Here is a 57671-nt window from a genome sequence, read left to right on the forward strand (position 1 = left end):
TGAGCCCCATCCCCTTGTCCTCGATGGAGATCTCCACGCCGGCGGCGACCTCCTCGGTGTTCATCACGACCGAGGTGCTGGGCGGGGAGTAGCGGCAGGCGTTGTCCAGCAGTTCACTGAGCACCAGGATGACCGATTCGGCGGCCGGGCCGATGACCGCGACCTCGGCGACGTGGTGCTGTTCGACGCGCAGGTACTCCTGGATGGGGGCGCTGCCGGCCCGCATCACGTCGTACAGCGAGATGGGCCGCTGCCAGCGCCGCATCGGGGCGCCGCCGCCGAGCACCGCCAGCGAGACGGCGAAGCGGCCGGTGACGTTGATGCCGTGCTCCAGGTGCATCAGGTCGCCGAGGATCTCCGGGCCGCCGTGCCGGTACTGCATCTTGTTGATGTCGTCCTGCAGGCGGTGGATCTCGGACTGGATGCGGCAGGAGATGTTGACGATGGCGCGGTTGGCGGAGTCCTTGGCGTGCTCGCGCTCCTGGACCGCGATCCCCGACTTGAACAGCGCCGTGTAGTAGGAGGCGCCGATCTCCGGGTCGCTGGAGAGCTCGCTGTGGTCGCGGGGCGCCACCTCGGAGGGCGAGGCGCCGTCCTGCACCTTGTCGAGCACCACCGGGAAGATCTTCCAGGCGAGGTGGTGGGCCTCCTTGCGGCGTGCCGCGCGCTCGGTGGCCAGCTGCTCCTTCAGCGCGGCCAGGGCCATGCCCCGGCGTGCGGCCTCCGCGGAGAGAGCGGCGACCAGGGCCGTGGTCACCACCGCGCACCAGGCGACCGCCACCCGCTGCTCGCTGCTCACCAGCAGCAGCGCGACGACGGCGCCGATGACGGTCACGGCGGGCGGAACGATCCACGCTCCGGGGCGCGGGGGGCGCTCACTCCGCTGTAATGAACCGGCTCGCACCATGGGCTTCCTCACTAGCGTTGCGATCGACAGTGGACAGAGGGCGGGGGCTGGGGACGGCAGTTGCGGATGAGGAGGGGGTATGCCTCTGACATACATGCGTCCGCTCACGGGCAGCGGCCACCCAGCCGCGACTAGCTGTAGTGGCCACAACTCGCTATGTGACAGGGAGAGTACGGGGCCGCAAGCCCCCGGCGCAGCGAGTTCGTCAAACGTCCCCCGAACGAGTCCGTGAGCGGGGGCGCGGGGGGTACTGACAAGCCGATGAGCTGCGCGGATGCGCCGGTGCGCGCCCTGAAACACTCCCCGCGTAACCATGGCCAAAGCTTGTCGGGCGGGTGGCCGGTTCGGCTCAGCCCCGCCGGACCCGCCCCCGCGCGGCACCCGCCCGTACGCATATGACCAGCGGCGCGACGCCCCCGCGCCCGGCCCGCCGTACCCCGCCGGTCACCCCCGCCGCGACCGCGCCGCACCCCCCGCACGGCCCCCGTACCCCACGCCGTGCCGCACCGGCAATGCCCCGGAAACCGGATGCCCTGATACTGGGGGGCGACGGATGAGCTTCCGTGCGCCAGAATGAGCGTTGTGACCTGCGAGGATGGTGGCCATGGATAAGCAGCAGGAGTTCGTGCTCCGGACACTGGAGGAGCGGGACATCCGGTTCGTCCGGCTGTGGTTCACCGATGTGCTGGGCTTCCTCAAGTCCGTCGCCGTCGCCCCCGCCGAGCTCGAACAGGCATTTGACGAAGGCATTGGCTTCGACGGCTCCGCGATCGAGGGCTTCGCCCGCGTCCACGAGTCCGACATGATCGCCAAACCCGCGCCCTCCACCTTCCAGATCCTGCCCTGGCGCGCCGAATCCCCCGGCACCGCCCGGATGTACTGCGACATCCTCATGCCGGACGGGTCCCCCTCCTACGCGGACCCCCGCTACGTCCTCAAACGCGCCCTCGCCAAGAGCTCCGACCTCGGCTTCACCTTCTACACCCACCCCGAGATCGAGTTCTTCCTGCTCAAGGACAAGCCGGTGGACGGCTCCCGCCCCACCCCCGCCGACTCCTCCGGCTACTTCGACCACACCCCGCAGAACATCGGCATGGACTTCCGCCGCCAGGCCATCTCCATGCTCGAATCCATGGGCATCTCGGTGGAGTTCTCCCACCACGAGGGCGCGCCCGGCCAGCAGGAGATCGACCTGCGCTACGCCGACGCCCTGTCCACCGCCGACAACATCATGACCTTTCGCCTCGTCATGAAGCAGGTCGCCCTCGAACAGGGCGTCCAGGCCACCTTCATGCCCAAGCCGTTCTCCGAATACCCCGGCTCCGGCATGCACACCCACCTCTCCCTCTTCGAGGGCGACCGCAACGCCTTCCACGAGACCGGCGCCGAGTACCAGCTCTCCAAGATCGGCCGCTCCTTCATCGCCGGACTCCTGCGGCACGCCGGCGAGATCTCCGCCGTCACCAACCAGTGGGTCAACTCCTACAAGCGGATCTGGGGCGGCACCCAGCGCACCGCAGGCGCCGGCGGCGAGGCCCCCTCCTACATCTGCTGGGGCCACAACAACCGCTCCGCGCTCATCCGGGTGCCCATGTACAAGCCCGGCAAGACCGGCTCCACCCGCGTCGAGGTGCGCTCCCTGGACTCCGGCGTCAACCCCTACCTCGCCTACGCCCTGCTGCTGGCCGCCGGCCTCAAGGGCGTCGAGGAGGGGTACGAGCTGCCGCCCGGCGCCGAGGACGACGTGTGGGCGCTCACCGACCGCGAACGCAGCGCCCTGGGCATCGAACCGCTGCCGCAGAACCTCGGCGAGGCCATCAACCTCATGCAGCACAGCGAACTCGTCGCCGAAACCCTCGGCGAGCACGTCTTCGACTTCTTCCTGCGCAACAAACGCCAGGAATGGGAGGAGTACCGCTCCGAGGTCACCGCCTTCGAGCTGCGCAAAAACCTCCCCGCGCTGTGAGCGGACCCGGAACCCCCTTCGGCGGCCGGCGGCAGGGGCGCTTCAGCCAGCTCGCGCGCCGCGGGTTCACCGACCCGCGCGCCGCCTCCCTGCTGCTGGACCACGAGGCGCTGCACCCGGTGGGTGACGACGGCGTACTGCTCGACGCGCTCGCCGCCACCGCCGACCCCGACCTCGCGCTGGCCGCCCTCACCCGGCTCGCCGAGGCCCAGCCCGAAGGGGACCGGGCCGTCCTGCTCGACACCCTGCTGGCCGCCAAACCCCTGCGCGACCGGCTGCTGGCCGTGCTCGGCGCCTCCGAGGCGCTGGGCGACCACCTCGCCCGGCACCCCGTCGAATGGCGCACCCTCACCGCCTTCGACACCGCCGACCTGCACCCCGGCATCGAGGAGTTCACCGCCGCCCTCGCCGAGGCCACCGACCCCGACTCGCTGCGCGTGGGCTACCGCCGGGCCCTGCTGACCATCGCCGCCCGCGACATGACCGGCACCACCGGCTTCACCGAGACCGCCGCCGAACTCGCCGACCTCGCCACCGCCACGCTGCGCGCCGCCCTGCGCATCGCCGCCGCCGAGGCCCCCGAGGACGCCGCCGGCTGCCGGCTCGCCGTCATCGGCATGGGCAAGTGCGGCGGCCGGGAGCTCAACTACGTCTCCGACGTCGACGTCATCTTCGTCGCCGAGCCGCCCGAGGGTGCCGCCGATGACACCGAACCCGCCGCGCTGCGCGCCGCCACCCGGCTCGCCGCCCGCATGATGCGGATCTGCTCCGACACCACCGCAGAGGGCACCATCTGGCCCGTCGACGCCAATCTGCGGCCCGAGGGCCGCAACGGCCCCCTGGTGCGCACCCTCTCCAGCCACCTCGCCTACTACCACCGCTGGGCCAAGACCTGGGAGTTCCAGGCCCTCCTCAAGGCCCGCCCGATGGCCGGCGACGAGGAGCTGGGGGCCCGGTACGCCGAGGCCGTCGCCCCCCTGGTGTGGGGCGCCGCCGAACGCGACAACTTCGTCCCCGACGTGCAGCGCATGCGCCGCCGCGTCGAGGAGTCCATCCCCGCCGACCGCGTCGAACGCGAACTCAAACTCGGCCCCGGCGGGCTGCGTGACGTCGAGTTCGCCGTCCAGCTGCTCCAGCTGGTGCACGGCCGCACCGACCCCGCGCTGCGCCACGCCAGCACCCTGGACGCGCTGCACGCGCTGGCCGAGGGCGGCTACATCGGCCGCAAGGACGCCGCCAGCCTCCACGACTCGTACGAGTTCCTGCGCACCGTCGAGCACCGCATCCAGCTGTTCCGGCTGCGCCGCACCCACCTCATGCCCGAGGACGAGGCCGACCTGCGCCGCCTGGGCCGCTCGCTGGGCCTGACCCCCGACCCGGTCGCCGAGGTCACCGCCGCCTGGCGCCGTCACACCACCGCCGTGCGCCGGCTGCACGAGAAGCTGTTCTACCGCCCGCTGCTGGACGCCGTCGCAGGGCTGGAGGGCGGCGGGGTACGGCTGGCACCCGAGGCCGCCAGGGTCCGGCTGGTCGCCCTCGGCTACGCCGACCCGGCCGCCGCGCTGCGCCATCTGACGGCCCTCGCCTCCGGCGTCACCCGCAAGGCCGCCATCCAGCGCACCCTGCTGCCCGTCCTGCTGGACCGCTTCGCCGACTCCGCCGACCCGGACGCCGGACTGCTCGGCTTCCGCAAGGTCTCCGACGCGCTGGGCACCAGCCCCTGGTACCTGCGGCTGCTGCGCGACGAGGGCGCCGCCGCCGAGAACCTCGCCCGGGTCCTGTCGGCCGGCCGGCTCGCCCCCGACCTGCTGCTGCGCGCCCCCGAGGCCGTCGCCCTGCTCGGCGACCCCGGCGGGCTCGCCCCGCGCGGCGCCACCGCCCTGCGCCAGGAGGTGCTGGCCGCCGTCGGCCGCGCGGACTCGGCCGAGGCCGCCACCGTCGCCGCCCGCGGCGTACGCCGCCGCGAACTGTTCCGCACCGCCGCCGCCGACATCGTCGGCGCCTACCGCCCCACCGAGGCACCCCCGGGCGAGGGCCAGGGCCCCGCCCTGGACCAGGTCGGCGACGCCCTCACCGACATCAACGCGGCCACCCTCGCCGGCGCCCTGCGCGCAGCCGTCCAGACCCGCTGGGGCGCCGAGCTGCCCACTCGGTTCGCCATCATCGCCATGGGCCGCTTCGGCGGCCACGAACTGGGCTACGGCTCCGACGCGGACGTCCTGTTCGTCCACGAGCCGCGTGAGGGCGCCGACCGGGCCGAGGCCGACAGCGCCGCCCTCGCCGTCGCCGGCGAGCTCACCCGGCTGCTCCAGCTGCCCTCCGGCGACCCGCCGCTGCTCATCGACACCGCGCTGCGCCCCGAGGGCCGCGGTGGCCCGCTGGTGCGCACCCTCGACAACTACGCGGCCTACTACCGCCGCTGGTCACTGGTGTGGGAGAGCCAGGCGCTGCTGCGCGCCCAGCCGGTGGCCGGAGACCCGGAACTGGGGGAGCGGTTCACCGCCCTCATCGACCCGCTGCGCTACCCCGAGGCCGGGCTGAGCGAGAGCGACGTCCGCGAGATCCGCCGGCTCAAGGCCCGGATGGAGGCCGAACGGCTGCCGCGCGGCGCCGACCCCACCACCCACACCAAGCTCGGCCGCGGCGGACTGTCCGACATCGAGTGGACCGTGCAGCTGCTCCAGCTGCGGCACGCCGCCGAACTCCCCGAGCTGCGCACCACCCGCACCCGCCGCGCCCTGGCCGCCGCCGAGGCGGCCGGGCTGCTGGACGCCGAGGACGCCGCCGTGCTGGACGCCGCCTGGATCCTGGCCTCACGGGTGCGCAACGCGGTGATGCTGGTACGCGGCAGGCCGCAGGACACCTTCCCCACCGACCCCCGCGAGCTGGCGGCCGTCGCCCGCTACCTGGGGTACGAGCCGGGCGCCGCCCGCCAGCAGGACACCGGCAGCGGCGGCCAGATGATCGACGACTACCGCCGTACGACGCGCCGCGCCCGTACCGTGGTGGAGCGGCTGTTCTACGACGGTGACTGAGCGCGTTTCGCGCGCGGCACGGCGTCCGGCACCAGCTGGGGAAGCCGGTACGGGGACTCCGCGAACCAGGTCCGGGCCACCGCGAAGCCGAACGCCAGGCAGACCAGCCCGCCCACCGCGTCCAGCCAGAAGTGGTTGGCGGTGGCCACGATCACCAGCAGCGTGAGGGTCGGGTACAGCACACCCAGGACCTTCACCCACAGCGGCTTGGACAGCAGCACGATGGTGACGCCGCACCACACCGACCAGCCGATGTGCATCGACGGCATCGCCGCGTACTGGTTGGAGACCGATTGCATGCTCTCCGACTGGAACGAGCCCCAGGTCTGGTGCACCCGCCCGGTGTCGATGAAGTCCATGCCGGCCATCAGCCGCGGCGGGGCCAGCGGGTAGAAGTAGTAGCCGATCAGCGCGATCCCGGTGGTGGCGAACAGCACCAGCCGGATCGCCCCGTACCGGCCGGGGTGCCGGCGGAAGACCCACACCAGCACGCCGATGGTCACGATGAAGTGCAGCGTGGCGTAGTAGTAGTTCATCGGCACGATCAGCCAGGTCACGGACTCGATGCCGTGATTGACCGCGCGCTCGAAACCCAGCCCGATGCTGTTCTGGAAGTCCCAGATCTGGCGCGCGTGCTCCTGCGCCCGCTCCTCGTGGGTCGGCGCCGCGTTGCGGATCATGGAGTACACGCCGTAGCTGACGGCGATGAGCAGCAGCTCGAACCAGAGGCGGGGGCGGCGCGGCACGCGCAGCGAACCCAGCCATCTCGTCCGGGACGGGGACTCGGATTGCTTGTCGGTCACGCTCCCCGCATCCACTCGCTGTTCACTGTCCGGCTCGACGCTTGTTGCCCCCATGGTCGAACAGTCTGCCAGAGACCGGAGGCCCGCCCGATCACCCTCCGGTCGGGTTCTGACCCCAGGGGGTCCCCCGTACGACAGAGGCAGCGGTGGCCGTGCTGCCGCGGACGACGAGTTCGGGCAGGAAGACGAACTCACTGTGCGGGGTGGGAGTGCCCCCGATCTCCTCCAGCAGTGCCCTGACGGCCGCCTGGCCCATGGCCGGGACGGGCTGGCGGATGGTGGTGAGCGGCGGGTCGGTGAAGGCGATCAGGGGGGAGTCGTCGTAGCCGATCACCGACACCTCGCCCGGGACGGCGAGACCGCGCTGCCGCGCCGCCCGGATCGCGCCGAGCGCCATCATGTCGGAGGCGCAGATCACCGCCGTGCAGCCGCGTTCCAGCAGGGCGGTGGCCGCGGCCTGACCGCCCTCCAGGGTGAACAGCGAGTGCTCGATCAGCCCGCGCGCCTCGTCCTCCGGGGTTCCCAGGTCCTCGACGGCGCCGCGCAGGAAGCCCTCGATCTTGCGCTGGACGGGGACGAAGCGGGCCGGCCCCAGCGCGAGGCCGATCCTGCGGTGGCCGAGCGAGATGAGGTGGCTCATCGCCAGCCGCATGGCCGCCCGGTCGTCGGGGGAGACGAAGGGGGCCCGCACCCGTGGCGCGAACCCGTTGACCAGGACGAAGGGCACCCCGTTGCCGCGCAGCCGCTCGTAGCGTTCCACGTCGGCGGAGGTGTCGGCGTGCAGGCCGGAGATGAAGATGATCCCGGCCACCCCGCGTTCGACCAGCATCCCGGTCAGCTCGTCCTCGGTGGAGCCGCCCGGGGTCTGGGTGGCGAGCACCGGGGTGTAGCCCTGCCGGGTGAGCGCCTGCCCGATGACCTGCGCGAACGCCGGGAAGATCGGGTTCTCCAGCTCCGGGGTGATCAGCCCCACCAGGCCCGCGCTGCGCTTGGCCAGCCGCGCGGGACGCTCGTAGCCGAGCAGATCGAGGGCGGCGAGTACGGATTCGCGGGTGGCCGCGGCGACGCCCGGCCGGCCGTTGAGCACCCGGCTGACGGTCGCCTCGCTGACCCCCGCCTGGGCTGCGATGTCAGCTAGCCGTGCGGTCACCCAGTGGACCTTACCGGCCGCCTCGGTGCGTGCCCACCGGGCCGGGGGAACTGTACCGGGATGTGTGTATTCCGGCCGGGACCGGGGCGGGCGTGTTCACCCGGACGGCCGCTGCGGCGCGCCCCGGCGCGCGGGGCGCGCACGGGGGCCGGCGACCGGGACCGGAGCCGCCGGATCGGTTGTGGCGACAGGCTTGCAGAAATTTGCCGCAAGGTCTTTCCAAAGGATGACGTCGCTGTTACGTTCCTGATCGGCCCGGCGTGGCGAAGGAGCCGCGCCTAGGGTGGGACGCAGCCCCCTAAAACGGGCGAAACGCTTGAAGGAGTTCACATGCGGCGCAGCATAGGGACGACGACGGCCGCGGTCGCGGCGTTGGCGCTTGCGGTAACGGCTTGCGGCGGTGGTGACGGAGGGGACGGTGGCGGCGGAGCCGCCGCCGACGGTGAGCTGAGCGGCACCATCACCTACTGGGACACCTCCAACGAGACCGAGGCGGCCGTCTTCAAGGCCATCGCCGAGGAGTTCGCGACTCAGCACCCCGGCGTCACCGTCGACTATGTGAACATCGGCTTCGACGACGCGCAGAACCGTTTCAAGAACGCCGCCGCCGCCAACGAGGCCCCCGATGTGATGCGCACCGAGGTCGCCTGGGTCGCCGACTTCGCCAGCCTCGGCTACCTGTGGCCGCTGGATGACACCACCGCCCTGGAGAACCAGGAGGACTTCGTCCCGCAGGCCTGGGCCAGCACCCAGTACGAGGGCACCACCTACGCCGTCCCGCAGGTCATCGACACCCTGGCGCTGTTCTACAACGAGCGGCTGCTGGCGGACGCCGGCGTCGAGGTGCCCACCACGCTGGAGGAGGTCAAGGCCTCCACCGGCGCCTTCGAGGGCGCCGGCGCCGTCCCCATGTACATGCGCGGCGACGACCCGTACTGGTTCCTGCCCTTCCTGTACGGCGAGGGCGGCGACATGGTCGACGCCGAGGGCAAGAAGGTCACCATCGACAACGAGGCCGGCATCGCCGCCTTCACGCAGATGAAGGACATGGTCGACTCGGGCGCCGCCATCACCGACACCAGCGACGGCTGGGAGAACATGATGGGCTCCTTCACCCGTGGCGAGGTCGCCATGATGATCAACGGCCCGTGGGCCATCAATGACGCCGTCGCCGGCCTGGGCGACGACCTGGGCGTGGCCCCGGTCCCCGGCGGCTCCGCGGGCCAGGCCGCACCGCAGGGCGGCTGGAACTACGCGATCTACGCCGGCACCCCGGAGGAGGAGTCCCCGGCCGCCTTCGAGTTCGTCAAGTACATGTCCTCCGCCGCCACCCAGCAGCGGATCACCGAAGAACTGAGCCTGCTCCCCACCCGCACCTCCGTCTACGACGTCGAGTCGGTGCAGAACAACGAGATGGTGCAGTTCTTCAAGCCCGCCGTCGACGTGGCCCACGAGCGCCCCTGGATCCCGCAGGCGCAGTCCCTCTTCGACCCCATCAAGGAGAACGTGCAGGGCCTGCTGATCGGCTCCGCGTCCCCCGAGGAGGCCGCCAAGAGCACGGGTGACGCCTACCGCGACATCCTCGACGACTGGCTCGACTGAGCGGCCCGGTGCGAAACCTGTGGAAGCGTGTGACATGAAGGGCGGCCGACACCATGGCTGAAGCGGCGATCTCCCGGCTCAAAAGAGGCACCAGGCTGCGCCGATCCCTGTCCAATTACTGGTACGCGTGGGCGATGATCGCCCCGGTGGTCGTCGTCATCACCGGCATCATCGGCTGGCCCCTGGTGCGGGGCGTCTTCCTCTCCCTCACCAACGCCAACGAGGCGAACGTCGAGCGGCAGATCGGCGTCAACAAGATCGAGGCCACCTACGAGTTCGTCGGCCTGGAGAACTACCTCGACATCCTCGGCGGCAGCGAGTTCTGGGACCGCCTGGGCTGGACCCTGGTGTGGACGGTGTCCTGCGTCAGCATCACCTTCCTCATCGGTCTCGGCCTCGCCAACATGCTCAACCGCAGCTTCCGCGGCCGCACTCTGTACCGGATGGCGCTGATCCTGCCCTGGGCGATCCCCGCCTTCGTATCCGTCTTCGCCTGGCGGATGATCTTCAACGAGCGCAACGGCATCCTCAACAACCTCCTGGAGGGCCAGGGGATCGCCGGGGTGCACTGGCTGAGCGACCCGACCTGGGCCAAGCTCGCCGTCATCGGCGTCAACGTCTGGCTGGGCGTGCCCTTCATGCTGATCGCCATGCTGGGCGCCCTCCAGTCCATCCCGCCCGAGCACTACGAGGCGGCCGAGATGGACGGCGCCGGACCCTGGCAGCGCTTCTGGAACATCACGCTGCCCGGAGTGCGTTCGGTGTCGATGACCGTGGTGCTGCTCAGCACCATCTGGACCTTCAACATGTTCCCGGTGATCTTCCTGCTCACCCGGGGCGGCCCGGCCGGCTCCACCGACATCCTGGTGACCGAGGCGTTCCGGCTGGCGTTCATCAGAAGCCCCCGCGACTTCGCCAACTCCGCGGCCTGGGGCGTGCTGATCCTGCTGCTCCTGGTCCTGTTCGCGATCTCCTACCGGCGAGCGCTGCGCAAGCAGGGAGAGGTGTGGTAGCGATGGCCACCGAGACAACCCGTTTCACCACCGGCACCACCACGGCCGCCCCGGGCACGGGCACCGGCACCGGCGACACCCCCCAGTGGGGCGGCGCCGGCGGCGGACGCGGCAAGCGCCCGCGACGGCGCGGCGAACGCGGCCCGCTCGCCTCCTTCGGGCTGCACGCCACCTTGCTGCTCGCCGCGTTGGTGGCGGTCTTCCCGCCGGCCTGGCTGCTGGTGACGTCCTTCAAGCCCAAGGCCGACACGTTCACCATCTCGCTGCTGTCCAACTTCACGCTGGACAACTACGACCACGTGCTGAACAACACCAAGTTCCTCACCTGGTTCGGCAACTCCCTGCTGATCGTGGTCACCACCACCATCATCGGGGTGTTCATCTCCGCCACCACCGGCTACGCGCTCAGCCGCTTCCGCTTCCCCGGCATGCGCCCGCTGATGTGGACCCTGCTCATCACGCAGATGTTCCCGATGGCCGTGCTCATCGTGCCGCTGTACAACCTGATGGCCCAGTACGGGCTGCTGAACCGGCCCATCGCGCTGATCGTCACCTACCTCACCATCGCGGTGCCGTTCTGCGCCTGGATGATGAAGGGCTTCTTCGACACCATCCCCGTCTCCATCGACGAATCGGGACGGGTGGACGGTCTGTCGCCCTTCGGCACCTTCTGGCGGCTCATCATGCCGCTGGCCCGGCCGGGCCTGGCCGTCACCGGCTTCTACACCTTCGTCACCGCGTGGGCCGAAGTCGCCTACGCCACCGCGTTCATGACCGGTGAACGGCACCTGACCCTGGCGGGCGGTCTGCAGACCTTCGTCAACCAGCACACCCAGGACTGGCATCTGATGACCGCCGCCGCCGTGCTCATCGCCGTACCCGCGACCCTGGTCTTCGGCTACGCGCAGCGGCACCTGCAGTCCGGGCTCACGGCGGGCGCCACCAAGTCCTGACCCGGCCCGCACCGAGCACCACCACCGCACCGGCCCGCGCCGGCACCCCCATCACGTACACGACGAGCCACAGGGAAGACATGACCCAGCACCTCGCCGCCCCCACCACCCCTGCCGCCGAGACGCCCGGGTGGTGGCGGGACGCCGTCATCTACCAGGTCTACCCGCGCTCCTTCGCCGACGGCGACGGCGACGGCATGGGCGACCTCCCCGGCATCCGGGCCCGCCTGCCCTACCTCGCGGACCTCGGCGTGGACGCCGTGTGGCTGAGCCCCTTCTACGCCTCCCCGCAGGCCGACGCCGGCTACGACGTCGCCGACTACCGGGCCATCGACCCCATGTTCGGCACCCTCCAGGACGCCGACGACCTCATCCGCGAAGCCCACGACCTGGGCCTGCGCATCATCGTCGACATCGTCCCCAACCACTCCTCGGACCGCCACGAGTGGTTCCGCCGCGCCCTGCGCGAGGGCCCCGGCTCCCCGATGCGCGAGCGCTACCACTTCCGCCCCGGCAAGGGCGAGAAGGGCGAAGAGCCCCCCAACGACTGGGAGTCCATCTTCGGCGGCCCCGCCTGGACCCGCACCACCAACCCCGACGGCTCGCCCGGCGAGTGGTACCTGCACCTCTTCGCCCCCGAACAGCCCGACTTCAACTGGGAGAACGACACCGTCCGGAACGAATTCCGCTCGGTGCTGCGCTTCTGGCTCGACAAGGGCGTCGACGGCTTCCGCATCGACGTGGCGCACGGCATGGTCAAGGCCGAAGGGCTCCCCGACATGGGCCACAGCGGACAGCTGAAGCTCCTGGGCACCCAGACACTGCCGTTCTTCGACCAGGACGGCGTCCACGAGATCTACCGCGACTGGCGCACCATCCTGGACGCCTACCCGGGGCAGCGCATCGGTGTCGCCGAGGCGTGGACCCCCAGCGCCGAGCGCACCGCCCGCTACCTGCGCCCCGGCGAACTCCACCAGGCGTTCAACTTCCACTACCTGAGCACCCCGTGGGAGGCCGGCGCGCTGCGCGAGGTCATCGACTCCTCGCTGGACTCCATGCGCCCGGTCGGCGCCCCCACCACCTGGGTCCTGTCCAACCACGACGTGGTGCGCCACCTCACCCGGCTCGGCGGCGACGTGGGCCGGGCCCGTGCCGCCACCCTGCTGATGCTGGCGCTGCCCGGCTCCGCCTACCTCTACCAGGGGGAGGAGCTCGGCCTGCCCGAGGTCACCGACCTGCCCGACGAGGTACGGCAGGACCCGGCGTTCTACCGCCGCTCGCCGGACGAGGACGGCACCGAGGGCGATGGCCAGGACGGGCTGCGTGACGGCTGCCGGGTGCCCATCCCGTGGAGCAGCGAGGGGCCCTCGTACGGGTTCGGCACGGGGGGCAGCTGGCTGCCGCAGCCCGGTGGCTGGGCCAAGCTCGCCGTCTCGGCGCAGACGGACGACCCGGACTCCACCCTGGTGCTGTACCGCTCGGCGCTGGCCATCCGCCGCCGCCGGCCCGAACTCGGCGCGGGGGACGGGGTGGAGTGGCTGGACGCCCCCGAGGGGGTGCTGGCGTTCCGCCGCCGCGCCGCGCAGGGCGCGGACGGCGCCGATGGGGGAGCGGTGCTGGTCCTGGCCAACACCACCGGGGCCGACATCACGCTGCCCGCCGGGCTCGTACCCGCCGGCACCCTGCTGCTCGCCAGCGGCCCGGTCCCCGCCGGGGGCGACATCCTGCCCGCCGACACCACGGTGTGGTGGGCCACGCATGGCTGACGCCGCGCCCGCCCGACTCGCCGATATCGCCGGGCAGGCCGGGGTCAGTGAGGCCACGGTCAGCCGGGTGCTCAACGGAAAGTCGGGGGTCGCGGCCACGACCCGGCAGCGGGTGCTCGCCGCCCTGGACGTCCTGGGGTACGAGCGCCCGCTGCGGCTGCGGCAGCGCAGCGCGGGCCTGATCGGACTGGTGATACCCGAGTTGACCAACCCGATCTTCCCCGCCTTCGCCCAGGTCATCGAGCAGGCGCTCGCCTCGCACGGCTACACCCCGGTGCTGTGCACCCAGAGTCCGGGCGGGGCCACCGAGGACGAACTGGTGGATCAGCTCGTGGAACGGGGTGTCACCGGCATCGTCTTCCTGTCGGGGCTGCACGCGGACACCACCACCGACCCCGACCGGTACACCAGGCTGGCGGGGCGCGGGGTGCCGTTCGTGCTGATCAACGGCTACAACGACCGGGTGGAGGCGCCGTTCGTCTCCCCCGACGACGCGGCGGCGACCCGGACGGCCGTGCGGCATCTGCGGGATCTGGGGCATGAGCGGATCGGCCTGGCGGTGGGGCCGGCCCGTTTCGTCCCGGTGCTGCGGAAGGTGGCGGGCTTCACCGCGGAACTGGGGGAGGGTGCGCCGGTGCGGCACTCGCTGTTCAGCGTGGAGGGCGGCCAGGCCGCGGCCACCGCCCTGCTGGACGAGGGCTGCACGGGCATCGTGTGCGGCAGCGACATGATGGCGCTGGGCGCGATACGGGCCGCGCGGCAGCGAGGGCTCACCGTGCCGGGGGACGTGTCGGTGACCGGTTACGACGACTCCGACCTGATCGCGTTCACCGACCCGCCGCTGACGACCCTGCGCCAACCGGTCCGCGCGATGGCGGGCGCGGCGGTCACCACCTTGCTGGAAGAGATCAACGGAACCCAGGTCCAGCACACGGAGTTCGTCTTCCAGCCGGAACTGGTCGTCAGGGGGAGTACGGCGATCGCGCCGCAGCGCGCCAGCGGGTGACGGGGCGACGGGGTGGCGCGGCCGGGGGTACGGGGGTTGCCCCCGGGGAGATGGGGTCAGCCGGAACTGGTCGTCAGGGGGAGCACGGCGATCGCGCCGCAGCGCGGCAACGGGTGACGGGGTGACGGGGTGGCGCGGCCGGGGGTACGGGGGTTGCCCCCGGGGAGATGGGGTCAGCCGGAACTCGTGGTCAGGGGGAGTACGGCGATCGCGCCGCAGCGCGGCAACGGGTGACGGGGTAACAGCCGTTCGACGCTAGCAGTCCGCAACTTCTTGCGTAAGAGGTTGCGGACATTCGACGTCAACATTTCCGGGGCGTGTCACGCCCCTTGACCGCCCCTGCGGGCCGCTCTACGGTCAGCCCTGCAACCTTCTTGCTGAAACTTCCATGAACCTTTCGGCAAGAAGAGTGCTCTTCCGGCACCCCCACCCGTGAGGAGATGTCATGCCCCTGATCCGTACGGCACTCGCCGGTCTGACGGCAGCAGCCGCCGGGCTCGCGGTCTCACTCGGCGCCCCCGCCGCCAGCGCCGCACCGCCCGGTGACAAGGACGTCACCGCCGTGCTGTTCTCCTGGAACTTCGACTCCATCGCCCGCGAGTGCACCCAGCGTCTGGGCCCGGCCGGATACGGCTACGTCCAGGTCTCCCCGCCCCAGGAGCACATCCAGGGCAGCCAGTGGTGGACCGCCTACCAGCCCGTCAGTTACACGATCGGCAGCCGGCTCGGCAACCGCGCCCAGTTCCAGAACATGGTCAACACCTGCAGGAGTGCCGGCGTCGGCGTGGTCGTGGACACCGTCATCAATCACATGACGGCCGGCTCCGGCTCCGGCACCGCCGGCAGCACCTACACCAAGTACGACTACCCGAACGCCCCGTACAGCGACTGGGACTTCAATGACTGCCGCCGCGAGATCGGCGACAACTACGGGGACCGTCACAACGTCCAGAACTGCGAACTGGTGGGCCTGTCCGACCTGAACACCGGCAAGGACTACGTCCGCCAGCGCATCGCCGACTACCTGAACGATCTGCTCTCCCTCGGCGTCGCCGGCTTCCGCATCGACGCGGCCAAGCACATGCCCGCCGCCGACCTCGCCAACATCAAGTCCCGCCTCAGCAACCCCAACGCCTACTGGAAGCAGGAGGCCATCTACGGCGCCGGCGAGGCCGTCTCACCCACCGAGTACCGGGGCACCGGCGATGTCCAGGAGTTCCGCTACGGCACCGACCTCAAGCGGGTCTTCCAGAACGAGCGGCTGGCCTACCTGAACAACTTCGGCGAGGGCTGGGGCCACATGCCCAGCGGCGGTTCCGCCGTCTTCGTCGACAATCACGACACCGAGCGCAACGGCTCCACCCTGTCCTACAAGAACGGCGCCGACTACACGCTCGCCAACGTCTTCATGCTGGCCTGGCCGTACGGCTCACCCGATGTGCACTCCGGCTACGAGTTCACCGATCACGACGCCGGTCCGCCCGGCAACGGCCAGGTGAGCGCCTGCTACGCGAACGGCTGGAAGTGCCAGCACGCCTGGCCGGAGATCTCCTCCATGGTCGGCTTCCGCAACGCCACCCGTGGCCAGGCCGTCACCAACTGGTGGGACAACGGCAACAACGCCATCGCCTTCGGCCGCGGCACTCGGGGCTTCGTCGCCATCAACCACGAGGGCGGCTCGCTCACCCAGACCTACCAGACCTCGCTCCCGGCCGGGAACTACTGCGACGTGCAGAGCAACCGCACCGTGACGGTGGACGGTTCGGGACGGTTCACCGCCACCCTCGGCAGCAACACCGCGCTCGCCCTGCACAGCGGCGCCCGCTCCTGCTGACCGTCCGGGCCACCGGCCCCGGATGACCGCGTGACGCGCGACCGCGTGACCGCTGCCCGTACGGCCCTTCGCCGTACGGGCAGCGCCGTCCCGTCTCAGCCCAGCGAACTCAGCGTCTCGCCGTGCTCCAGCGTCGCCGTCAGCTCCGCGTCCGCCTCCTGCCCGGGCGCCGGCAGCGCCATCACCCGGCCGGTGACCTGCCCCTCGACCTCACCCTCCGCCGCGATCGAGTGGACCTCGGGACTGCCCGCGGCCAGCAGGTACCAGGAGTCGGCCGGCGACTTCCACAGCACTCCGGCCAGCACCCGCGGCTCGAACTCCCCGCAGGCCGTGCCCTCCTCCTGCCGCGCGACGACGGCACCGGGCTCACCGTCGTTCGCGGACGGGATCTGGAACTGCGCCATGGTGCGGCTGCCCGAACCCCGCCAGGTCTCGGCCCGGGTGCACACCCACTGGGCCGTACCCGCCCCGTCCGGCAGCTCCTGCTCGGCGAAGTTCCACGTGTTCACCGAGCGCACCCCGGTCGCCGTGGCCCCGGACAGATGACAGGCGGTACGCGCCCACCTGGCGGCCGCCGTGCCGTCCGACAGCGCCCCGGCCCGCTCACCCGGCGCACCGTACGTCAGCAGCGCCGGGGTCAGCTCCCCGAGGTCCGCCATCGCGTACGGCGCCGCCGCGCCCGCCGCCGTGAACTCCAGCACCGCGTACTCGGCGCACTGCTCCTGCGTGCCGCTCCCGGCCGGGGTGCGCACCGGGGCGCTCACCCCGTGCTCGTCAACCTCCGCGGGGGCCCCGCTGCGGCCCGGGGTCAGCAGATCCGTCATCTCCAGCGACTCCACCCAGGGCGCCAGCAGATAGCGGGTGTTGCCGTCCGCCCGGTCCAGAACCACGGCGGAGGAGGCGAGGGCGTCGGCCCCGTCCACCCGGGCGAAGTCCATCACCGCGCCGCCCTCGGTGGCACCGGCCGCCTCCGCGTACCGCACCAGCCGCATCCCGTCGTACAGCAGCACCACCGTGGCCTGGCCGACCTCCCCGGCGAACAGCAACTGCGGCGGGCCCGGGGGCGGTCCGGTCTGGGTGCCGGGCGTCGCGGAGACGCCCACCGACTCGCCGGGGCGCGCCCACACGGCCAGCGCGCGGCGCAGCAGTTCCTGGTCGTTGACGGCTTCGCCACGGGCGGGCCACACGGCGAAGTCCACCCGGGAGGAGCCCTCCCACACGTCGGCGGGCATCCGGCGCAGCGTCTTGGGGTCCAGGGCGGCCTGGGCCTGCGCGTTCTCCGCGTAGGGCGGGGCGGCCGCGCCGTCCGGGCCCCAGCCGCCGGGGACCAGTGCCACGGTGCCGGCGGCCAGCGCGAGGGCGGCGGCACCGGCGAGGAAGGTGCGCTGCCGGCGGCGGCGCCTGGCCAGATCGGTGGGACGGGCGGTCAGCGCGCACGGATCGACGAGTTCACCGCCCTCGGGCAGGGTGTCGGCGCCGCGCAGTGCCGCGCGGATGCCGTCCTCGTCCACCCCTGAGGCGGCCAGCAGGGTACGGATGGCGGGCGCGTTGAGCCCGTCGAGCCGGCGCAGCGCGTACGCCGCGCGGCCGGCTCCCGTCAGCCGCTTGAGGGCCTGTTCGAGGGCGAGTTCGGGGGTGTCGCCGGTGGCGAGCGGGAACAGCCGCAGCCCGGCCACCCGGGGCAGCCCGTAGGGGCCCGTGCGCAGCCGGGGCAGGTCGCGCCCGGCCAGCCGCACCGGGCGGGCGGCGGTCAGCGCCGCGCGCAGGACCCGCTGGCGCAGATGGAGATAGCCGGGGTCGGCGGTCGGCCCGGCTCCGGTGCGCGGTACGGGGACGGCGCCGGGGTCACCGCCCGCCGTGGGCAGCACCGCCGGCGCGGCCGTCCTGCCGCGCGGCACGGCGCGCTGGACCAGGGCGTGTGCGGTGAGCACCCGGCGGTGCCGGCTGAGGTCGTCGGGCAGGGCGAGGTAGGCCAGCCTGACCGGGGGTAGTGCTCCACCAGCGCGGCGGCGGCCTGCTCGGGGCCGACGCCGGGCGCGGTCTCCTGGCGCCGGTGGCTGGTGGTCTTGACATCGGGGGAAGACAGATCGCTGGAGGACACATCCCGCTGAACGAGCGGAAGGGGCCGAGGACACGCGAGTGTTCCCGGGCGTCCGGACCGCGTCCGGTTTCTCTCCGGAGCGGTCCGTTTTTCTCCTGAAAGCCGCGCTTTGTGTCCGCGGGCTGTCCACCGGCTGTCTGCCGGCCGTGCGTTCCGGACCGGGTCAGCGCCGTTCGAGATAGGCGAGCACGGCCAGCACCCGCCGGTTGTCGTCGTCGGAGACCGGGAGGCCGAGCTTGGCGAAGATGTTGGAGGTGTGCTTGGCGATGGCGCGCTCGGTCACCACCATCCGCTCGGCGATGGCGGCGTTGGAACGGCCCTGCGCCATCAGCTCGATGACCTCCAGCTCGCGCGGGGTGAGCCGCTCCAGCGGGGAGTCCTGGGTGCGCTGCGCGAGCAACTGCTGGATGACCTGCGGATCCATGGCCGTACCGCCCTCGGCGACCCGGCGCACCGCGTCGATGAACTGGTCGGCGTCGAAGACCCGGTCCTTGAGCAGGTAGCCGACCCCGCCGTGGCCGTCCGCCAGCAGTTCGCGGGCGTACAGCTGCTCCACGTGCTGGGAGAGCACCAGCACCGGCATGCCCGGGCGGTCGCGGCGCGCCTGGAGCGCGCACTGCAACCCTTCGTCGGTGAAGGACGGGGGCAGCCGGACGTCCACGACCGCGACGTCCGGCCGCAGTTCGGCGAGCGCCCGGGTGAGGGCGGGGCCGTTGTCGACGGCCGCCGCGATCTCGAAGCCGTGTGCCTGCAGGAGCCGGGTGAGGCCGTCCCTGAGAAGGAACAGATCTTCGGCGAGAACGACGCGCACCCGGTACCTACCTGCTTCCGTTCGTGTCCGTCGGTTCCGTCCGCCCGCCCGGAGTGGATCAGCCTACCGCCGGTTCCGGTGGCTCAGCCGCGCGGCAGCACGGTCCCCAGGACGGTGGGCAGGGTGTGCCAGTCGGAGCTGACGACGCTGGCGTGCGTGCCGGCCAGCTGCCGTACCCGCTCCAGCGCCTCGCTCTCCGCCGGCTCGGTGGGGCTGATGGCGGGCGGTACGGCGTGCGCGTCCGTCATCACCAGCAGGTAGTTGTTGCGGGCGTACCAGCCGGTGTCGATGGTGCCGCCCGCGTACGTGGGGGCGTTGCCGTCGAAGACGACGAACCACGGGCGCAGCGTGGCGTCCGCGTACCGTGCGGTGCGCGGGTCGCCGGCCTCGGCGTGGTGCACGGCGGGGAAGGCGACGGCGCGGTCCAGCTGTCCGGCGGCGGCCAGGTCGCGCAGGTGGCGGCTGTACTCGACATCGGTCCACAGGGTGTCGAAGGGGTTTCCCTCCTCGACGGTGCCGGGGATGAGGTGGAAGAGGAACTTGCCGGCCAGCTCGTCGCGGGTGGGCCAGCCGTCGGCGCGGACCGCGTCGTCCAGGGTGGCGTGTCCGGCGGCCAGTTCGCCCGGCCGGTAGACGGCGTCGCCGAGGATGCCGTTCACCAGCGCGTCGAACTGGGCGGGGCCGCGCCCGAGGTTGGCGGCGAAGCCGTCCTTCATCTCTATCTTGATGAGGATGGGCCGGTGCCCGGGGTTGCCGTCGTGCCAGGCCCGCAGATCGGCGAGGCAGCCGGCCAGGCCCTGGTTGCGGGCCTTGGTGCGCAGCTCGGCGGGGGAGGAGGCGTTCTCGCAGTTGTTGTCGTTGCCCAGCGGGTTGCTGTGCGAGACCCGCCAGCCGCCGCCGAAGAAGTTGGTCCAGACGTCGAGTTCCAGCATGCCGGCGCCGGAGTCCAGGCCGTCGGCGAGGTAGGGGAAGGTGCTCTTCTCGTAGGCGTTGTGGACGCCGACCATGGTGCCCGCGTCGAAGGCCAGGGCGCCGTCGGCCGAGGTGCCGGCGTCCGTCGCGCCGGCCGCCCCGGCGGCGCCGTGGGGGAGGGTGAGGGCCAGTGCCGTCGCGCTGATGAGCAGGAGGTTACGGAGGTTCCTGATGCGTCGCATACGTCGCCGCGCTCTCTTGTGGGGGGAGCAAGTCCACGCCAGCGTAAGCGAGTTGGTCTACACCTGGATGAGGTGGGGGTGAACGCGGGACCTCGCCGGGCGCCCCGGGGACGGTTGCCCCGCGCGGACTCCCGGGGTGGGACGGACGGGCACCGGGCGGACGGTCACGGGACGTACGGGCACGGATCAGCGCGCCACCGGCGGCTCGCAGGGCACCTCGATCGTCACCAGCGTCGGCCCGCCGGCCGGACTGGACAGCGCGAGCACCCCGTCGAACGGACCCAGCCGCCGCTCGATGCCGCGCAGCCCGGTCCCCCCGTCCAGGGAGGCACCGCCGCGTCCGTTGTCCGTCACCGCGATCTTGAGGGTCGACTCGCTCTCCCCGTAGTAGATGTCCAGCCAGATGCGGTCGGCGCCCGAATGCTTGGCGGCGTTGGTGAGTACCTCGCTGACCGCGAAGTACGCGGCGGTCTCCACCGGTTCCGGCAGCCGCCCGGACAGCTCGACATCGACCTCCACCGGAATCCGCATCCGCAGTGCCAGCGCCTTGACGGCGTCCCCCAGGCCGCGTTCGGCGAGCACCGGCGGATGGATGCCGCGCACCAGGTCGCGCAGCTCGGTCAGCGCCTCGGCGGAGGAGGCGCGGGCCTGCGCCAGCAACTCCTTGGCCTGGGCCGGGTCCTTCTCCATCAGCGCCTCGGCCGCGCCCAGGCTCATGCCCATCGCGACCAGCCGGGCCTGCGCGCCGTCGTGCAGATCGCGCTCGATGCGGCGCAGTTCGGCGGCGGAGCTGTCCACCGCGTCGTGCCGGGTCTCGGTGAGCCGCGCCACCCGCTGGGCGAGCTGCTGCTTGTGGCTGGCACCGATGAAGACGCGGCACAGCAGGAAGTGGGTGCGCAGCAGCAGCGGGTTGCAGCGCAGCCCCAGCAGGAAGAAGCCGACGCCGGCGAGGGCGCCGAGGACGGCCGTGAACCAGGAGCTGATGGGCACGAACGCCAGCCAGATGGTGCCGGACGCCGCGTGAATGGGCTGCCAGACGCCGGCCAGCAGCACCAGCCCGTACACCCCGTACAGCAGCAGGGAGGGCGCGAGCACCAGGACGGCGAAGCCGAGGGTGGCGTCCACCAGCAGCCACAGCAGGTCGCGCCAGGTGGCCGGGTCGCGCAGCAGCCGTGTGGTCTCCTCCACCCGTGCGGCGAGCCCGTCACGCCGGGCGTCCGGCAGCGGGCGGTAGGCGGCGTGGATGGTGACCCCGGACCAGTCGTGGGCGAGCTGCCGGCGCTGGTTGGCGTGCGCGCGGGTGAGACGGACGACCAGGGGAGTGGTGAGGAAGCCGAGACCGAGCCCGAGGAAGGCCAGGGACAGCACGGAGAGGATGAACAGCAGCAGCGAGCCGATGATCGAGGCAAGCGACAGCAGCAGTGCCCTGGCCGATGCCAGCAGGGCGTCGCGCGCCCGTTCGGTGCTCATGGTGTCCGTGTCCTCCGCCGCGTGCTGCTGTGGGTGCGTGTGTACGGAGGACAGTCTTCCGGAGAGTGCGGGTCCTGATCACGGGGGCCGCGACCCGAAGCCGTGGTGTACCCAGGTACACCACGGCTTCGGGTCATCGGATCCGCGGCGGGTCACCCGGTCCGTGTCCGAGCTGCCAGCCACGGACCGGGGACGTTTCCGGGGGCGGGATCAGACCTGGCCGGCCTCGGCGAGCGCCGCGCCGCAGGTGTCGGTGATCAGCCGGGTGACGACGTACGGGTCGACGTTGGCGTTGGGGCGCCGGTCCTCGATGTAGCCCTTCTTGTCCCGCTCGACCTGCCACGGGATGCGGACCGAGGCACCGCGGTCGGACACGCCGTAGCTGTACTGGTCCCACGGGGCGGTCTCGTGCGCGCCGGTGAGCCGGTCCTCGACGCCCACGCCGTAGTTCTTGACGTGCTCCAGCGGCTTGCCGTCCTTGCCCAGGGACTCGCACGCGGTGATGATCGCGTCGTAGCCCTCGCGCATGGCCTTGGTGGAGAAGTTGGTGTGCGCGCCGGCGCCGTTCCAGTCGCCCTTGACGGGCTTGGGGTCCAGGGTGGCGGCCACGCCGTAGTCCTCGGCGGTGCGGTAGAGCAGCCAGCGGGCCACCCACAGCTGGTCGGCGACCTCCAGCGGGGAGAGCGGGCCGACCTGGAACTCCCACTGGCCCGGCATGACCTCGGCGTTGATGCCGGAGATGCCCAGACCCGCCTTGAGGCAGTGCTCCAGGTGCGCCTCGACGATGTCACGGCCGTGGATCTCGTCCACGCCGACGCCGCAGTAGTAGCCGCCCTGCGGGGCCGGGAAGCCGTTCTCGGGGAAGCCGAGCGGGCGGGAGCCCTCGAAGAACGTGTACTCCTGCTCGATGCCGAAGATCGGCTCCTGCGCGGCGTACTGCTCGGCCACCGGGCGCAGCAGGGCACGGGTGTTGGACTCGTGCGGGGTGTCGTCGGTGTTGAAGACCTCGCACAGCACCAGGATGTCGTCCCCGCCGCGGATCGGGTCCGGGTAGGAGGCGACCGGCTTCAGGACGCGGTCCGAGGCGTGGCCCTCGGCCTGGTTGGTGCTGGAGCCGTCGAAGCCCCAGACCGGGGGCTCGGCGCCGTCGGCGAGGATCTTCGTCTTCGAACGCAGCTTCGCCGTCGGCGAGGTGCCGTCGATCCAGATGTACTCGGCCTTGTAGCTCACGGTCGTGCTCCTTGAGGAGTTCATCGCAGATGTCGCAATGGCGTGTGGGGGTGTGCGGGGTGGTCCATACGCTGTCGCCACCCTCGCTACCTGCGGTTTCTGACCAGTTGCCCGGTTGTTAACGAGCTGTGAACGGGGTTTGGGCCGGCGGACGGCGTGCCGGTGAGGCGGAACGGCCCTTACCCTGTGTGTCATGTCACTTCCTCTGCGCATGCGCTTCGGACTGTTCGGCACCGGCCCCTGGGCCCGGTTGACCCAGGGTCCCGCCCTGGCCGGGCACCCCGGCGTGGACTTGGTGGGTGTGTGGGGCCGCCGCCCCGAGGCGGCGCGGGAGTTGGCCGGGCGGCTGGACACCCGGGCCTACGAGGACGCCGACGCGCTGATCGCCGACTGCGACGCGGTGGCGATCGCGCTGCCGCCGGATGTCCAGGCCCCGCTGGCGGTACGGGCCGCGGCGGCCGGCCGTCATCTGCTGCTGGACAAGCCGCTGGCCACGACCGTGCCGGCGGCCCGGGAGGTGGCCGAGGCGGCCGAGGCCGCCGGGGTGGCGTCGGTGGTCTTCTTCACCCTGCACTTCGCCCCCGAGTCGGCGGCCTGGCTGGTGGAGCAGCAGGAGACGGACGGCTGGGTGAACGGCCGCGCCGAGTGGTTCTCCGGCATCTTCGACGAGGGCGGCAGCGACAGCCCGTACGCCGCCTCCCCGTGGCGGCGGGAGAAGGGCGGACTGTGGGACATCGGCCCGCACGCGCTGTCGGTGCTGCTGCCGCCGCTGGGCGATGTCACCGGGCTGGACGCGATCACCGCCGCCCGGGGTCCCGGCGACATGGTGCACATGTCGCTGCGCCATGTGAGCGGTGCCTCCAGCACCCTCACGGTGAGCCTGTCGGTGCCTCCGCAGGCGTCGTCGATGTCGGCGGTGCTGCGCGGCAAGCCGGGCATCGTGACGCTCCCGGACCGGGGCGAGGCCCGGCACGTGGAGGCGTTCGGCGCGGCGATCGACGCGCTGGAGCGGGCGGCGCGGACGGGTGAGGCGCACCCGTGCGACGTACGGTTCGCGCTGCGGGTGACGGAGATCCTGGCGACGGCCGAGGGGCAACTGGGCGCCGCCGGCTGATCCCTGACCGATCCCCGGCCCGCTCCGCACCGCCGTGCCCCGGTGGGTGCCGGGCGGGCCCGGGGGCCGGTGCTCCGAACGGACGCGGGCGGTGGTGAGCCCTCCCAAGGCATGAGATCCGTTAATCATGTCATCGGAAGTCTCAGAGAAGTCCGCCGTGCCCCGCCGCGTCCTGCTCGGCGCCACCGCCTGCCTCAGCATCCTCGGCCTCGAACGCCTGCTGACCGCGTGCTCCTCCTCCGGCGCCGGCACGGGCACGGCCGGCGCGGCCCCGGGCCCCGCCGCCCCGGCCGCACCGGCGGCCCCCGCCGCGGACTCCTACCGCCTGCGCCCCTTCACCCCCGGCGGCGCCACCCACGCCACGCCACCCCGGCAGCCCCTGCCGGTGCGCGCCGAGGCCGCCCTGACCCTCGCCACCCCCGGCAAGAAGATCGCCATCACCCTGGACGACGGCCCGCACCCCACGTACACGCCCCAGGTGCTCAAGCTGCTGCGCACGTACAAGGTCCCCGGCACCTTCTTCGTCATCGGCGAGAACGCCCACTCCCACCCCGACCTGGTGCGCGCCATCGCCGACGAGGGCCATGTGGTGGCCAACCACTCCTGGAGCCATCCGCAGCTGGACACCCTCTCGCAGAAGCGGGTGCGCCGCGAGCTGGGCGACACCTGCGACATCATCCAGGACATCCTCGGCGCCCCGCCCGACCTCGCCCGCGCCCCGTACGGCGCCTGGGACAAGGCGTCCCTCACCGTCTGCGCCGAACTCGGCATGGAACCCCTGGGCTGGTCCGTCGACACCAACGACTGGGCCAGACCCGGCACCTCCAGCATCGCCGGCTCGGTCCTGGAGGGCGCCCACTCCGGGGCGATCGTCCTCACCCACGACGGAGGCGGCGACCGTTCCCAGACGGTCACCGCCCTCAGCCAGGTCCTTCCCAAGCTCCTGGACCGCGGCTACGAACTGGTCCTGCCCACCGCGCCCCCCGTCTAGGAGCGCGGAGCCCGTCCCAGCGCCGCCACCAGCTCCTGCACATTCGCGTAACTGCTGCGCCGCGGCAGCGACCGCACCTGATCGATCAGCTCGTCCGGCGCCCGCTCCTCCAGCAGGGTGCGCAGGACCTCCGACCGCTTCGCCGGGAACCCGGCCCGCCGCAGATGCCGCGCCAGCTCGAAACGGAACGCCTCGTCGCGCACCTCCCGGTCGTCCCCCGCGCCGGGCGGCGGCGACGCGCCGTCCGCGCCCTCCACCGTCTCCGGATCCCGCCAGGCGTCGGCCCGGGTGGGCCGGTCCGCCCGCAGCACCCCTTCCACCTCGTGCTTCAGCTGATCGTCCTGATGCGCGCTCAGCCGACTGCTGCCCCGTTCCTGCATGTCTGGTCCCTCCTTCGGTGCCGGGCCCGGCGGGTACCCGGGGTTTGAGAGCGAAACCAGCGGTAACGCGGTGCGGAGCCGCGATCCCAGACCCGTACTCCGGGACAGAAGAAAATATCTGGCCCGAAATGCGCCAAATGGGGTAATGGGTACACAATGGGAGCAAGGTCTGTAAATGAGACTGAGACAGCGCGGTCGCACGAATCCCACAGAAGGAGGCGAGTCGCATGGCCGACGTCTCACACCACAGGGGTACGGACGTCTCCCATCGCAGGGACAGCAGCATGGCGGACCACCCCGACGCACGTGAGATGCGGGAGCGCTACTCCCGTGTGACAGGTGGCGCGACAGTGCCGCTGGTGGACGCACCGGTCTTCCTGGCCGGCCTGTATCTGGCGGTCTCCGCCTGGCTGGTGCCGACGTTCATCGCCGCCCAGCCGCGTCTGGGCATACACAACCTGATCCTCGGAATCGCGGTGGCGGTGCTGGCTCTGGGCTTCGCCCTGGTGCCGGAGCGGATGCACGGCATGGGCCTGGCTCTGTGCGTCATCGGAGCGTGGTCGATCGTTGCGATCTGGACGGTGGGCAGTGGCGCCAGCGGCGGCATCATCCTCAGCCAGATCATCGTCGGCGGTGTCATCTTCCTTCTGGGACTGGCAGCCACCGGCGCGGCACTGGCGATGCGCCGCAAGCGCCACACCCACAGCGAGAGGATGACGACCTGACAAGGAGTCGCACATAGACACAAGAGAACAACGCCGAAAAGCCCGGCGGGCAGCCCCATCAGGGACTGCCCGCCGGTGCGTTCCGCGCCTGCGTGCGGTACGGCTCACACGTCGAAGTTGAGTTGCTAAACGACTGTGACCAGCACGGATGCCACGCAGTTGCGGTGGGCCGGTGCACAACGGGTGTAGATGAATTCGTGGTCGTTTGTGTCGCGTCTATGCACGACCTTCCGCACCTCTGCGCCTGCAGCCCGGTGTATGCCCTCTCCCAGCCGGTGTCCATCGCACACCTTCCTGGACGGACGTACCAGGCACGATGTCGCCGATGGACTCGACTCACCTCTGCTGTTGATGGTCCGGAACTGGGACGCCCAAGCGGTGTGAGGCTGGCCAGTTTCAGTCGTGGGCGCTCCTGAAAGCAGGCGGGCTGTCAGAGGACGCGCCTAGCCTGATGCTGCGAGTCGATTTCAACTCAGGGACGTGATATGCCGTTCGACGGTGGCCGGGTTGCTGCTCGGGGCTTTCAGTATCAGTACCTCCGCACGGTCGAAGCGCTGCTGGCCAGCGTCGCTGACGGAGAGGTCGCTGCTTGCCGGATTGAAGGTCCTGCTGACGCGGTGTCGTTGCAGCATGCGGATTCGGTCGACTTCGACCTCGTGGACACTGGTGGCCATTCACTGATGGCCGTACAGGTCAAGAGCGCTAGCACGACACGAGTGATGCCAGCGCGAGAGGCCGTGTCGGTGCTGGTACACCTGGTGACCGGGTTCGAAGCTCGAGAGTACCGATTGATCACATCGGCCACTCCGGACGAGAGCTGTCAGCGGCTGGCTGAGATCCTTCGACGTCACGGCGATAACGTGGCGACGCTGCAAGCGGAATTCAAGAAGCTGCTGGCACGAGCGCCGAAGGTGTGGGGTCTCTGCGAGGCACTGTCACCTCAGCAGTGGCAACGTGTCGGGCGGGCTGCGATCGAGTTTGACGCGCGGTCTGACGTGCAACTGCGTGAGGACCTCAACAGAGCTTTGCGTCGCCAGCGGGGGCAGACGAGGCGTGGGCTGTCTCACCGGTCCGGCGGGCTGGTGCTGGGATACCTGGTCGCCGAGGTCATGCGCCGGGCAGCTGACCCTGGTCTGGCACGCTGGGAGGTAGCCGACTTCCGACAGCGTGCGCTCGTGAGCGATGCGGAGTTGCTCGCAGCTGTGGGGCGACAAGATTTCGGTCTCATCTACGGTCAGATGCCGGTCGTTCCTGAGGTGGAGCGATCGGAGCTAGTGGATCGTGTCACTGAGGTCCTCAGCGGGCCCGATGTCGGCAGCGAAGGAATCGTGGTCTGCGTCATCACCGGCTTGTCAGGGTTGGGCAAGTCAAGTTTGGCAGCGGCGCATATCGCTGATCAGGCGTTCCGTTACGACGCGATCTTCTGGGTGGATTCAGAAACCGAAGAGTCTTTGATCGCTTCATTCGCCCGCGTCCTGGCGCACCTGACTGGCTCAAGTAAGCCAACAGAGGTCGCAGATCCGCGGCTGCTGCGGGAGACCGTGCATGCGGAGCTGCAGGCTCTACCGGGTCCGTGGCTGATGGTGTTCGACGACGCCGGTCTGCGGACTGCTGGCGCATGGCTGCCGAGGCATGGCCGAGGCCATGTCATCGTGACCACCCTGGGCGGGAACTGGCGCAATGCGCAGGGGCATATTGAATTGGGCCCGATGAGCGGTGATGAAGCCATGCAACTGCTGAGGCTCCGTTTGGCCTTAAGTGAGCAGGAGGCCGCAGATCACCAAGCATCATTGTCGCAGTTGGCACACACTCTGGAGTACTGGCCTCTGGCGATCGAGGTGGCTTGTGGCTACCTGGTCAGCTGCGAAATCCATGTAAGTCGGCTCACCGCCTACTCGGATACGCTTCTCAGTCGCGCTGCGGACGACGAGGATTCGGTACCGACCGGTTATCCCCGAACTCTGGCAGCGGCCGTCGCATTGAGCGTTGATCGATTGATCCACGGAGCACGGGCCAAAAACCTCTTGCATGAGACGTTGACTACCTTGGCGACCTTGTGTTGGCTCGGACCCCGCCGGGCACCAGTGCATCTCGCCTTGGCGGGCGCCTTCGCCACATCGGAAGATGTGCCGGCGGCACCGGGGTGGGTAATTTTCGACGAGGCGTACGTTCCTGTCCGGGAAGTTATTCGCGAGCTGCTCAATGTCTCCCTCGTTCGGTACGATGAGCCACTGCCGGCACGCGCCGAATTCTTTCCCGGTAGCGAGGACACCGTTTCGATGAATGCGGTCTTGCAGCTGATATTGGCGCAGCATTTGCAGCTGTCGGAAACTGCCGATGTCGGGTTGCCGATCGTGGCATTCCATACTGACCGCTGGCTCCGTGGGGCCATTCACACTGGACAGGCAGAAAGGGCCTGGGAACTCGCCCAGCATGCAACAGCACTTGTCGGACACATAAAGGCAGTCCCGGTGGCAGATTTGCATACATCGCTGCTAATGGGTAATCTCGCTGGTTTCCATCATGCTCACGGCCAGTACGATGCGGCGCAGAACCTGCTAGAGCTGGAGCTGGAATGGCTTCGCCGGGCTGGCGACCCCGATAGAAGCTTGACAGCCCAAGCCCACGCCCTTCTAGCACACATCGCTCAGCTACGTCAGCGTCCGGATACCCCCGACCAGATCACCGCCCATCTGCGCCCATTGCTCAATTATCTCCAACAGTTCAACGGCCCGTCCTCCCCAAAAGTTTCCGAGCTCGCCATCGAGGCATCGCTGATCCTGCAGACTCAGATGCGTATCGAACGGAACAGTGCTCTCGCGGAGCTGTTGCAAGCCTTCCAGGCAGTAGCCGATTCACTGCCGCCTACAGGTATTTCGCACGCCGTCAAGGATCTCAGGGACATCCAGGAGCTGTTGAGCAGCGGCGCTGCCGACCGTGCGGAGCAGGCCGTTTCTGCCGCACTGGCTCAAAGCCCGCACCCTTGGTCCCCCACCACTGCCGATTTGAAACGTCTTCTCATTGAGGCTTTCGTCATGCAGGAAAGGTGGGAAGAGGCTGATGTTGCTCTCACTGATTTCCTCCCCTACGCCGGAGCTCGGACCTTGCACGGATTCGCTGTCCACCACCTCGTGCATAATGTCGGCTGCCAGAGTGCGTGGAAATGGGTGTTGACGGGTGAGCAGCGGGCCATTGATCTGTTGGGACGCTTGCTGGAAGAAACCAGCATCCTACAGAACCCAGCCTTGCAGACATCGACCGATCACGCGAGGTTTCTGCTGCTCCAGGTGGTGCACGGTAGCTGGCGGGCCGTGAGCGGGAACTCGTTTGACGGAGGCGTTGTGGAGCTGATGAGCCAGCTCAACGACAAGGTCTTTACCGATCCCCACGATCCTGCCAGCGTGTGGGAGCGTATCTACTTCGGTCTGCCATCGCGAATGTCGGCCGTGGCCGGAGAAGTGGTGCACCGCAGTTACCAGGAGGAAGGCGATGCCATCGCTGCTGACACCCGCGCTCTCATCCGAGATAGCCCCGAGCTAGCTGCCGCCTACGAGGCTGCTGATTGCCATGCAATCTTGACTGTCTCCTCTGATCCTGTGTACGGCTTTCTTGACGGCCGGTCGAACATTGATGTGTTGTTGCCAGAGGCATTGGAGTTCCTGCCGTCCGTAAGTCCAGTGGTGCTCTTGCAGCCCAGCAAGATGCTGGGCGCAACCTCGCTCGAATCCGGAAGAACCGTGGAGATGCAGGTCCAACGTGCTTGCGCCAAGGGGTTCCGGCGCCTTATCGGACCAGCCCCCATAATGCCGTCGCCCAAGGATCTATCCCTCACTCTGATTGGCACGGAGCTGGTGCTTGAACACGAGGACGGTACGATTTTGGCACGAGCCTCCACGAGGGCATCTGTACAGTGGCGCGCTGCAGCAGGCGCTGGCCGTGCTGCAAGGGTATATTTCGGCTACGGATTCGAGCTCCACGACCGCGCCGAGCACCGGCGGATCATGAATTCACCTGCTGCGGTCGCTCAAAAGGTTCGGGATTTTGGCGATAAAGGACTGCTCGCTGTGGCACTGGTTACCGTGCGCGTGAAGGCATCGCCTCGGTCACCAGGAAAAAATGACCGGACTGCAGCCGCTTTGCGCAACCAGCCTCGAAAAACGAGTCGCAGTCGACGAAGGAAGCCTCGCCGATGATGCGATCCCCCGAGCGCGCGTTGGCACCCGTCTGTTCGGCGGCTGTATGGAGTGAGGCAGACGAGTGGGTGAGACTTCTGAGTAAGAGACGTGGCCGCATCGAGGGGAGTCGAGGACAGCCGCCTGGGAAACAGAGCGGCCGTCCTCAACAGCGAAGCTGGCGCAGCGTCAGGGCTTGGGGTTCCCGGGTGTACACACGATGTACCTGAGGGTGGAAACCAGCCGCGAACAACGGAAGTAATGAACACTGTTTCCGCAGTTCACAGCAGGTTTCCAGTTCCCTCGGAGGTCGCCCGACCTCCTGATTTACACGTCGAAGTACAGCTCGAACTCGTGCGGGTGCGGGCGCTGGGCCATCGGCGCGATTTCCTTCTCGCGCTTGAAGTCCACCCAGGTCTCGATCAGGTCGGTGGTGAAGACGCCACCCGCCAGCAGGTAGTCGTTGTCCTCCTCCAGGGCCTCCAGCACGGCCGGCAGGGAGGTCGGGACCTGGGCCAGCTCCGCGTGCTCCTCGGGGGCCAGCTCGTACAGGTCCTTGTCGACCGGCTCCGGCGGCTCGATCTTGTTCTTGACGCCGTCCAGGCCCGCCAGCAGCAGGGCGGAGAAGGCCAGGTACGGGTTGGAGGACGGGTCCGGGGCGCGGAACTCCACGCGCTTGGCCTTCGGGTTGGAGCCCGTGATCGGGATGCGCATCGCGGCCGAGCGGTTGCGCTGCGAGTACACCATGTTGACGGGGGCCTCGAAGCCCGGCACCAGACGGTGGTACGAGTTCAGCGTCGGGTTGGTGAACGCCAGCAGCGACGGGGCGTGCTTGAGGATGCCGCCGATGTAGTAGCGGGCCATGTCGGACAGGCCCGCGTACCCCTGCTCGTCGTAGAAGAGCGGGGAGCCGCCCGTCCACAGCGACTGGTGGACGTGCATGCCGGAGCCGTTGTCACCGAAGATCGGCTTGGGCATGAAGGTGGCGGTCTTGCCGTTGCGCCAGGCGACGTTCTTGACGATGTACTTGAACAGCATCAGATCGTCGGCGGCGGCCAGCAGGGTGTTGTACTTGTAGTTGATCTCCGCCTGGCCCGCGGTGCCCACCTCGTGGTGCTGGCGCTCGACCTCGAGACCGGCGTTGATCAGCTCCAGGGTGATCTCCGCGCGCAGGTCGGCGAAGTGGTCGACCGGCGGGGCGGGGAAGTAGCCGCCCTTGTAGCGGACCTTGTAGCCGCGGTTGCCGCCCTCCTCGATGGCGCCGGTGTTCCAGGCGCCCGCCTCGGAGTCGATGTAGTAGTAGCCGGCGTTCGACTTGGTCTCGAAGCGCACGTCGTCGAAGACGTAGAACTCCGCCTCGGGCCCGAAGTACGCGGTGTCGGCGATGCCGGAGGAGGCCAGGTAGGCCTCGGCCTTCTTCGCCACGTTGCGCGGGTCGCGGCTGTACGCCTCGCCCGTGATCGGGTCCTGGATGAAGAAGTTGATGTTGACCGTCTTGTCCTTGCGGAACGGGTCGAGACGCGCGGTGGAGAGGTCAGGGACGAGCGCCATGTCGGACTCGTGGATGGCCTGGAAGCCGCGGATCGACGAGCCGTCGAACATCAGCTGCTCATCCGGGTCGAAAGCCTGGACCGGGAGCGTGACGTGCTGCATGATGCCCGGCAGATCGCAGAAGCGGACGTCGATGAATTTGACGTCGTTATCCGCAATGTACTTCTTGATCTCGTCGGCGTTCTGGAACATCCGATCGTCCTCCTTGCCCACCCATCGGGCGGGGAATGCGCAGCTCGGGTGCGGGCCCGGGGCACGGACCTGCCGGGGCCGACCCTAAGAACCGGCCATTTCTCGGGCATGACCCTCGTGTTTCGCCGATGTTAACCAGCCAACCGGAGCAGCCTCCGGCGACTGGCCGGTGTGGCGCCCGCGGCGGGAGCCGCCCGGCGACCGCCGGGCGGGCCGCGCTACCGTGGACGGGTGGACAAAGAGGCGGACAAAGAGCTCGACAATCGACAGGTCATCGGATCCTGGCTCTCCGGCCCCCGGGCCACCGCCGAGAGCATGGGGGTCGACTTCGGCTACCGGGGCGAGCGCTTCGGCCTCCCCGAGCACGGGCCGGGCTCCATCGCCTCGCTCGGCCGGCGGGTGGCGGCCATCTGTGTCGACTGGGCGCTGTGCGCCCTGATCGCATACGGTCTGCTCGCCGACGGCCCCAGCTCGCTGGGCAACTGGACCCTGCTGGTCTTCACCGTCACCGGCATCCTCACCGTCGGCACCCTGGGCTCCACCCCGGGCAAGCGGCTGCTGGGCCTGCGCGTCCTCCACCTCAGCGGGGAACGGCTGAGCTTCCCGCGCGCCGCCGCCCGTACGGTCCTGCTCGCGCTCGCCGTCCCGGCCCTGATCTGGGACCGCGACAGCCGCGGGCTGCACGACCGGCTCACCGAGGCCGTACAGCTCCGCGTCTGAGCCCACCGGGCCCCGACGCCGGCGGGCGCCCGGGACGACCGGGACGGCACCGCGGCACCGGAGGACGGACACAGCGGAAGGGCCCGGCGGTCGATCCCGCCGGGCCCTTCCGTGTGACGTCCACCCGTCATCCGTGACGGGTTCGCTCAGCGCCCCCTGCGCTGCTGCGGGCCGCCCTTCGGCAGCTTCATCCCCTTGGGCATCGGGCCCTTCGGCAGCGGCATGTTGCTCATCAGGTCGCCCATCGCGCGCAGCCGGTCGTTCACCTCGGTGACCCGGTGGCCCGGCAGCACCCGCGGGAACTTCATGACCTTGCTCCGCAGCTTCTTCAGCGGCACCTGGTCCTCGCCGGTGCCGACGAGCACGTCGTGCACCGGCACCTCCGAGACCACCCGGTTCATCCGGCGCTTCTCGGCGGCCATGAGCGTCTTCACCCGGTTCGGGTTGCCCTCGCCGACCAGCACCACGCCGCACTTGCCGACCGCCCGGTGCACCACGTCCTGATTGCGGTTGATCGCCACCGCCGGGGTGAAGACGAAGCCGCGCCGCAGGTTCTCCAGCACGGCGGCCGCCGCTCCCGGCTGCCCCTCCATCTGGCTGAAAGCCGCCCGCTCGGCCCGCCGCCCGAAGACGATGGCCGTGGTCAGCAAAGCGACCAGGAAGCCCAGGATGCCCAGATAGATCGGGTGACCGATCAGAAAGCCGATGCCAAGGATCACACCGAAGGTGCCCAGGCCGACTGCAGAGATGACCAGGCCGATCCACCGATCGACCCGCTTGGTCATCTTGTACGTCAGAGCGATCTGCTTGAGCCGCCCTGGGTTCTCGGAATCTTGTTCCTTGTCCTTCCGCGCCATGCCGGCAAGTTTACGGCCGTCCCGCCGACACCGGCGCCCAGGGCGGCTCAGACCGCCGGGGACGCCGCCTCGCGGTGCTCCAGCGCCTGCCGGTACAGCCGCCCCGCCCGGTACGACGAGCGCACCAGCGGGCCGGACATGACCCCCGCGTAGCCGATCTCCTCGGCCTCCTGCTGGAGCTCCACGAACTCCGCCGGCTTCACCCAGCGCTCCACGGGGTGGTGCCGCGGCGTGGGCCGCAGGTACTGGGTGATCGTGACCAGCTCGGTACCCGCGTCGTGCATCTGGCGCAGCGCGTCGCTGATCTCCTCGCGGGTCTCGCCCAGGCCCAGGATCAGGTTGGACTTGGTGACCAGACCCGCCTCGCGCGCCCGCCTGATCACTTCCAGTGACCGCTCGTAACGGAAGCCGGGCCGGATCCGCTTGAAGATCCTCGGCACCGTCTCCACGTTGTGCGCCAGCACCTCGGGCCGCGAGGAGAACACCTCGGCCAGCTGCTCGGGCACCGCGTTGAAGTCCGGGATCAGCAGCTCCACCCCGGTACCGGGGAGCAGCGTGTGGATCTGCCGGACCGTCTCCGCGTACAGCCAGGCCCCGCCGTCCTCCAGGTCGTCACGGGCGACCCCGGTGATGGTGGCGTACTTCAGCTCCATCTGCCGGACGGACTCGGCCACCCGGCGCGGCTCGTCCCGGTCGAGCTCGGCCGGCTTGCCGGTGTCGATCTGGCAGAAGTCGCAGCGCCGGGTGCACTGCTCCCCGCCGATCAGGAAGGTCGCCTCACGGTCCTCCCAGCATTCGAAGATGTTGGGACAGCCCGCCTCCTGGCAGACCGTGTGCAGCCCCTCCCGCTTCACCAGACCCAGCAGGTCCTTGTACTCAGGACCCATCGTGGCCTTGGTCTTGATCCACTCGGGCTTGCGTTCGATCGGGGTCTGGCTGTTCCGGACCTCAAGGCGCAGCATCTTACGACCGTCGGGCGCGACAGCGGACACGTCCGCCTCCCTACCACTTTTGATTCATCGGCGTATCTCAGCGTACGCCTGTGCTTATGAGGTCAGACCGCGCGGGGGAGGGGGACCGTGTCCTCCAGAACCGCCCGCAGATGCTTCTCCACCACGGGCAGCACCTCCGCCACCGGCACCCGCCGCCCCAGCTCCTGGGAGAGCGATGTCACACCCGCGTCCCGGATGCCGCACGGCACGATCCGGTCGTACGAGGTGTTGTCCGGGTCGCAGTTCAGCGAGAAGCCGTGCATCGTGACGCCCTTGGCCACCCGGATGCCGATCGCGCACAGCTTGCGGTCCTCGCCGCGCTGCCCCGCGTTCGACGGTGCGTACTGGGGGCCGGCCAGCCGGGGGTCGAACTCCTCGTCGTTCAGCCGCGGATCGAAGTCGAGCCGGAGCCCTCCGGTCACGGACGCCGGCGCGGGCACCGAGTCCCCCAGGACCCACACCCCGCTGCGGCCCTCCACCCGCGTGGTCTCCAGGCCGAACTCCGCACAGGTGCGGATCACCGCCTCCTCCAGCCGCCGCACGTGCGCGATCACGTCCACCGGGCGCGGCAGCTTCAGGATCGGATACCCCACCAGCTGCCCGGGGCCGTGCCAGGTGATCTTCCCGCCCCGGTCGATGTCGATGACCGGCGTGCCGTCCAGGGGCCGTTCACTGTCCTCGGTACGCCGCCCCGCCGTGTACACCGACTGGTGCTCCAGCAGCAGACAGGTGTCGGGAACCTCGTCGGCGAAGCGCGCGGTGTGCACCCGCCGCTGCTCCTGCCAGGCCGCGTGATACTCGACGGCTTCGTCCCCGAAGCCCAGATGGACAAAGCGCAGCTCACTCACTGCCGCTCACTCTCCCGGTGCAGAACCACGACGCGCGAAGCGTCCCGAACCACTGTACGGCCGTGCTCCGACAGGTAAGCGTGTGCCCCGGTCCTCACACATATGGATGAATCCTCCGCAGACGGGCCGATCAGGTGGGGAGAGACCGTTACATTCACGCCGTTCCAGCCGCACAGCCGTAAGGCAGGAGACCGCATCGCCGATGTCCACGGAACGACCCGGAGGGACCCCCTCCGTACCCCCACCCGCGCACGCCCCACGGGCCGTCGCGCCCGGCAGCACGCCGCCGCCGGCCCCGCCTCCCTCCGGGCAGCGCACCCCCAACCGGCAACTGGCCGCCCTGATCGCCGAAGCCGGCTTCTCGCACGCCGGTCTCGCCCGCCGGGTCGACCAGCTCGGCCTCGAACACGGGCTTGATCTGCGGTACGACAAGACCTCCGTCACCCGCTGGCTGCGCGGCCAGCGACCGCGCGGCACCACACCCGCGCTGATCGCCGAGGTCTTCACCCGCCGCCTCGGCCGCCGGCTCTCCGCCCAGGACCTCGGTCTGGAGGCCTGCGCGCCCGTGTACGCGGGGCTCGAGTTCGCCGCGACCCCGGCCGAGGCCGTCGACATCGTCGCCGGCCTGTGGCGCAAGGACTCCGGCAGCTACGCCGAGCTGCGCAAGATCGCCTTCACCCCGGCCGGGCTCGTGGTGCCCAGCCGCGACTGGCTCATCGGGCGCCCGGACGACCGGGTGGCGCGCGGCGACCCGCCGGACCCGGTGGGCGGCATCGCCGGACTGCCCAGCCTGGCCGGGCTCACCGCGCACCCCCGGGTGCCCGAACAGACCCGGCACCGCGCCGCCAGCGCCGTCGCCGCGAACCGCGCCGGGGCGGGAGGCGGCGCCGACCGCGTCGAACGCGGCCCCGGGCAGCGCGTCACCGGCGGCGACATCGCAGCTCTGCGGTCGGTCGCCGAACTGTTCCGCGCGCTCGACAACGCCTACGGCGGCGGCCACGCCCGGCAGGCGCTGGTGCGGTACCTGGAACACGAGCTGGAGCCGATGCTGCGCGGCACCTACGGGGAGCAGACCGGCCGCCGGCTGTTCTCCGCCGCCGCCGACCTGACCCGGCTGGCCGGCTGGACGGCGTACGACATCGCCGCCCACGGCCTCGCCCAGCGGTACTTCGTCCAGGCGCTGCGGCTGGCCCAGGCCGCCGGGGACCGCTCGTACGGCAGCTATGTCCTGGTGTCGATGAGCCGGCAGGCCGTCTACCTGGGGCACGGTCGGGAAGCGGTGCAGCTGGCGCGGGTCGCCCAGCAGGGCATGGCCAGCTCCGTACCGCCGGCCGTCCAGGCGCTGCTGCACGCGGTCGAGGCGCGCGGGCACGGACTGCTGGGGGAGGTGCGGGCCTGCTCGGCGGCGCTCGCCAGGGCGGAGCGCGCCCTGGAGGCGGCCAGGCCGGGGGAGGAGGTGCCCACCTGGGCGCGGTTCTTCGACGAGGCGCAGCTGGCGGACGAGTTCGCGCACTGTCACCGCGACCTCCAGCAGTACCGGACCTCGGCGCGCTACGCGGAACGCTCCCTGCAACTGCGGGCCAACGGCTACGCGCGCAGCCGGCTGTTCTGCCGGGTGGTGCTGGCCACGGCGAAACTGGGCCTGGGCGACGTGGACCACGCGTGCGCCCTGGCGGTCGAGTCCGCCCAGCAGGCGACCGACATGCGCTCGGCGCGGGCGCACGAGTACCTCCAGGACTTCGAACGGCGCCTGGACCCCTACCGCGACTCGCTCGCGGTGCGGGGCTACCGGGAGAAGGTGGCCGCCCTGACCTGACACGGACGGTGCGGGCGACCCGGTCCCGGGGCGCGCGGCACAACGGGCGCGCGCCGGGTGGTTCCGGCCCCGTGCAGGGGTCGGAACCACCCGGCGCGACCCGCACCACCGGCGTGCGGGCGGGGCCGTGCCCCTGCCCGCGTCCCCGGCGTCAGGCCGCGGCGCTGGTGTTCGGCTCGCTCAGCACCGGCCGTCCGAAGTCCTCCAGCAGGGCGGCGACCGCCGTCCGCGCCGTGTCCGGATCGTCCGCCCCGCGGTGGTCGCCGCAGATGTACAGGCCATCCAGCAGCCGGGTGCGGCGCGGTCCCGCGTACGGGGGCGGGTTCAGCGGTACGGCCTGCGGATCGTGGTGCGCGGCCAGCAGCCGCCACTCATGGGCCGGGGTCCCGTACAGCGCCGTCAGCTGGCGGCGGGCCGCCTTGTCCAGGATCTCGGCCGGTTCGCCCGCCGCGTGCCCCAGCACCACCGAGGTGACCAGCGCCGCGCCCTCCGGCGCCCGGGAGGGGTCGGCGGCCGAGGCGACCAGCGAGTAGCTGAGAGGCCCGCGCTCGGGCACCGCGTCGACGAGCAGCGCCGGACCGGTCTGCGGCCCCGGTCCCGGGACGGCGTGGTGCAGCACCGTCACCGGCCGGAACCGCGGCACCCGCAGCCCCGGCAGCAGCCGCGCGGCCTCCCGCGCCCCGGTGGCCACCACGACGGCCCGGCAGCGTACGGTCCCGTGCCGTTCCGTCTCCACCCGGGAGGTGGACACGGCGGTGACGCGTACCCCGGTGCGGACGGCGTCCTCCGGCAGTCCGTCCGCCAGGCCGCGCGCGAGCGCGCCGGAGCCGCCCGCCGCCAGTGCCAGGCCCTCACGGGCGAAGGACCGCAGCGTCAGATCGCTCAGCCGGCTGGAGGTGGAGAGCTGCGGGTCATGGAGCAGCGCCGAGAGCAGCGGACGCAGAAAGCCTTCCGCGATCCGCGCCGGTATGCCCCGCGCGGCCAGCGCGTCCGCCGCCGGCAGCTCCGGCCGGGCCGCCAGCCGCTCGTCGGGAAGCTGCCCGAGCCGGGCGAGGTTGGCCCGCAGCCACGAGTGGTCGAACGCGGTGATGAACGAACGGCTCTGCCGCGCCCGGCCGTCGTCCGCGGCCACGTCCGCCGCCGTGGTGGTGCCGCCGCCCTGCACCTCGCCCACCCGGTGCACCTCACCCCCCGCCCCGTGCAGCAGCGCGCCCCCCGTCAGCCGGCACACCGCCTCCTCCGGCAGGCCCGGGGCCGTCAGCCGGCTGCTCCGGTCGAGGAGGAAGCCGTCCCGGGAGGCGGTGGCCATCCGGCCCCCGATCCGGTCGGCCGCCTCCAGGACCGTCACCGTCAGCCCGGCGTCCCGCACTCTGCGGGCGGCGGCGAGACCCGCCGTACCTGCCCCGATGACGACGACGTCGGAATCCACTGCTTGCGTTCGGCTGCTCAGCACGGGCCCTCCCATGAGGCGGTCGGCGCTTGCCGGACGGGCCATGGGTGGGCCCGCCCGCAGGGGCTGCTGCCCATTCGCGGCACGGGCAACGCCGCCCGGACCGACGCTGACCCTCTCACGACGGCCGGAATGCGGCAGAGCGCACGCACCGGGCACAGGCGCACGCAGGTCGCACTATGTGCCTCGGTACACCGCCGAACGCCGGTACATCAGCTTTCGGTGGCGAGCGCGGCCCGTACCGCGTCCTCCACGGTGGGGTGCGTGAAGGTGAAGCCGGCCTCCAGCAGCCGGCGCGGCAACACCCGCTGGCTGCCCAGCACATCCTCCGAGAACTGGCCGAGCGCCACCCGCAGCAGCGGCGCCGGAGCCGTGAACACGGTGGGCCGGTGCAGCACTTCGCCCATGACCCGGGTCGCCTCGCGGTTGGTGACCGGGTGCGGCCCGGTCAGGTTCACCGGCCCGGACAGGCCCGGCTCCTCGGCCAGCAGGAAGCGCAGCGCCGCGATGTGGTCGGCCAGCGAGATCGCGCTCCAGAACTGGTTGCCGTCCCCGAGACGTCCGCCCAGACCCGCCCGGAACAGCGGGAAGAGCCTGCCCCACGCCCCGCCCGAGCGTGCCACCACCAGGCCGGTGCGCGCGTACACCGTACGGACCCCGGCCTCGGCCGCCGGCACGGCCGCCGCCTCCCACTCGCGGCAGACGTCCGCCAGGAAGCCGGTGCCGGCCGGGGCGTCCTCGTCCACCGGATCGGTGCCGGTGTCCCCGTACCAGCCGATCGCGCTGCCGCACACCAGCGTCCGGGGCCGGTCCGCCTCGGGCAGCGAGGCGATGGCGGCGGCGATCGCGGCGGTGCCCAGGACACGGCTGTCCCGGATCTCCTGCTTGTAGCGGGCGGTCCAGCGGTGGTCGCCGACCCCGGCCCCGGCCAGGTGCACCACGGCCTCGCAGCCGGCGATGGAGGCGGCGGTGCTCTCCTGCTGCCGGCCGCTGGGGTCCCACCACCGCTCGTCCGCCGCGCCGGGCGGGCGGCGCACCAGCCGTACGACGTCGGTGCCGTCCGCGCGCAGGGCGGAGGTGAGGGCGGTGCCGATCAGACCGGAGGAGCCGGTGACGGCGATACGGGGGCGGGGGGTGGCGGCGGGTCGCTGTGATCGCTTGGGCATGGCGGCCATGCTAAGCGCGGAAGCGGGCCCACAATCGGGGGTAGGCCGTGGCCAGCACGCCGGAGTCCTCGAAATCCACCGGTGAGCCCTCGGGTTCCTCCGGTGGTTCCTCGAAGCCGAGTTCGGGCAGTTCGACGCCGGTCAGCCGCTCGTAGGCGTCGTACGCCGCGTAGCCGACCTCCTCCGCCTCGCCGTCCTGTTCGGGGTCGAAGTCCTGGGGGAGCAGTTCGGCGAGCGCGTCGGGATCGTGCAGCGCGCCCTCGAAGGCGTGCCGGCCCTGGGCGATCAGCCAGCAGCGGAAGTTCTCGAAGCAGTCGTCGCTGGCGCCGTCCAGGATCACCCAGGCGGCACCCCACAGGTCCGAGCGGTAGGCGCGGTTGAAGCGGGCCTCGAAGTGGCGGGCGAAGTCGGTGACGGATTCCGGATCGAGATCGCTCAGGCGTTCGACGATGAGGTCGGCGGTCACCACCGGGTCGCCCTCCGCCCCTTCCCGGGCGGCGTCGACGATCTCCCAGAAATCCGTTTCGTCCATCACGGGACAAGGATCCGCCGCCCGGTCGCGACACGCATCCCGAGACCACCGGAAAGTACGACAGAGGATGTCGGGTTTCGCTGTCAGGGTGACTCCGTACGCACGCGAGGCGGCGTACGCGGCACGACACACGCAGCACGGAACACGACACACGCAGCACGACGCACGACGCACGACGCACGACGCACGGAACGGAAGGACACACGTGTCAGACCTGGAAACACGGACCGCACCCCTCGCCGGGAAGATCGCCCTGGTCGCCGGAGCCACCCGGGGCGCCGGCCGGGCGATGGCCGTCGAACTCGGCCGGGCGGGCGCCACCGTCTACGCCACCGGCCGCACCACCCGGGTCGCGGTCAGTGAGGTCGGCCGGGCCACCGAGACCATCGAGGAGACCGCGGAACTCATCACGGCGGCCGGCGCGGACAGCGGCAGCGGCGGTACGGGCATCGCCGTACCCACCGACCACCTGGAACCCGAGCGGGTGGCCGCCCTCACCGGGCGCATCGACCGCGAGCAGGGCCGGCTGGACATCCTGGTGAACGACGTCTGGGGCGGCGACCACCTCCTGGACGTCCACGCCACCCCCCCGATGTGGGAGATCGGCCTGGAGCAGGGCCTGCGGATGCTCCGGCTGGGCGTGGAGAGCCACATCATCACCAGTCACTACGCGCTCCCGCTGCTGTCCCGCAACCGGGGCGGCCTGGTGATCGAGGTGACGGACGGCACGGCGGAGTCCAACCGCGACTACCGGCTGAACTTCTTCTACGACCTCGCCAAGAACGCCCCCATCCGGATGGCGCACAACCTCGGCGAGGACCTGAAGAAGTACGGCTGCACCGCCGTCTGTGTCACCCCCGGCTTCCTGCGCTCCGAGACGATGCTCGACACCCACCTCAAGGTCACCGAGGAGAACTGGCGCGAGGGCATCGAGCGGGAACCGGCCTTCGCCATCGCCGAATCGCCCACCTACATCGGCCGCGGCATCGCCGCGCTGGCCGCCGACCCCGAGCGGGCGCGCTGGAACGGCGCCTCGCTGAGCAGCGGAGATCTGGCCAAGGAGTACGGGGTCACCGACATTGACGGCTCCCAGCCGGACGCCTGGCCGTTCATCAAGGCCCTGGCGGAAGGGAAGCAGCCGGACGCGGCCGACTACCGCTGACCCTCATCGGGCCAGGGCCGAGGCCAGGGGCAGCAGGGAGCCGGTGAGCGGGCTCCCCGGCCGGTACGCCACGCACATGACGTCCCGGTCACCGATGTCCCAGGTGGCGGCGGTCGGCAGGACGGGATAGAAGTCCAGGCCGGCCGCCGCCTCGCCGGGCCAGTACGTACGGAACCCACGGCCGCAGCTCTCCCGGGCGAACGCCGCCACCCGTTCCCGGTCGAAGGCGCCGTCCGGGGCGGCCACGAAGCCGTACACCTGGTTGGCGGCGCCCTCCTCGTCGCACGGCACGTAGCGCACCATGACCTCGCCCGCCACCGGGGAGCGGGCGGGGTCGGTGAAGCACTCGCCGCCCTCGATGGCGAGGACGCCGCCGCTCTCGGCGGTCAGGAACGTATCGCCCTTGCGGTCCGGCGCGGCGGGCCCCGGGGCGGGGGCGGCGTCGGCGGCGGGCAGCAGTGCCACGGCCGCCAGCGCCAGCGCGCCGCAGAACACCGGGGCCGCCCCGCGTCCGGGTCTGGCTGCCATCCACCCGCTCCTCGTACCTCGTCCGTGTCCGACCGGCCGGAAACTATCGCGTTCCGGGGACACTTCGGCGAACGGACGGCAAACGGTCAAAGGCCGCACGGCGCCCGGAACCCCACCACCCATGAGATGGCGCAGAGTTCACTCCGTGGCAAGACGGCAACAGGGGATTGTTCGGCTGATCCTGGCTGAATCCACACGCCTTGGGCACCAGGCCCGAGGAGGACACACCGAACTCGCCCGTGAAGGGTTCCTCATTCCGTGACTGCCAACACCGCACGCTGGACCATGGCGTCCACGCGTACCAAGGTCGCCGTGCTCGGCGGCGCCACGCTGCTCGCCAGCGGCGTGCTCGCCGGCCCGCTGGCCTTCGGTGACTCTCCGACCGACCCCACGCCCCACCCGGCGGCGGAGATCCACAAGCCCTCCCCGATGCCCGACCGCGTCATGCTGACGCCCACCACCACCCCGGCGACCAGCCAGAACGTCACCTGGCGGGCGGAGGCTCCGACCGGTTCTTCCCAGGCCCAGATCCTCAAGGCCCCGCGCGGCCTGGGCGATGTGAAGCCCGCCGCCGGTGAGGTCACCACGGTGCAGGCCGGCCCCGCCACCCCGGTCAACACCAACCTGGGCTACGCCTCCACGTACCACACCGTCTCCTTCTCCGGCCTGGAGCCGGACACCCGCTACACCTACCGCGTCGGGGACGGCGTCAACTGGAGCGAGTGGACCGACTTCACCACCGCGGCCGAGGGCCTGGAGCCGTTCTCCTTCATCTACTACGGCGACGCCCAGAACTACATCGATTCGGCCGTTCCCCGGGTCTTCCGCCAGGCGTTCGCCGACCGGCCCGAGGCGAAGATGATCGTCAACGCCGGTGACCTCATCAACTCCCCCAACTCGGAGGAGGAGTGGGGGCAGTGGTACCAGGCCGGCGGCTTCATCGACGGCCAGGTCAACAACTTCTCCGTCACCGGCAACCACGAGTACAGCAGCGGCCAGCTGTCCGCCTTCTGGCGCCCGCAGTTCCCCTACCCCGACAACGGCCCGGGCAACGAGGAACTCAAGCAGACCGTCTACACGGTGGACTACCAGGGCGTGCGCTTCATCGGCCTGGACTCCAACTTCCAGGGCAGCGCCGAGCTGATGGCCGCGCAGACCGCGTGGCTGGAAGGGCTGCTCAGCGACAACCCCAACAAGTGGACGGTGGTCACCTTCCACCACCCCGTCTACGCCATGACCGGCACCCGCAACAACGTCAACGTGCGCAACCAGTGGGGCCCGCTCTTCGAGGAGTACGGCGTGGACCTGGTGCTCCAGGGCCACGACCACGCCTACGGGCGCGGCAACCAGGTCGCCAACCGCGACTCGGTCACCGTCCACAACGGCGTCACGTACGCGGTCTCCGTCTCCGGGGGCAAGATGTACGACCTCAACAACGGTGCCAACTGGACCGACAACGGCGCCGAACTCATACGCCAGGGCGAGAACGCGCAGCTCTACCAGATGATCGACGTCACCGGGGACACCATCCGGTACGAGTCGCGGTTCGCCAACGGCGAGCACAACGACGGCTTCCTCATCCGCAAGAACGCGGACGGCGAGCGCACCGTCAACGAGATCCGCACCGAGGAGAACACCACCGGCGAGCAGGTCACCGTCGACCGGACCACCGCCCGCAAGGGCGACAAGGTCCAGGTGTCGGCGTTCGGCTACGACCCGCGGGAGCGCGTCGAGATCCGGCTGCGGACGGTGGACGGCAAGGACAAGGAGCGGGTCATCGCCACGGTCGAGGCCGATGAGATCGGCCGCCTGTCGTACTCCCTGAAGCTGCCGAGCTGGGTGAAGAAGGACACCTCCTACGAGGTCTACCTCACCAGCGAGAACCAGCGGATCGACAGCCCGTCGATCGCCATCACCAAGTAGCGCCGCCGGTACGGGCCGTGGGGGCACGACAGCCCCCGCGACCCGTACCGCGTCCACCCCGGGAGACCGACGAACACCGTGACCGTGACCCACCGCACCCGGCTGCCCGCGCTGGCCGCCACCGCGGCGGCGGCCATTCTCTGGGCCACCGCCGGCCCGGCGGCCCCGCCCGCCGCCGCCCACCCCTTCGGCCCGCCGTCCACCGCCACCATCAGCGCGGACGGCGCGACGGTCTCCATCGCCTGGCGCGCCGCCGAGGACGACTGGGTCGCGCTCGGCCAGGCCCTGGGAGCCCTGGAGGACCCCGCCACCGGGACCGTCTCCACCACCCTCACCGGCGAGCAGAAACTGCGAGGCTCGCAGGACGTGAGGGCGTACCTGCTCGACCAGATCTACATCACCCAGGACGGCAGCCGCTGCGAGGGCGAACTGACCTCGATGGACGACCTGCTGGCCGAGGGCGCCCGGCTGACCTACCGCTGCCCGCGGGACGTGGGGGAGGTGGAGGTGACCATCGGCGCGCTCTCCGACCTCAACGAGGCGTACCGCACCATGCTCACCGCCGAGACCCCCGCCGACCCGAGGAGCACCCTGCTCACGGCCACGGACACCACCCGGCGGATGAACTTCTCCTGGTCCGCAGGTGTGTTGGCCACCCCCGGTCTCGCCGTGGCCGCCGGAACGGCCGCCGCCATCATGGCGGGCGCCGTGGCCTGGGTCGTGATCGGCCGGCGGCGGGCCGGGAGGGCACGCTCATGACCGACCTCAACAGCCTGGACGGCAAACTGATCGCCCTCTTCGACGGCCGGGCGGCCTTCTGGGTCGCGCTGCTGGTGGCCCTGGGCGTCGGCGCCGCGCACGCGGTGGCCCCGGGGCACGGGAAGAGCATCACCGCCGCCTATCTGGTGGGGGTGCGCGGGCGTTACCGGGACGCGCTGCGGCTGGGGGTGATCGTCGCGCTCATGCACACCCTGTCCGTGCTGCTGCTGGCCGGAGCCTGGGTCGGGATGACCGGGGCGGCCGGGTTCGCGACCGAGACCGTCACGGCCTGCCTCCAGGCCGCCGCCGGCCTGGTGGTGATCGGCGTCGGCGCCCACCTGCTCCACCGCCACCTGCGCGCCCGACGCCGACAGCACGTGCAAGCGCACGCCCATGCCCACGCGCATGACCACGCGCACGGGGATGACCACGCGCACGCGCACGCCCACGGCTATGACCACAGCCACGACATCCCGGAGACCTCCCCGTGGTCCCGCCGGGGCCTGACGGCCATCGCCATCTCCGGCGGCCTGCTGCCGTCCCCCTCGGCCTTCCTGGTCCTGGTCAGCGGCATGCTCACCGGCCGCTCCCTCAACGCCGTCATCCTGGTCCTGGCCTTCGGCGTGGGCATGGCCGTCACCCTCACGGGCGTCGGCGTGCTGACGGTGCGCGGCCGTACGCTGCTGGCCGGCCGCGCGGGCGGCTCCCGGCTGGCCGCCACCGTCTCCGCCTGGACCCCGGCCATCGCCGGCGGAGCGGTCACCGCCGGCGGCTGCCTCTACCTCTTCGCCGCCGTCTCCGTCCTGACCGGCTGACCCTCCCGGCCGCTGACGACCCGCCCCCACAACCGTCCGAGGGCGGTCCGTGGCCGCCGGTGCCGCCCCCGCCGATACGTGATCGGCGGGGGCCGCACCGGATCGGAGGCCCCGACGTACAACGGAACCCGTATCCCCTCCCCATCAACCGGAGCGTCGACCATGGCGTCGGCGTAGTCGATGATCGTGTGATGCAGCCGGTCGACGCACGGCTCACAGGCATAGAACGACGCGTGGTAGCCGGTCGTACGGGCCGGCCCGAGCCACACCACCCAGGTGTGCCGGTTCCCGCACCACAACCAGCACCGCCCGAGCACCCACTCCGAACTTCCCCCAGCCTCCGGCCGGGAGGTGCCCCCACCTCGCCGGGGCGGCATCGGCCGGGCGTGAACGCTCACCGCTTCGTCCGCCGGTACGGACCCGACCGCGTCGCCGTCAACCGCGAGTGCTGATGCAACACCAGCACCTCCCCACTGGCGAAGTGCAGCCGCCGCCCACCCGGCACGGACACCAGGTCGGCCACCATCAACTGCCGCCCGCCCACGGTGACGACATCCCCGACCATGACCGTGTCCGCCCCGATCTCCACCGCCCGCACCCACACCCCGTTCACCGGGGAACCCTCCGGATCCCCGGCCGCCCACCCACCGGATGCAGCGCCGCCGGCAGCAACCCGAACCGCTCCACACACGGCGAGCACGCGTACACCAGCCGGTTCCCCCCTATGTCCGCGACCACCACCAGCCGTCCGCCCACGGGCTCACACCGCTGCGCCCCGAGCCCGCACGAGGGCTCCCCGGTCGCCACCAGCGCCTCGTACAGCGCCTGCCCGTCCGTGAGCCCGGCCCCCCCCGTACCGGCACCACCCACCGCACCCCGTGCCCGGACCCCGCCACCCACGCGGCGGGCGGCACCTCCACCACTTGGCCACTTCCCAGCACCACCACACCGGCGAGCCGCCAACCGTCCGCCGCCCCCGGGAAGACCAACCAGGTCACCACCCCCCCGGGCGAAGTCCCCGACCACCCCCCCGCGACTGCCCACCGAACGCGGCAACAGCCCGTTCCCCCAGCGCCCCGTCCACCCGCACGGCGTCGAACCACCTCCCGCAGGGAAGGGACCGGATCCCCTCTCGATCGGGAGGCATCCACGACGGAGACATCACGTTCGGCACGGTCATTCCTCTCGCTGGAGACGGGAGCCCATGACGAGGGGTATCCGTCTCTTGACGGCGGGTAGTGAAATGACCAAACCGCCCCGGGGAAGTGGTGGACCAGCCACCACCCGGGATCCGCATATGGGTATGCGTCATGTGCATAAACCGTCATGAGGAACCGCAGCCGGGCTATAAAACTCCTGTGAGGGCACATCGAATGGACTGGTCGACTCAGGCGATTCAAGGAGCGGCACGTTCGCGCAACTTCGGCCGCGTTGTGCGCCTGGCCAGGACCAAGGCCGGAATGTCACAGCGCCAACTGGGAGAGGCGTGCGGGATCAGCCAGTCAGCCGTTTCACGCTGGGAGAGCCACGGAAATGGATCGTACGATATGACGGTTCTGGCCAGGGTTGCTGCGCACCTTGGCATTCCCCCACGGTTCGTGGGCCTCGCGGACCGGGCTGTGGTTCCTCCCCTTCCCGGGGCCGGAACCGGGGTGGACCGCCGCAACCTCCTGGCCGCAGGCGCGGTGGTAGCAGCCGCACCGGCCCTCACCGCTCTCGGCGCCGGCCGAGCGATGTCCGACGACGGACAGGCAACAGTGCTTCGGCTCGCGACCAACGCATTCAGACGCATGGACGGTACGACATCCTCGCGGCATCTGATCGAACCGACTCTGGCTCATCTCCGTTTGACGCAGACCATCGCCGCAGAGGCTGAAGCAGATGCGGACCGTTCACCTCTCGCGGCTGCCGGGAGTGAGGTAGCCGGCCTGGCAGGCTGGCTCTCCTGGGATATGGGCGATTTGGGATCCGCGCGCAGGTGGTACGGAGCAGGAATCTCCGGCGCCCGCAGATCGGGAAACCGCATGCTGACCGCCTACCAGCTGGGCAGCCTCGCCCAACTGGAGGCGAGCGTCGGAAATTCCGCTCAGGGTATGAAGCACCTCAGCACAGCGCGCCGCCTGCTCGGTCGTGAACGCCCCGCGATCGTCGATGCCTGGCTGCCCACTGTCGAAGCGCTGACCCATGCCGAGGCGGGATCGCCTTCGTCTGCGGACAAGGCTCTGCGTGCCGCATCGGAGGCGGTCGGACACATCCCGATGGAGGAACCACCACCGTGGCCCTGGGTTTTCACCTTTGACCGCAGCAAAGTGGCCGCTTGCCGCCTGTCCTGTGGGGCACGACTGGGGCTTGCGGAGTGGGTGGAAGAGGCTCAGTGCGCCGCCACTGCCGCCCTTGCCTCGGGGCACGACAAGCAGCGGGCACTCCTGGTTCTGGACCTGGCCCGGGGACATCTGGCCTCAGGGAGGATCGATACGGCATTCGCCCTGGGGGTCAAAGCACTGGAGACTGGGCTTCGTTACCGATCAGGTCGCGTTGTCGAGCAAGCCCGGAGCCTGCGTCGGGCTTACACCTCGCGCACACCGGCAAAGATCGTGCGGGATTTCGACGAGCGATTGCATGATGTTTACCTATGAAGGACGGCCAGGCGAAAGGACATGGAAATGCGCGTCGGAATCACGGGTCACCGTGGACTTCCCGAGGAGGTCGGACAGCGCATTCGGGCGGCCCTCCGGGAGGAGATCGAGAAATACGCGCCCGGTGAGCTCGTCGGCCTTTCTTGTATCGCGGACGGCCCGGACAGCTGGTTCGCTCAGCTGGTGCTGGAACATGGCGGGCGACTCGAAGTGGTGGTGCCGGCGGCTCAGTACCGCGTCGGTCTGCCTCCGTGGCATCACCCTGTCTATGACGAACTCCTGGACAGGGCGACCACAGCCCATCACACCGGCAGGGAAACCTCCGATTCTCAGGCTCACATGGCAGGAAGTGAAGTTCTCGTCGGGCTGGCCGACCGGCTGATCGCCGTCTGGGATGGCCAACCGGCTCGCGGATATGGCGGGACCGCCGACGTCGTTGCCTACGCGGAACGGATGGGCGTCCCCTTTGACATCATCTGGCCGCAGGGCGCCACCCGTGGCTGAGTGCGGTGGCGGTGACCAGGAGAGATCGCGTGACGGACGACAAGCAGGACATCATCGGCGAGGACGAAAGGCGGCGGGCCGGACTGATCTGGGACTACCACCAGCTGCGTCACGAAGTGCGGCCTTGCGATGCCGCCATCGGGCTGGGCAGTCATGACCTCGGGGTCGCCGGGTTCGCGGCCGAGTTGTATCGCGCCGGGCTCTTCCCGGCGCTGGTGTTCAGTGGGGGCAACAGTCCTACGACCCGCGCCCGCTTTCCGCGTGGGGAGGCCGTACATTTCCGGGAGCACGCGCTCAGCCTGGGTGTACCGCCCGAAGCGATTCTGCTGGAGCCCAGGGCAGGAAACACCGGACAGAACATCGCGTTCTCCCGCGACCTGCTGGGCGCGGCAGGGATCAAGCCGGAGAGACTGCTGCTGATCTCCAAGCCCTATATGGAACGGCGTTCCTATGCCACGGCGCGTAAGGTCTGGCCCGAGGTCGAGGTGATCTGCTCCTCGGAGCCCATGGAATTCGACGCCTATCTGGCGAGCATCGGCGACGAAAAGCTGGTCATCGACATGCTCGTGGGGGATCTCCAGCGGGTGATGGAGTATCCGGCGCTCGGGTTCGCCATCGACCAGGAAGTACCTCAAGATGTGCACGAAGCCTATCTGTCCCTCATCGCGGATGGCTTCACCAGCCGGCTCCTGACCCGTTGAGCCGGGAAGATTGGAGCTGACCATGATAGTGATCGCGGTAACCGGGCACATGGATCTGGCCGATGACACCCTTCCGTTGGTGCGGACGGCGCTTCGCGAGGCGATCGCTCCGCATGCGGGGAGTGGGCTGGTGGGCATCTCCTGCATTGCGAGGGGTGCGGACTCGCTCTTCGCGGACGTGGTGCTCGAACTCGGCGGAAAGCTGGTCGTCGTCGTTCCCTCGCGGGACTACCGGCAGGCGAAGGTGAAGCCCGGCCATGCGGCGGACTTCGATCGCTTGAGTGCGGCGGCCGGCGAGATTCTGGTCATGCCCTACGACAGTGCGGGTCGGGACGCTTACGTGGCGGCCAACGCCGTTCTGCTGGAGCGAGCCGACCGGCTGATCGCCGTCTGGGACGGGGCACCTCCCACCGGCAAGGGCGGCACGGCTGATGTCGTGGAGCAGGCCCGGGAAGCGGGGCTGACAGTGGAGGTGATCTGGCCCGGGGGAGCCCGTCGCGCCGGCTGACCTGATCCGTTCCAGGGTGCATCGAATCGCCGGGGGAAGCAGGCGCCGGACGGTGTCGGCAGTGAGGGGGCTTGCACGCGATGGCGCAACGCGGTGGACTGCGTGCATGACACGGGTGCTGTATCTGATCGGGTGCGCCGCCGGGCCCACTCGGGACATCGATGACGGGGTCCGTGCGGCGCAGACGGCCGGGTGGGATGTGTGCCTGGTGCTGACACCTTCCGCCGCCCGATGGTGGGAGGCGCGGATGCCGGAGCTGGTGGAGCTGACCGGGCATCCCGTACGGTCGCAGTACAAGCTGCCCTGGGAGGCCGATGCGCTTCCGCCCGCCGACGCCATGCTGGTGGCGCCGCTGAGTTGCACCAGTCTCAACAAGTGGGGCCACGGCATCGCGGACACCCTGGCCATCGGGCTGGTTTCGGAGGGCGTGCATCTGGGGGTGCCGGTGGTCGCCGTGCCGTACTTCAACCAGGCGCAGGCCGCACAGCCGGCCGTGCCGCGCAGCATTGAGACACTGCGGCAGCAGGGTGTCCGAGTGCTCACCGGTCCGGACCTCGACCACTACACCCCGCACCTGCCCAAGCGGGGCAGGCCGGCGGCCTTCCCCTGGCGCAAAGCCCTGGCCGCCCTGTGATCCACCTTGCCCGCCGGGACCGCTCCGGGTACGGGGTTCTCGCGCCCGGAGCCGTCCCGGGCCCGGCGGCACCGGGTCAGCAGCCGCAGGCTTCCGTGACGGGGGCGGTCAGCGGGTCGGCATCGCGGCGCGCGGTGCCCTGCTCCGTCTCGTAGGCGAAGCCCTCGCGCACCCAGTACTCGAAACCGCCGATCATCTCCTTCACGCAGTGGCCGAGTTCGGCCAGCGCCAGGGCGGCACGGGTGGCGCCGTTGCAGCCGGGGCCCCAGCAGTAGGTGACGACGGGCACCGAGGGGTCGAGGAGTTCCGTCGCGCGCTCGGATATCAGCGCGGTCGGCAGGTGGAGCGCGCCGGGGATGTGGCCCTGGTTCCAGGACGCCGTGGAGCGGCAGTCGAGGACCACGCACCCCGGGTCGCCGCTGCCCAGCGCGGCGGCGACGTCGGACACATCCGTCTGGAAACGGAGCGCGGCGCGGAAGTGGGCCGCCGCCTCGGCGGGGGCGGCGGCGGGCACGCGCAGGACGGGGTTGGCGGCGATGCCGGTGGTGGTGACGGGCATGGGCATGGGCATGGGCATGGGCATGGGCCTTTCCTGATGCCGGGCGGGTGGGCGGCCGGTTCGTTCACGACAACCGTGAATCTACGGCGCTCCTCCCGCCTGTTGAAGGAGGAATCCACGGCACTCGGTTGTTGTGGCCGGAGAATCCGTGGTACTTCTCCCTGATGACCGTGCTTTCCCTCGATGACACCGACCGGCGCATCCTCGACGCCCTCCAGCACGACGGCCGCGCCAGCTTCGCCGACCTCGCACGCGCGGTCTCCATGTCCGCCAGCGCCGTCACCGAACGCGTGCGCAGGCTGGAGGAGGCCGGCGTCATCAGCGGCTACGCGGCGGTCGTGGATCCGGAGAAGGTCGGCCTCACGATCCTGGCGTTCGTGCGGCTGCGCTATCCGCACAGCAACTACAAGCCCTTCCACGACCTCGTCGCGGCGATGCCGGAGATCCTGGAGGCGCACCACGTGACGGGGGACGACTGTTTCGTCATCAAGGTCGCGGCGCGTTCGATGCGCCACCTGGAGGAGATCTCCGGACGCATCAGTGGCCTGGGCCCGGTGACGACCAGCGTCGTGTACTCCTCCCCGCTGCCCCGGCGCCCCGTCCGCCCCTGAGACCGTCCGCCCCTGACACGGCCCGCCGCCCCGCCGCGCCTCAACCCCGCAGGTACGCCAGCACCGCCAGCACCCGGCGGTGGCTCTCGCCGTCCACCGGCAGGTCCAGCTTCTGCAGGATCGCGCCGACGTGCTTGAGCACCGCCGCCTCGCTGACGAACAGTTCGCGGGCGATCGAGCCGTTCGAACGGCCCTCAGCCATCAGCCCCAGCACCTCGCGTTCGCGCGCCGTCAGCCGCTCCAGCGGATCCCGTTGTCTGCGCATCAGCCCGCGCACCACCTCCGGGTCCAGCACCGTGGCCCCGCCCGCCACCCGCTCGACCGCGTCCGCGAACTCGGCCACCGCGCTCACCCGGTCCTTCAGCAGATAGCCGATGCCGCCGGGGCCGCCGCCCAGGTCCAGGAGGTGGGCGGCGTAGGACTGTTCCATGTACTGGCTGAGGACCAGGACCGGCAGCCCGGCCCGTTCCCCGCGCAGTGCCACCGCCGCCCGCAGCCCGTCGTCCCCGTTCCCCGGCGGCATCCGTACGTCCGTCACCACGATGTCGGGACCGTGCGCGCGCGCCGCCGCCACCAGGGCCTCCGCGTCCCCGACGGCCGCCACCACCCGGTGCCCGAACCGGGAGAGCACGCCCACCAGGCCGTCCCGCAGCAGTGGCGAGTCCTCGGCCAGCACCACAGTCAACGACACGGGATCTCCACCTGCACCAGGGTAGGACCACCGGCCGGGCTGGACAGCCGCAGCCGCCCGTCAGCTGCGGCCACCCGGTCCGCCAGCCCCACCAGGCCGCCGCCGCGCGCCGGGTCCGCCCCGCCCACCCCGTCGTCGCGGACCGAGAGCACCAGCAGGTCGGCGTGCAGCCGCCCCCGCACGCCGACCGTGGTGGCCCCGCTGTGCTTGGCGGCGTTGGCCAACGCCTCGGCGACGACGAAGTACGCGGCGCTCTCCACCCCGGCCGACGGCCGGTGCGGCAGCCGTATGTCCACCGCCACGGGTAGCACCGAACGCGCCGTGAGGTTCTCCACCGCCGCCGCCAGGCCGTGATCGGTGAGCGCGGCCGGGTGCACACCCCTGCTCAGCTCCCGCAGTTCCCCGACCGCCACCCCGACCTCCTCGCGGGCCGCCGCCAGCCGTCGCGCGACCGGGGACCCCGGCTCGGCGTCCAGCTGCGCCATCCCCAGCATCACCCCGACGGAGACCAGCCGCTGCTGCGCGCCGTCGTGCAGGTCCCGCTCGATGCGCCGCCGTTCCGCGTCGAAGGCGTCCACGATCCGGGCCCGGGACGCCCGCACCTCCGTCAGTTCCCTGCCCAGCTCCCCGTCGCGCGGCATCAGCATCAGCCGGGCCAGCGTCGCCCGCGCGCCCGCCCAGGCGGCGATGGTGTACGGGGCGGCAGGCAGCAGACACACCCCGATCACCAGCCAGGGCCAGGCCCCCGGGTCGTCCACCGGCGACAGCATCAGCAGCACCGGCAGCACCAGTGCGAACGCCAGCACCAGCACATCCATCCACCACAACGCCGTCAGGGACACCGCCGTGAAACCCAGCTCCCGCCAGGTCGCCGGTTCCCGCAGCCGGGTGGCCAGCCAGGCCCGTGCGCCGGGCGCGTGCGGTGCACGGTGCGGGTCGGGTACGGGCTCGGGGTCCACCAGCCGCAGCCGCTGCCGTTCCACGCGGGCGACGAGAATCCCGGACAGGGCCACGGCCAGCAGTGGCACCAGCGTCACCAGGCCGAGCGCGGTGAGAGCGAGCAGCACGCCGCCCGCCACCGCGCCGAAGACCACCCCGGACAGCAGATAGGCGGCCGTCCGCCACGGCCAGCCGGTGAGCGGGAACGACAGCGGCGCGTGGGAGAGGGCCTGCCAGGCGGTACGGGGACGCATGGGCAAGACGCTAACGCCGCCGCCGCCCCCGGTCGGTAGTGCGGGCACTACCTTTTTCCTCCCCCGTACGCCCATGCGCCCGCCCCCGCCGTGCCGCTGCAATGAGGGACATGACCTCGCGTTCTCTCCTCGCCGTCCTGGCAGTGGCCTGCGCCGCCCTGGCAGTCGGCCCGGCGGCGGTGGCAGCCGACAGCGGCCCCCGCCCCGCCGCCCTCACCCCCACCGCCATCGACTCCTACCTCCACGGCTATCTGGACCGCACCGGGCTGCCCGGCGCCACCGTGGCCGTCACCCGGGAAGGGGAGGTGGTGCACACCGCCGGATACGGTCGCTCCGCCGCCGGTGAGGATCTCACCGCGCACACACCGATGCCCATCGCGTCGCTGTCGAAGTCCATGACGGCGATGGCGGTGCTGCGCCTGGTGGAGGAGGGCGAGGTAGCACTGGACGAGCCGGTACGGCAGTACGTTCCGGAGTTCACCATGGCCGACGAGCGGGCCGGGCGGATCACTGTCCGGCAACTCCTCAACCAGACCTCCGGCATGGCCGACTCCGCCCACCCCGATCTGCGCCGCCCCCAGCCGCACACCCTCCGGGAGGCCGTGGCGGCACTCGGCTCCGCCCGGCTGGCCACCGAGCCCGGCACCACCTGGAACTACCACAACCCCAACTACGCCGTGGCCGCCCGCCTGGTGGAGTCGGTCAGCGGCCGGCCGTACGCCGACTACCTCAGCGATGAGGTGTTCACCCCGCTGGGCATGGCCGATGCGCGCAGCGTCGACACCACCGACGACATGCCCGACCACGCCCGCGGTCACGTCCGCGCCTACGGTCAGGTGTTCGCCGCCGATCACCCCCGCTGGTTCGTCGCCGGCGCCTTCGGCGTCCTCGCCTCGGCCGACGACCTCGCCCAGTGGCTCATCGCGCAGCGTGACGGGGGCGGCGTGCTCTCCCCGGCCGGACTCGACACCCTGCACACCCCGCCGGACGGCGAGCGGTACGCCATGGGCTGGTCGGACGCGCGGGAGGGCGACGGTCCGCCGGTCCTCCAGCACAGTGGCCAACTCCTCACCCACAACGCGCTCCAGACCCTGCTGCCGGAACAGGGCATTAGCCTCGCCGTGGTCACGAACACCGGCATGGTCTCCGGCGACGATGCGGCGGTGATCACCGACGGCCTCATCGGCCTCGCCCACGGCCGGGATCCCGGCACCGGCGAACCGTTCAGCATGACCGCCGATTACCTCCTGGCCGCCCTGACCCTGCTCGCCCTCGGCCTGGCCGTGCGCGGCGCCCTCCGCGCCCGCCGCTGGGCCGCCCGCGCCGCGGCCCGCCCCCGGTGGCGCACCGCGCTGCGGCTGCTGCCCTACACGCTCGGGCCCGCGCTGCTCTACGGGCTCACCGACCTCGCCGGCCTGCTGATGAACCGGGCCGGAACCCTCGGTCAACTGCTGTACGTCTGGCCGGCCCTGGTCATCTGGGCCGCCGCCACCGCCCTGGCCTGCACGGTGCTCCTGCTCGCCCGTGCCCTCGCATGGCTCACGGCCCGGGAACCGGCGTCCGCTCCCCGCGCGTTCCTGCCGGTTACCTGATCCGTGTTCCGTCCGGGGAAGACCGCACCCGCTCCGCCGGGCCCTCACCCTGAGCGGAACACCGGCGATCCGGGCCCTCACCGGAGCCCGCGAGGAGGCGCTCGCCGCGCCCTGGCACTACGTCGTCACCCAGCCGTAACCGAGCCGTCCAACGCCCGGCTCGTGCCCATGCCAGGAGGAGGCGGTGACTGCCATGACGCGAGTGCCTCGATCCGGCCGCCATGCGCCGGGACTTCACCGGCCTGCTGCGCCGCACCATCGCGGTGACGGCCTCCTCGCCCGGCGCCCGGAGCCCGGAGCCCGGAGCCCGAGCAGGGAACCGCGTCCTCTGAACGCCGGCCGCAGGCCCACGGGATATACCGGTTGGCGCGGTGGTCTTCGGCGAGCATGCTGTGACGGTGAGCGTGACGAGGTGCGCGGCATGCGGAGCGGAGACGTCCGGGGCGAGCTGTGAGGAACGGTTCGAGCGGCTGCTGGAGCTCGATCATTCCCAACGGGAGCCGTGGGGGCCGCTGCACGGCGTCGCCGTCGCCTGTTTCCTGCTCCAGCATCCCGGGCATCCCCTCGCCGGACCCGGCAGGCCGGGTCCGCGCCTGGTGGTGCTCCGGGCCTTCCTCGACGGGGGACGGGAAGGGCTCCGCGCACTGACCGCCGCGCTGCGCCGGGGCAACTCCCACCGGCGGCGCGGTACGCCGTCGTGGCCGGCGGAGCCGGAACTGCCGGAGCGTCCCGCGCCCACCACGTTCGGGGTCACCATCGCCGACGTGTCCGCGGACGGCGGCTTTCCGGCCGCCGGCCACGAGGAGCGAGTTAGTGCCTGGGCCGCCGCCACCCTCGCCGCCCTGGCCGGCGAGGACGCGCGCCGGCCCCCGGGTCAGGCGTAGAGCGCCGCCGAACGGCGCGTCGCCTCCGCGAAGCGGTGGCGCAGATCCGCCGGGGCCAGGACCTCCGCCTCGGGACCCAGCGCCAGGAGTTGCTCGAAGGCGACATCCTGGGACTCCACCGGCAGTACCACCGTGACCCGGCCCGTCCCGTCCGGGGCGCCGGCCGCCGCCAGGGATTCCTCCGCCGCCGTACGGTCGGTCACCCGGCGCAGGGCCAGGGCACCCGCCTCCGTGAGGCGCACCGTCACCGTCTCGCGCAGGATCGAGCGTGCGAACTCCCTGGCCCGTTCCTCCCAGAACACGGGCAGGTCGAAGGAGTCCTCCCGCTCGAAGCGCTCACCCGTCGCCGTGGCCGAGGTGAAGCGGTCCACCCGGTAGACCCGCACCGAGGACCCCACCCGCGCGGCCAGGTACCACACACCGGCCTTGAGGATCAGGCCGTACGGGGCCAGCGTCCGCTCCTTCTCCCGGTAGACCACGCGCAGCACCGCGTCGTCCCACACCGCCTCCGCCACCACCGGCAGCAGCGGCGGCGGATCGGCCTGCTGCCACCAGCCCGGGGCGTCCAGGTGGAAGCGCTGCGCCGCCGAGTCCGAGGCGTCCGCCAGGTCCGGCACCAGCGCCGCCGAGACCTTCAGCCGGGCCGCCGACGCCGCGTCCGCCAGGCCCAGGGCGTGCAGGGCCATGGGGACGCCCGACAGGAACAGCGCCTCCGCCTCGTCCCGCCCCAGACCCGTCAGCCGTGTGCGGTACCCCCCGACCAGCCGGTAGCCGCCGGAGCGGCCCCGGTCCGCGTACACCGGGACGCCCGCCTCCGACAGGGAGGCGATGTCGCGCTGGACGGTGCGTTCGGAGACCTCCAGTTCTGCCGCCAGCTCCGCCGCCGTCATGGTCCGGCGGGACTGGAGCAGCAGGACCACTCTCATCAGGCGGGCGGCTCGCATGCCGCCATCATCACAAACGGCGAAGGGCCCGCCCACCCCCGATCCGGGGGCGGGCGGGCCCGCTGGCCGCACGCGGTTACAGGCCGTAGGCCTCGCGCGCCGCCAGCACCGTCTCGCGCTTGACCTCACCGGACCGGGCCAGCCGGTCCAGCGCCGCCACCACGATCGACTGCGGGTCCACGCCGAAGTGCCGGCGGGCCGCCTCACGGGTGTCGGAGAGGCCGAAGCCGTCCGTGCCGAGCGAGGAGTAGTCCTGCTCGACCCACTGACCGATCTGGTCGGGCACCGCCCGCATCCAGTCGCTCACGGCGAGGACCGGGCCCCGCGCGCCCCGCAGCGCACGCGTCACGTACGGGACCCGGTCTTCCCCTCGAAGCTGCGCCGCGTCACAGGACAGGGCGTCACGGCGCAGCTCGCTCCAGGAGGTGGCGGACCACACGTCGGCGGCCACACCCCACTGCTCGGACAGAAGTCGCTGGGCCTCGAGCACCCAGTGGATGGCCGTACCCGACGCCATCAGCTGAACCCGCGGCGCCTCCGCCGAGGGGGCCTGCCCCTCGTTGAAGCGGTACAGGCCGCGCAGAATGCCTTCCTCCACGCCCTCGGGCATGGCGGGCTGCGGCTTCGGCTCGTTGTAGACCGTCAGGTAGTAGAAGACGTCCTCGGCGTCCGGGCCGTACATCCGGCGCAGACCGTCCTTGACGATGACGCCCACCTCGT

The 57671-nt window shown here is 71.0% G+C and carries 48 protein-coding genes and 2 pseudogenes (2 of these 50 cut by a window edge); 27 read left to right on the forward strand and 23 right to left on the reverse strand.

Going from position 1 to position 57671, the window contains the following annotated elements:
* Nucleotides 1-835, reverse strand: the 5' portion of a protein-coding gene (locus H7827_RS22920; protein WP_052385341.1) for an ATP-binding protein. Its footprint begins 596 nt before the window's first position; the window shows 835 of its 1431 coding nt (coding positions 1-835); its start codon is at nt 833-835; its stop codon lies off the left edge, out of view.
* 676 nt (nt 836-1511) lie between these two features.
* Here H7827_RS22920 and H7827_RS22925 point away from each other — a divergent pair.
* Together H7827_RS22925 and H7827_RS22930 are read left to right on the forward strand one after the other, a co-directional pair.
* Nucleotides 1512-2873, forward strand: a complete 1362-nt coding sequence (locus H7827_RS22925) for a glutamine synthetase family protein (protein ID WP_030734699.1) — start codon at nt 1512-1514, stop codon at nt 2871-2873.
* Nucleotides 2870-5908, forward strand: coding sequence for a bifunctional [glutamine synthetase] adenylyltransferase/[glutamine synthetase]-adenylyl-L-tyrosine phosphorylase (locus tag H7827_RS22930; protein WP_432747195.1), 3039 nt, complete (start codon nt 2870-2872; stop codon nt 5906-5908). The genes H7827_RS22925 and H7827_RS22930 overlap by 4 nt, the downstream gene beginning before the upstream one ends.
* On the opposite strand, the gene H7827_RS22935 is transcribed toward H7827_RS22930, so the two are convergent.
* The gene (locus tag H7827_RS22935; protein ID WP_386538062.1) at nt 5893-6711 is read right to left on the reverse strand and encodes a phosphatase PAP2 family protein; all 819 of its coding nucleotides are present in this window, start codon (nt 6709-6711) and stop codon (nt 5893-5895) included. The genes H7827_RS22930 and H7827_RS22935 overlap by 16 nt on opposite strands.
* A 91-nt stretch (nt 6712-6802) precedes the next feature.
* A complete protein-coding gene (locus H7827_RS22940) occupies nt 6803-7861 on the reverse strand; it encodes a LacI family DNA-binding transcriptional regulator (protein ID WP_432747196.1) in 1059 nt (352 codons plus the stop codon).
* Between the two features lie 330 nt (nt 7862-8191).
* Here H7827_RS22940 and H7827_RS22945 point away from each other — a divergent pair, with 330 nt between their 5' ends.
* From H7827_RS22945 to H7827_RS22970, 6 genes and pseudogenes are all read left to right on the forward strand, one after another.
* The gene (locus H7827_RS22945; RefSeq protein WP_432747197.1) at nt 8192-9463 is read left to right on the forward strand and encodes an extracellular solute-binding protein; all 1272 of its coding nucleotides are present in this window, start codon (nt 8192-8194) and stop codon (nt 9461-9463) included.
* Nucleotides 9464-9516: 53 nt separating this feature from the next.
* Nucleotides 9517-10476 (forward strand): carbohydrate ABC transporter permease, encoded by a 960-nt coding sequence (locus H7827_RS22950; RefSeq protein WP_030734684.1) that lies wholly within the window; start codon nt 9517-9519, stop codon nt 10474-10476.
* 2 nt (nt 10477-10478) lie between these two features.
* Complete coding sequence (locus H7827_RS22955) at nt 10479-11429, forward strand: sugar ABC transporter permease (RefSeq protein WP_432747199.1); 951 nt, start codon at nt 10479-10481, stop codon at nt 11427-11429.
* 80 nt (nt 11430-11509) lie between these two features.
* Nucleotides 11510-13195 carry a glycoside hydrolase family 13 protein gene (locus H7827_RS22960; protein ID WP_432747200.1) on the forward strand — a complete coding sequence of 562 codons (1686 nt, stop codon included), beginning with the start codon at nt 11510-11512 and terminating at the stop codon, nt 13193-13195.
* Nucleotides 13188-14201: a LacI family DNA-binding transcriptional regulator gene (locus H7827_RS22965; protein ID WP_432747201.1), complete on the forward strand. Its 1014-nt coding sequence runs from the start codon at nt 13188-13190 to the stop codon at nt 14199-14201. Before H7827_RS22960 ends, H7827_RS22965 begins: the two co-directional genes overlap by 8 nt.
* Nucleotides 14202-14646: 445 nt before the next feature.
* Nucleotides 14647-16032: pseudogene (locus H7827_RS22970) on the forward strand (alpha-amylase); the annotation flags it as partial.
* A 98-nt stretch (nt 16033-16130) separates the two neighbouring features.
* On the opposite strand, the gene H7827_RS22975 reads toward H7827_RS22970, so the two are convergent.
* The 5 genes from H7827_RS22975 to glnII form a co-directional block, all read right to left on the reverse strand.
* Nucleotides 16131-17966: a hypothetical protein gene (locus H7827_RS22975; RefSeq protein ID WP_432747202.1), complete on the reverse strand. Its 1836-nt coding sequence runs from the start codon at nt 17964-17966 to the stop codon at nt 16131-16133.
* A gap of 333 nt (nt 17967-18299) precedes the next feature.
* Nucleotides 18300-18947, reverse strand: coding sequence for a response regulator transcription factor (locus H7827_RS22980; RefSeq protein WP_386538073.1), 648 nt, complete (start codon nt 18945-18947; stop codon nt 18300-18302).
* Between the two features lie 83 nt (nt 18948-19030).
* Complete coding sequence (locus tag H7827_RS22985; RefSeq protein ID WP_432747203.1) at nt 19031-20101, reverse strand: phosphatidylinositol-specific phospholipase C domain-containing protein; 1071 nt, start codon at nt 20099-20101, stop codon at nt 19031-19033.
* 186 nt (nt 20102-20287) lie between these two features.
* The gene (locus H7827_RS22990) at nt 20288-21571 is read right to left on the reverse strand and encodes a sensor histidine kinase (protein ID WP_386538077.1); all 1284 of its coding nucleotides are present in this window, start codon (nt 21569-21571) and stop codon (nt 20288-20290) included.
* A 210-nt stretch (nt 21572-21781) separates the two neighbouring features.
* Entirely contained in the window at nt 21782-22801 is a 1020-nt protein-coding gene (glnII, locus tag H7827_RS22995) for a glutamine synthetase (protein ID WP_262832738.1), read from the reverse strand.
* A gap of 211 nt (nt 22802-23012) precedes the next feature.
* Between glnII and H7827_RS23000 the strand changes: the two genes are divergently transcribed.
* Both H7827_RS23000 and H7827_RS23005 read left to right on the forward strand, forming a co-directional pair.
* Nucleotides 23013-23915, forward strand: coding sequence for a Gfo/Idh/MocA family protein (locus H7827_RS23000; RefSeq protein ID WP_432748039.1), 903 nt, complete (start codon nt 23013-23015; stop codon nt 23913-23915).
* 157 nt (nt 23916-24072) lie between these two features.
* On the forward strand, nt 24073-24906 hold the full coding sequence (locus H7827_RS23005) for a polysaccharide deacetylase family protein (RefSeq protein ID WP_432747204.1): 834 nt from the start codon (nt 24073-24075) through the stop codon (nt 24904-24906).
* Here the strand turns inward: H7827_RS23005 and H7827_RS23010 are convergent.
* Nucleotides 24903-25286, reverse strand: coding sequence for a DUF2795 domain-containing protein (locus H7827_RS23010; protein ID WP_432747205.1), 384 nt, complete (start codon nt 25284-25286; stop codon nt 24903-24905). The two genes, H7827_RS23005 and H7827_RS23010, sit on opposite strands and share 4 nt — an antisense overlap.
* Nucleotides 25287-25513: 227 nt before the next feature.
* On the opposite strand from H7827_RS23010, the gene H7827_RS23015 reads away from it, so the two are divergent.
* Together H7827_RS23015 and H7827_RS23020 are read left to right on the forward strand one after the other, a co-directional pair.
* A complete protein-coding gene (locus H7827_RS23015) occupies nt 25514-26011 on the forward strand; it encodes an SPW repeat protein (RefSeq protein WP_386538083.1) in 498 nt (165 codons plus the stop codon).
* Between the two features lie 485 nt (nt 26012-26496).
* Nucleotides 26497-30204, forward strand: a complete 3708-nt coding sequence (locus H7827_RS23020) for an NB-ARC domain-containing protein (RefSeq protein WP_432747206.1) — start codon at nt 26497-26499, stop codon at nt 30202-30204.
* Nucleotides 30205-30510: 306 nt separating this feature from the next.
* Here H7827_RS23020 and glnA read toward each other — a convergent pair whose 3' ends face one another.
* Nucleotides 30511-31926, reverse strand: a complete 1416-nt coding sequence (gene glnA, locus H7827_RS23025) for a type I glutamate--ammonia ligase (RefSeq protein ID WP_030734642.1) — start codon at nt 31924-31926, stop codon at nt 30511-30513.
* Nucleotides 31927-32241: 315 nt separating this feature from the next.
* On the opposite strand from glnA, the gene H7827_RS23030 reads away from it, so the two are divergent.
* Complete coding sequence (locus H7827_RS23030) at nt 32242-32646, forward strand: RDD family protein (protein ID WP_386538096.1); 405 nt, start codon at nt 32242-32244, stop codon at nt 32644-32646.
* 146 nt (nt 32647-32792) lie between these two features.
* Here H7827_RS23030 and H7827_RS23035 read toward each other — a convergent pair whose 3' ends face one another.
* The 3 genes from H7827_RS23035 to lipB all read right to left on the reverse strand — a co-directional run bounded on the left by H7827_RS23035 (nt 32793) and on the right by lipB (nt 35343).
* A complete protein-coding gene (locus H7827_RS23035) occupies nt 32793-33503 on the reverse strand; it encodes a DUF4191 domain-containing protein (protein WP_386538085.1) in 711 nt (236 codons plus the stop codon).
* A 47-nt stretch (nt 33504-33550) separates the two neighbouring features.
* Nucleotides 33551-34495 (reverse strand): lipoyl synthase, encoded by a 945-nt coding sequence (lipA, locus tag H7827_RS23040; protein ID WP_432747207.1) that lies wholly within the window; start codon nt 34493-34495, stop codon nt 33551-33553.
* A 62-nt stretch (nt 34496-34557) separates the two neighbouring features.
* Nucleotides 34558-35343 carry a lipoyl(octanoyl) transferase LipB gene (gene lipB, locus H7827_RS23045; RefSeq protein WP_030734628.1) on the reverse strand — a complete coding sequence of 262 codons (786 nt, stop codon included), beginning with the start codon at nt 35341-35343 and terminating at the stop codon, nt 34558-34560.
* Between the two features lie 202 nt (nt 35344-35545).
* Here lipB and H7827_RS23050 point away from each other — a divergent pair, with 202 nt between their 5' ends.
* Nucleotides 35546-37159: a regulator gene (locus H7827_RS23050; protein WP_234389973.1), complete on the forward strand. Its 1614-nt coding sequence runs from the start codon at nt 35546-35548 to the stop codon at nt 37157-37159.
* Nucleotides 37160-37310: 151 nt separating this feature from the next.
* Here the strand turns inward: H7827_RS23050 and H7827_RS23055 are convergent, their stop codons facing one another.
* From H7827_RS23055 to H7827_RS23065, 3 genes are all read right to left on the reverse strand, one after another.
* Nucleotides 37311-38612, reverse strand: coding sequence for an FAD-dependent oxidoreductase (locus tag H7827_RS23055; RefSeq protein ID WP_432747208.1), 1302 nt, complete (start codon nt 38610-38612; stop codon nt 37311-37313).
* A 209-nt stretch (nt 38613-38821) separates the two neighbouring features.
* On the reverse strand, nt 38822-39784 hold the full coding sequence (locus tag H7827_RS23060) for a TIGR01777 family oxidoreductase (RefSeq protein WP_432747209.1): 963 nt from the start codon (nt 39782-39784) through the stop codon (nt 38822-38824).
* 1 nt (nt 39785) lies between these two features.
* Nucleotides 39786-40307, reverse strand: coding sequence for a DUF4240 domain-containing protein (locus H7827_RS23065; protein ID WP_432747210.1), 522 nt, complete (start codon nt 40305-40307; stop codon nt 39786-39788).
* 214 nt (nt 40308-40521) lie between these two features.
* Here H7827_RS23065 and H7827_RS23070 point away from each other — a divergent pair, with 214 nt between their 5' ends.
* The gene (locus tag H7827_RS23070; protein WP_432748040.1) at nt 40522-41469 is read left to right on the forward strand and encodes an SDR family oxidoreductase; all 948 of its coding nucleotides are present in this window, start codon (nt 40522-40524) and stop codon (nt 41467-41469) included.
* Nucleotides 41470-41472: 3 nt separating this feature from the next.
* On the opposite strand, the gene H7827_RS23075 is transcribed toward H7827_RS23070, so the two are convergent.
* On the reverse strand, nt 41473-41997 hold the full coding sequence (locus tag H7827_RS23075; RefSeq protein WP_432747211.1) for a hypothetical protein: 525 nt from the start codon (nt 41995-41997) through the stop codon (nt 41473-41475).
* A 258-nt stretch (nt 41998-42255) separates the two neighbouring features.
* Between H7827_RS23075 and H7827_RS23080 the strand changes: the two genes are divergently transcribed.
* The 3 genes from H7827_RS23080 to H7827_RS23090 all read left to right on the forward strand — a co-directional run bounded on the left by H7827_RS23080 (nt 42256) and on the right by H7827_RS23090 (nt 45494).
* Nucleotides 42256-43920 (forward strand): fibronectin type III domain-containing protein, encoded by a 1665-nt coding sequence (locus H7827_RS23080; protein ID WP_432747212.1) that lies wholly within the window; start codon nt 42256-42258, stop codon nt 43918-43920.
* An 84-nt stretch (nt 43921-44004) separates the two neighbouring features.
* The gene (locus H7827_RS23085; protein WP_432747213.1) at nt 44005-44679 is read left to right on the forward strand and encodes a hypothetical protein; all 675 of its coding nucleotides are present in this window, start codon (nt 44005-44007) and stop codon (nt 44677-44679) included.
* Nucleotides 44676-45494 carry a nickel/cobalt transporter gene (locus H7827_RS23090; protein ID WP_432747214.1) on the forward strand — a complete coding sequence of 273 codons (819 nt, stop codon included), beginning with the start codon at nt 44676-44678 and terminating at the stop codon, nt 45492-45494. Before H7827_RS23085 ends, H7827_RS23090 begins: the two co-directional genes overlap by 4 nt.
* A 394-nt stretch (nt 45495-45888) precedes the next feature.
* Here the strand turns inward: H7827_RS23090 and H7827_RS23095 are convergent, their stop codons facing one another.
* Nucleotides 45889-46107: a hypothetical protein gene (locus tag H7827_RS23095; protein ID WP_200367797.1), complete on the reverse strand. Its 219-nt coding sequence runs from the start codon at nt 46105-46107 to the stop codon at nt 45889-45891.
* Between the two features lie 760 nt (nt 46108-46867).
* On the opposite strand from H7827_RS23095, the pseudogene H7827_RS23100 reads away from it, so the two are divergent.
* The 6 genes and pseudogenes from H7827_RS23100 to H7827_RS23125 form a co-directional block, all read left to right on the forward strand.
* Nucleotides 46868-47077, forward strand: a pseudogene (locus H7827_RS23100) (helix-turn-helix domain-containing protein); the annotation flags it as partial.
* A 441-nt stretch (nt 47078-47518) separates the two neighbouring features.
* Nucleotides 47519-48130 (forward strand): DNA-binding protein, encoded by a 612-nt coding sequence (locus H7827_RS23105; RefSeq protein WP_432748083.1) that lies wholly within the window; start codon nt 47519-47521, stop codon nt 48128-48130.
* 27 nt (nt 48131-48157) lie between these two features.
* Nucleotides 48158-48634 (forward strand): hypothetical protein, encoded by a 477-nt coding sequence (locus H7827_RS23110; RefSeq protein WP_432747215.1) that lies wholly within the window; start codon nt 48158-48160, stop codon nt 48632-48634.
* Between the two features lie 29 nt (nt 48635-48663).
* On the forward strand, nt 48664-49335 hold the full coding sequence (locus H7827_RS23115; protein WP_432747216.1) for a YdcF family protein: 672 nt from the start codon (nt 48664-48666) through the stop codon (nt 49333-49335).
* A gap of 22 nt (nt 49336-49357) precedes the next feature.
* Nucleotides 49358-49843 carry a hypothetical protein gene (locus H7827_RS23120; protein ID WP_432747217.1) on the forward strand — a complete coding sequence of 162 codons (486 nt, stop codon included), beginning with the start codon at nt 49358-49360 and terminating at the stop codon, nt 49841-49843.
* 106 nt (nt 49844-49949) lie between these two features.
* Complete coding sequence (locus H7827_RS23125) at nt 49950-50477, forward strand: flavoprotein (protein WP_432747218.1); 528 nt, start codon at nt 49950-49952, stop codon at nt 50475-50477.
* Between the two features lie 76 nt (nt 50478-50553).
* Here H7827_RS23125 and H7827_RS23130 read toward each other — a convergent pair whose 3' ends face one another.
* Nucleotides 50554-51060 carry a rhodanese-like domain-containing protein gene (locus tag H7827_RS23130; RefSeq protein ID WP_432747219.1) on the reverse strand — a complete coding sequence of 169 codons (507 nt, stop codon included), beginning with the start codon at nt 51058-51060 and terminating at the stop codon, nt 50554-50556.
* A gap of 140 nt (nt 51061-51200) precedes the next feature.
* On the opposite strand from H7827_RS23130, the gene H7827_RS23135 reads away from it, so the two are divergent.
* Nucleotides 51201-51647 (forward strand): Lrp/AsnC family transcriptional regulator, encoded by a 447-nt coding sequence (locus H7827_RS23135; RefSeq protein WP_432747220.1) that lies wholly within the window; start codon nt 51201-51203, stop codon nt 51645-51647.
* A 40-nt stretch (nt 51648-51687) separates the two neighbouring features.
* Here H7827_RS23135 and H7827_RS23140 read toward each other — a convergent pair whose 3' ends face one another.
* Nucleotides 51688-52338 carry a response regulator gene (locus H7827_RS23140; protein ID WP_432747221.1) on the reverse strand — a complete coding sequence of 217 codons (651 nt, stop codon included), beginning with the start codon at nt 52336-52338 and terminating at the stop codon, nt 51688-51690.
* Complete coding sequence (locus tag H7827_RS23145; protein ID WP_432747222.1) at nt 52329-53531, reverse strand: sensor histidine kinase; 1203 nt, start codon at nt 53529-53531, stop codon at nt 52329-52331. Before H7827_RS23145 ends, H7827_RS23140 begins: the two co-directional genes overlap by 10 nt.
* 110 nt (nt 53532-53641) lie before the next feature.
* On the opposite strand from H7827_RS23145, the gene H7827_RS23150 reads away from it, so the two are divergent.
* Nucleotides 53642-55123: a serine hydrolase domain-containing protein gene (locus H7827_RS23150; RefSeq protein WP_432747223.1), complete on the forward strand. Its 1482-nt coding sequence runs from the start codon at nt 53642-53644 to the stop codon at nt 55121-55123.
* Nucleotides 55124-55521: 398 nt separating this feature from the next.
* Entirely contained in the window at nt 55522-56007 is a 486-nt protein-coding gene (locus H7827_RS23155) for a DUF5946 family protein (protein WP_432747224.1), read from the forward strand.
* Here the strand turns inward: H7827_RS23155 and H7827_RS23160 are convergent.
* On the reverse strand, nt 55998-56951 hold the full coding sequence (locus tag H7827_RS23160) for a helix-turn-helix transcriptional regulator (protein ID WP_432747225.1): 954 nt from the start codon (nt 56949-56951) through the stop codon (nt 55998-56000). The two genes, H7827_RS23155 and H7827_RS23160, sit on opposite strands and share 10 nt — an antisense overlap.
* A gap of 76 nt (nt 56952-57027) precedes the next feature.
* Nucleotides 57028-57671 carry the 3' portion of a pyruvate dehydrogenase (acetyl-transferring), homodimeric type gene (gene aceE, locus H7827_RS23165; protein ID WP_030734583.1) on the reverse strand. The gene runs 2035 nt beyond the window's last position, so only the last 644 of its 2679 coding nucleotides appear in the window; its start codon lies off the right edge, out of view; the stop codon is at nt 57028-57030.

This window comes from Streptomyces sp. JH002 (genome assembly GCF_050916115.1).
GTDB lineage: Bacteria > Actinomycetota > Actinomycetes > Streptomycetales > Streptomycetaceae > Streptomyces > Streptomyces xiamenensis.

Coding starts and splice junctions, on each gene's coding strand:
- H7827_RS22925 (WP_030734699.1), top strand. CDS start 1,512: ATGGATAAGCAGCAGGAGTTCGTGCTCCGGACACTGGAGGAGCGGGAC.
- H7827_RS22945 (WP_432747197.1), top strand. CDS start 8,192: ATGCGGCGCAGCATAGGGACGACGACGGCCGCGGTCGCGGCGTTGGCG.
- H7827_RS22950 (WP_030734684.1), top strand. CDS start 9,517: ATGGCTGAAGCGGCGATCTCCCGGCTCAAAAGAGGCACCAGGCTGCGC.
- H7827_RS22955 (WP_432747199.1), top strand. CDS start 10,479: ATGGCCACCGAGACAACCCGTTTCACCACCGGCACCACCACGGCCGCC.
- H7827_RS22960 (WP_432747200.1), top strand. CDS start 11,510: ATGACCCAGCACCTCGCCGCCCCCACCACCCCTGCCGCCGAGACGCCC.
- H7827_RS22965 (WP_432747201.1), top strand. CDS start 13,188: ATGGCTGACGCCGCGCCCGCCCGACTCGCCGATATCGCCGGGCAGGCC.
- H7827_RS22985 (WP_432747203.1), bottom strand. CDS start 20,101: ATGCGACGCATCAGGAACCTCCGTAACCTCCTGCTCATCAGCGCGACG.
- H7827_RS22990 (WP_386538077.1), bottom strand. CDS start 21,571: ATGAGCACCGAACGGGCGCGCGACGCCCTGCTGGCATCGGCCAGGGCA.
- H7827_RS23000 (WP_432748039.1), top strand. CDS start 23,013: ATGCGCTTCGGACTGTTCGGCACCGGCCCCTGGGCCCGGTTGACCCAG.
- H7827_RS23010 (WP_432747205.1), bottom strand. CDS start 25,286: ATGCAGGAACGGGGCAGCAGTCGGCTGAGCGCGCATCAGGACGATCAG.
- H7827_RS23015 (WP_386538083.1), top strand. CDS start 25,514: ATGGCCGACGTCTCACACCACAGGGGTACGGACGTCTCCCATCGCAGG.
- H7827_RS23020 (WP_432747206.1), top strand. CDS start 26,497: ATGCCGTTCGACGGTGGCCGGGTTGCTGCTCGGGGCTTTCAGTATCAG.
- glnA (WP_030734642.1), bottom strand. CDS start 31,926: ATGTTCCAGAACGCCGACGAGATCAAGAAGTACATTGCGGATAACGAC.
- H7827_RS23030 (WP_386538096.1), top strand. CDS start 32,242: ATGGGGGTCGACTTCGGCTACCGGGGCGAGCGCTTCGGCCTCCCCGAG.
- H7827_RS23035 (WP_386538085.1), bottom strand. CDS start 33,503: ATGGCGCGGAAGGACAAGGAACAAGATTCCGAGAACCCAGGGCGGCTC.
- H7827_RS23050 (WP_234389973.1), top strand. CDS start 35,546: ATGTCCACGGAACGACCCGGAGGGACCCCCTCCGTACCCCCACCCGCG.
- H7827_RS23060 (WP_432747209.1), bottom strand. CDS start 39,784: ATGGCCGCCATGCCCAAGCGATCACAGCGACCCGCCGCCACCCCCCGC.
- H7827_RS23065 (WP_432747210.1), bottom strand. CDS start 40,307: ATGGACGAAACGGATTTCTGGGAGATCGTCGACGCCGCCCGGGAAGGG.
- H7827_RS23075 (WP_432747211.1), bottom strand. CDS start 41,997: ATGGCAGCCAGACCCGGACGCGGGGCGGCCCCGGTGTTCTGCGGCGCG.
- H7827_RS23090 (WP_432747214.1), top strand. CDS start 44,676: ATGACCGACCTCAACAGCCTGGACGGCAAACTGATCGCCCTCTTCGAC.
- H7827_RS23105 (WP_432748083.1), top strand. CDS start 47,519: ATGCTGACCGCCTACCAGCTGGGCAGCCTCGCCCAACTGGAGGCGAGC.
- H7827_RS23110 (WP_432747215.1), top strand. CDS start 48,158: ATGCGCGTCGGAATCACGGGTCACCGTGGACTTCCCGAGGAGGTCGGA.
- H7827_RS23120 (WP_432747217.1), top strand. CDS start 49,358: ATGATAGTGATCGCGGTAACCGGGCACATGGATCTGGCCGATGACACC.
- H7827_RS23125 (WP_432747218.1), top strand. CDS start 49,950: ATGACACGGGTGCTGTATCTGATCGGGTGCGCCGCCGGGCCCACTCGG.
- H7827_RS23130 (WP_432747219.1), bottom strand. CDS start 51,060: ATGCCCATGCCCATGCCCATGCCCATGCCCGTCACCACCACCGGCATC.
- H7827_RS23135 (WP_432747220.1), top strand. CDS start 51,201: ATGACCGTGCTTTCCCTCGATGACACCGACCGGCGCATCCTCGACGCC.
- H7827_RS23145 (WP_432747222.1), bottom strand. CDS start 53,531: ATGCGTCCCCGTACCGCCTGGCAGGCCCTCTCCCACGCGCCGCTGTCG.
- H7827_RS23150 (WP_432747223.1), top strand. CDS start 53,642: ATGACCTCGCGTTCTCTCCTCGCCGTCCTGGCAGTGGCCTGCGCCGCC.
- H7827_RS23160 (WP_432747225.1), bottom strand. CDS start 56,951: ATGCGAGCCGCCCGCCTGATGAGAGTGGTCCTGCTGCTCCAGTCCCGC.